Annotated in this window: 51 protein-coding genes; 10 read left to right on the top strand and 41 right to left on the bottom strand. The window is 65.3% G+C overall.

Features of this window, described 5'->3' with window-relative positions:
* Nucleotides 1–67: 67 nt before the first annotated feature.
* From TSA1_RS24610 to murJ, 17 genes are all read right to left on the bottom strand, one after another.
* Nucleotides 68–781: a tRNA (guanine(46)-N(7))-methyltransferase TrmB gene (locus TSA1_RS24610; RefSeq protein ID WP_100178594.1), complete on the bottom strand. Its 714-nt coding sequence runs from the start codon at nucleotides 779–781 to the stop codon at nucleotides 68–70.
* Nucleotides 778–1,935, bottom strand: a complete 1,158-nt coding sequence (locus TSA1_RS24605) for a M20 family metallopeptidase (RefSeq protein WP_100178593.1) — start codon at nucleotides 1,933–1,935, stop codon at nucleotides 778–780. The genes TSA1_RS24610 and TSA1_RS24605 overlap by 4 nt, the downstream gene beginning before the upstream one ends.
* Before the next feature lie 86 nt (nucleotides 1,936–2,021).
* Nucleotides 2,022–2,435: a helix-turn-helix domain-containing protein gene (locus tag TSA1_RS24600; protein ID WP_018319423.1), complete on the bottom strand. Its 414-nt coding sequence runs from the start codon at nucleotides 2,433–2,435 to the stop codon at nucleotides 2,022–2,024.
* Nucleotides 2,436–2,657: 222 nt separating this feature from the next.
* Entirely contained in the window at nucleotides 2,658–4,271 is a 1,614-nt protein-coding gene (lnt, locus tag TSA1_RS24595; RefSeq protein ID WP_100178592.1) for an apolipoprotein N-acyltransferase, read from the bottom strand.
* The gene (locus tag TSA1_RS24590; RefSeq protein ID WP_245448404.1) at nucleotides 4,268–5,386 is read right to left on the bottom strand and encodes a hemolysin family protein; all 1,119 of its coding nucleotides are present in this window, start codon (nucleotides 5,384–5,386) and stop codon (nucleotides 4,268–4,270) included. The genes lnt and TSA1_RS24590 overlap by 4 nt, the downstream gene beginning before the upstream one ends.
* Nucleotide 5,387: 1 nt before the next feature.
* On the bottom strand, nucleotides 5,388–5,876 hold the full coding sequence (ybeY, locus tag TSA1_RS24585) for an rRNA maturation RNase YbeY (protein ID WP_245448403.1): 489 nt from the start codon (nucleotides 5,874–5,876) through the stop codon (nucleotides 5,388–5,390).
* A gap of 81 nt (nucleotides 5,877–5,957) precedes the next feature.
* Nucleotides 5,958–6,953 carry a PhoH family protein gene (locus TSA1_RS24580; protein WP_100178589.1) on the bottom strand — a complete coding sequence of 332 codons (996 nt, stop codon included), beginning with the start codon at nucleotides 6,951–6,953 and terminating at the stop codon, nucleotides 5,958–5,960.
* 64 nt (nucleotides 6,954–7,017) lie between these two features.
* A complete protein-coding gene (gene miaB, locus TSA1_RS24575; RefSeq protein WP_100178588.1) occupies nucleotides 7,018–8,403 on the bottom strand; it encodes a tRNA (N6-isopentenyl adenosine(37)-C2)-methylthiotransferase MiaB in 1,386 nt (461 codons plus the stop codon).
* A gap of 165 nt (nucleotides 8,404–8,568) precedes the next feature.
* Entirely contained in the window at nucleotides 8,569–8,973 is a 405-nt protein-coding gene (locus TSA1_RS24570; protein WP_145984365.1) for a hypothetical protein, read from the bottom strand.
* 16 nt (nucleotides 8,974–8,989) lie between these two features.
* On the bottom strand, nucleotides 8,990–9,673 hold the full coding sequence (locus TSA1_RS24565) for an HAD family hydrolase (RefSeq protein WP_100178586.1): 684 nt from the start codon (nucleotides 9,671–9,673) through the stop codon (nucleotides 8,990–8,992).
* Nucleotides 9,674–10,129 (bottom strand): Fur family transcriptional regulator, encoded by a 456-nt coding sequence (locus TSA1_RS24560; protein ID WP_100178585.1) that lies wholly within the window; start codon nucleotides 10,127–10,129, stop codon nucleotides 9,674–9,676.
* 38 nt (nucleotides 10,130–10,167) lie between these two features.
* Entirely contained in the window at nucleotides 10,168–10,653 is a 486-nt protein-coding gene (gene rimI, locus TSA1_RS24555; protein ID WP_100178584.1) for a ribosomal protein S18-alanine N-acetyltransferase, read from the bottom strand.
* Entirely contained in the window at nucleotides 10,650–11,345 is a 696-nt protein-coding gene (tsaB, locus tag TSA1_RS24550; protein WP_100178583.1) for a tRNA (adenosine(37)-N6)-threonylcarbamoyltransferase complex dimerization subunit type 1 TsaB, read from the bottom strand. The genes rimI and tsaB overlap by 4 nt, the downstream gene beginning before the upstream one ends.
* A gap of 157 nt (nucleotides 11,346–11,502) precedes the next feature.
* Nucleotides 11,503–12,072 (bottom strand): NifU family protein, encoded by a 570-nt coding sequence (locus tag TSA1_RS24540; RefSeq protein ID WP_097663404.1) that lies wholly within the window; start codon nucleotides 12,070–12,072, stop codon nucleotides 11,503–11,505.
* Between the two features lie 300 nt (nucleotides 12,073–12,372).
* Nucleotides 12,373–12,867, bottom strand: a complete 495-nt coding sequence (locus TSA1_RS24535) for a universal stress protein (protein ID WP_142248661.1) — start codon at nucleotides 12,865–12,867, stop codon at nucleotides 12,373–12,375.
* A 93-nt stretch (nucleotides 12,868–12,960) separates the two neighbouring features.
* Entirely contained in the window at nucleotides 12,961–14,013 is a 1,053-nt protein-coding gene (trpS, locus tag TSA1_RS24530) for a tryptophan--tRNA ligase (RefSeq protein WP_100181311.1), read from the bottom strand.
* 68 nt (nucleotides 14,014–14,081) lie between these two features.
* Nucleotides 14,082–15,614 carry a murein biosynthesis integral membrane protein MurJ gene (murJ, locus tag TSA1_RS24525; protein ID WP_100178580.1) on the bottom strand — a complete coding sequence of 511 codons (1,533 nt, stop codon included), beginning with the start codon at nucleotides 15,612–15,614 and terminating at the stop codon, nucleotides 14,082–14,084.
* 126 nt (nucleotides 15,615–15,740) lie between these two features.
* Here murJ and TSA1_RS24520 point away from each other — a divergent pair, with 126 nt between their 5' ends.
* On the top strand, nucleotides 15,741–16,742 hold the full coding sequence (locus TSA1_RS24520; protein WP_100178579.1) for an adenosine kinase: 1,002 nt from the start codon (nucleotides 15,741–15,743) through the stop codon (nucleotides 16,740–16,742).
* A 112-nt stretch (nucleotides 16,743–16,854) separates the two neighbouring features.
* Here TSA1_RS24520 and TSA1_RS24515 read toward each other — a convergent pair whose 3' ends face one another.
* Both TSA1_RS24515 and TSA1_RS24510 read right to left on the bottom strand, forming a co-directional pair.
* The gene (locus TSA1_RS24515; protein ID WP_100178578.1) at nucleotides 16,855–18,549 is read right to left on the bottom strand and encodes an AMP-binding protein; all 1,695 of its coding nucleotides are present in this window, start codon (nucleotides 18,547–18,549) and stop codon (nucleotides 16,855–16,857) included.
* Nucleotides 18,550–18,700: 151 nt separating this feature from the next.
* On the bottom strand, nucleotides 18,701–19,894 hold the full coding sequence (locus TSA1_RS24510) for a serine hydrolase domain-containing protein (RefSeq protein ID WP_100178577.1): 1,194 nt from the start codon (nucleotides 19,892–19,894) through the stop codon (nucleotides 18,701–18,703).
* A gap of 344 nt (nucleotides 19,895–20,238) precedes the next feature.
* On the opposite strand from TSA1_RS24510, the gene TSA1_RS24505 reads away from it, so the two are divergent.
* The 3 genes from TSA1_RS24505 (at nucleotide 20,239) to TSA1_RS24495 (ending at nucleotide 23,352) form a co-directional block, all read left to right on the top strand.
* Nucleotides 20,239–20,559, top strand: a complete 321-nt coding sequence (locus tag TSA1_RS24505) for a hypothetical protein (protein ID WP_100178576.1) — start codon at nucleotides 20,239–20,241, stop codon at nucleotides 20,557–20,559.
* A gap of 108 nt (nucleotides 20,560–20,667) precedes the next feature.
* Complete coding sequence (locus TSA1_RS24500) at nucleotides 20,668–22,161, top strand: NAD-dependent succinate-semialdehyde dehydrogenase (protein ID WP_100178575.1); 1,494 nt, start codon at nucleotides 20,668–20,670, stop codon at nucleotides 22,159–22,161.
* A gap of 105 nt (nucleotides 22,162–22,266) precedes the next feature.
* Nucleotides 22,267–23,352: an SbmA/BacA-like family transporter gene (locus tag TSA1_RS24495; RefSeq protein ID WP_100178574.1), complete on the top strand. Its 1,086-nt coding sequence runs from the start codon at nucleotides 22,267–22,269 to the stop codon at nucleotides 23,350–23,352.
* A gap of 60 nt (nucleotides 23,353–23,412) precedes the next feature.
* Here the strand turns inward: TSA1_RS24495 and TSA1_RS24490 are convergent, their stop codons facing one another.
* The 3 genes from TSA1_RS24490 to TSA1_RS24480 form a co-directional block, all read right to left on the bottom strand.
* Complete coding sequence (locus tag TSA1_RS24490) at nucleotides 23,413–25,629, bottom strand: SLC26A/SulP transporter family protein (RefSeq protein ID WP_100178573.1); 2,217 nt, start codon at nucleotides 25,627–25,629, stop codon at nucleotides 23,413–23,415.
* 252 nt (nucleotides 25,630–25,881) lie between these two features.
* Nucleotides 25,882–26,796 (bottom strand): phosphoribosylaminoimidazolesuccinocarboxamide synthase, encoded by a 915-nt coding sequence (locus TSA1_RS24485; protein ID WP_100178572.1) that lies wholly within the window; start codon nucleotides 26,794–26,796, stop codon nucleotides 25,882–25,884.
* A gap of 72 nt (nucleotides 26,797–26,868) precedes the next feature.
* Complete coding sequence (locus TSA1_RS24480; RefSeq protein WP_100178571.1) at nucleotides 26,869–27,786, bottom strand: pirin family protein; 918 nt, start codon at nucleotides 27,784–27,786, stop codon at nucleotides 26,869–26,871.
* 187 nt (nucleotides 27,787–27,973) lie between these two features.
* Between TSA1_RS24480 and TSA1_RS24475 the strand changes: the two genes are divergently transcribed.
* A complete protein-coding gene (locus tag TSA1_RS24475; RefSeq protein ID WP_100178570.1) occupies nucleotides 27,974–29,035 on the top strand; it encodes an AraC family transcriptional regulator in 1,062 nt (353 codons plus the stop codon).
* A gap of 145 nt (nucleotides 29,036–29,180) precedes the next feature.
* A complete protein-coding gene (locus TSA1_RS24470) occupies nucleotides 29,181–30,608 on the top strand; it encodes a serine hydrolase domain-containing protein (protein ID WP_100178569.1) in 1,428 nt (475 codons plus the stop codon).
* 193 nt (nucleotides 30,609–30,801) lie between these two features.
* Here the strand turns inward: TSA1_RS24470 and TSA1_RS24465 are convergent, their stop codons facing one another.
* Nucleotides 30,802–32,169: an MmgE/PrpD family protein gene (locus tag TSA1_RS24465; RefSeq protein WP_100178568.1), complete on the bottom strand. Its 1,368-nt coding sequence runs from the start codon at nucleotides 32,167–32,169 to the stop codon at nucleotides 30,802–30,804.
* Between the two features lie 124 nt (nucleotides 32,170–32,293).
* Here TSA1_RS24465 and TSA1_RS24460 point away from each other — a divergent pair, with 124 nt between their 5' ends.
* Nucleotides 32,294–33,409: an FUSC family protein gene (locus tag TSA1_RS24460; RefSeq protein ID WP_100178567.1), complete on the top strand. Its 1,116-nt coding sequence runs from the start codon at nucleotides 32,294–32,296 to the stop codon at nucleotides 33,407–33,409.
* Between the two features lie 63 nt (nucleotides 33,410–33,472).
* On the opposite strand, the gene TSA1_RS24455 is transcribed toward TSA1_RS24460, so the two are convergent.
* From TSA1_RS24455 to rpsT, 15 genes are all read right to left on the bottom strand, one after another.
* The gene (locus tag TSA1_RS24455; RefSeq protein WP_100178566.1) at nucleotides 33,473–34,123 is read right to left on the bottom strand and encodes a 2-hydroxychromene-2-carboxylate isomerase; all 651 of its coding nucleotides are present in this window, start codon (nucleotides 34,121–34,123) and stop codon (nucleotides 33,473–33,475) included.
* Complete coding sequence (locus TSA1_RS24450; RefSeq protein WP_100178565.1) at nucleotides 34,120–34,608, bottom strand: DUF2867 domain-containing protein; 489 nt, start codon at nucleotides 34,606–34,608, stop codon at nucleotides 34,120–34,122. Before TSA1_RS24450 ends, TSA1_RS24455 begins: the two co-directional genes overlap by 4 nt.
* Nucleotides 34,605–35,999 carry an MATE family efflux transporter gene (locus TSA1_RS24445; RefSeq protein WP_100178564.1) on the bottom strand — a complete coding sequence of 465 codons (1,395 nt, stop codon included), beginning with the start codon at nucleotides 35,997–35,999 and terminating at the stop codon, nucleotides 34,605–34,607. The genes TSA1_RS24450 and TSA1_RS24445 overlap by 4 nt, the downstream gene beginning before the upstream one ends.
* A gap of 204 nt (nucleotides 36,000–36,203) precedes the next feature.
* On the bottom strand, nucleotides 36,204–37,499 hold the full coding sequence (murA, locus tag TSA1_RS24440; protein ID WP_100178563.1) for a UDP-N-acetylglucosamine 1-carboxyvinyltransferase: 1,296 nt from the start codon (nucleotides 37,497–37,499) through the stop codon (nucleotides 36,204–36,206).
* Between the two features lie 140 nt (nucleotides 37,500–37,639).
* Complete coding sequence (locus TSA1_RS24435) at nucleotides 37,640–38,107, bottom strand: hypothetical protein (RefSeq protein WP_100178562.1); 468 nt, start codon at nucleotides 38,105–38,107, stop codon at nucleotides 37,640–37,642.
* A 113-nt stretch (nucleotides 38,108–38,220) separates the two neighbouring features.
* Nucleotides 38,221–38,859, bottom strand: coding sequence for an LURP-one-related family protein (locus tag TSA1_RS24430; RefSeq protein WP_100178561.1), 639 nt, complete (start codon nucleotides 38,857–38,859; stop codon nucleotides 38,221–38,223).
* A gap of 176 nt (nucleotides 38,860–39,035) precedes the next feature.
* Nucleotides 39,036–41,471 carry a DNA topoisomerase (ATP-hydrolyzing) subunit B gene (gene gyrB / locus TSA1_RS24425; RefSeq protein ID WP_100178560.1) on the bottom strand — a complete coding sequence of 812 codons (2,436 nt, stop codon included), beginning with the start codon at nucleotides 41,469–41,471 and terminating at the stop codon, nucleotides 39,036–39,038.
* 282 nt (nucleotides 41,472–41,753) lie between these two features.
* Nucleotides 41,754–42,497, bottom strand: coding sequence for a peptidase associated/transthyretin-like domain-containing protein (locus TSA1_RS24420; protein ID WP_100178559.1), 744 nt, complete (start codon nucleotides 42,495–42,497; stop codon nucleotides 41,754–41,756).
* A 30-nt stretch (nucleotides 42,498–42,527) separates the two neighbouring features.
* The gene (locus TSA1_RS24415) at nucleotides 42,528–44,684 is read right to left on the bottom strand and encodes a hypothetical protein (RefSeq protein WP_100178558.1); all 2,157 of its coding nucleotides are present in this window, start codon (nucleotides 44,682–44,684) and stop codon (nucleotides 42,528–42,530) included.
* 146 nt (nucleotides 44,685–44,830) lie between these two features.
* The gene (locus TSA1_RS24410) at nucleotides 44,831–45,574 is read right to left on the bottom strand and encodes a hypothetical protein (RefSeq protein ID WP_100178557.1); all 744 of its coding nucleotides are present in this window, start codon (nucleotides 45,572–45,574) and stop codon (nucleotides 44,831–44,833) included.
* 109 nt (nucleotides 45,575–45,683) lie between these two features.
* A complete protein-coding gene (gene recF / locus TSA1_RS24405) occupies nucleotides 45,684–46,820 on the bottom strand; it encodes a DNA replication/repair protein RecF (RefSeq protein WP_100178556.1) in 1,137 nt (378 codons plus the stop codon).
* 46 nt (nucleotides 46,821–46,866) lie between these two features.
* Nucleotides 46,867–47,154: a GIY-YIG nuclease family protein gene (locus TSA1_RS24400; protein WP_100178555.1), complete on the bottom strand. Its 288-nt coding sequence runs from the start codon at nucleotides 47,152–47,154 to the stop codon at nucleotides 46,867–46,869.
* 54 nt (nucleotides 47,155–47,208) lie between these two features.
* Nucleotides 47,209–48,327: a DNA polymerase III subunit beta gene (gene dnaN / locus TSA1_RS24395; protein WP_100178554.1), complete on the bottom strand. Its 1,119-nt coding sequence runs from the start codon at nucleotides 48,325–48,327 to the stop codon at nucleotides 47,209–47,211.
* Between the two features lie 390 nt (nucleotides 48,328–48,717).
* A complete protein-coding gene (gene dnaA, locus TSA1_RS24390) occupies nucleotides 48,718–50,127 on the bottom strand; it encodes a chromosomal replication initiator protein DnaA (protein WP_100178553.1) in 1,410 nt (469 codons plus the stop codon).
* Nucleotides 50,128–51,370: 1,243 nt separating this feature from the next.
* The gene (rpsT, locus tag TSA1_RS24380; RefSeq protein ID WP_027563963.1) at nucleotides 51,371–51,637 is read right to left on the bottom strand and encodes a 30S ribosomal protein S20; all 267 of its coding nucleotides are present in this window, start codon (nucleotides 51,635–51,637) and stop codon (nucleotides 51,371–51,373) included.
* A gap of 362 nt (nucleotides 51,638–51,999) precedes the next feature.
* Here rpsT and TSA1_RS24375 point away from each other — a divergent pair, with 362 nt between their 5' ends.
* The 3 genes from TSA1_RS24375 (at nucleotide 52,000) to TSA1_RS24365 (ending at nucleotide 54,176) form a co-directional block, all read left to right on the top strand.
* The gene (locus tag TSA1_RS24375) at nucleotides 52,000–52,317 is read left to right on the top strand and encodes a hypothetical protein (protein WP_097661488.1); all 318 of its coding nucleotides are present in this window, start codon (nucleotides 52,000–52,002) and stop codon (nucleotides 52,315–52,317) included.
* 174 nt (nucleotides 52,318–52,491) lie between these two features.
* Nucleotides 52,492–53,148, top strand: coding sequence for a peptide-methionine (S)-S-oxide reductase MsrA (gene msrA / locus TSA1_RS24370; protein ID WP_100178552.1), 657 nt, complete (start codon nucleotides 52,492–52,494; stop codon nucleotides 53,146–53,148).
* A gap of 278 nt (nucleotides 53,149–53,426) precedes the next feature.
* Nucleotides 53,427–54,176, top strand: coding sequence for a polysaccharide biosynthesis/export family protein (locus TSA1_RS24365; RefSeq protein WP_100178551.1), 750 nt, complete (start codon nucleotides 53,427–53,429; stop codon nucleotides 54,174–54,176).
* A 147-nt stretch (nucleotides 54,177–54,323) separates the two neighbouring features.
* Here the strand turns inward: TSA1_RS24365 and TSA1_RS24360 are convergent, their stop codons facing one another.
* The 3 genes from TSA1_RS24360 to TSA1_RS24350 all read right to left on the bottom strand — a co-directional run bounded on the left by TSA1_RS24360 (nucleotide 54,324) and on the right by TSA1_RS24350 (nucleotide 56,293).
* Nucleotides 54,324–54,998, bottom strand: a complete 675-nt coding sequence (locus TSA1_RS24360; RefSeq protein ID WP_100178550.1) for a dienelactone hydrolase family protein — start codon at nucleotides 54,996–54,998, stop codon at nucleotides 54,324–54,326.
* 163 nt (nucleotides 54,999–55,161) lie between these two features.
* On the bottom strand, nucleotides 55,162–55,503 hold the full coding sequence (locus tag TSA1_RS24355; RefSeq protein WP_100178549.1) for a hypothetical protein: 342 nt from the start codon (nucleotides 55,501–55,503) through the stop codon (nucleotides 55,162–55,164).
* A 25-nt stretch (nucleotides 55,504–55,528) separates the two neighbouring features.
* The gene (locus TSA1_RS24350; protein ID WP_100178548.1) at nucleotides 55,529–56,293 is read right to left on the bottom strand and encodes an alpha/beta fold hydrolase; all 765 of its coding nucleotides are present in this window, start codon (nucleotides 56,291–56,293) and stop codon (nucleotides 55,529–55,531) included.
* Between the last annotated feature and the right edge of the window lie 202 nt (nucleotides 56,294–56,495).

The following is a 56,495-nucleotide window of genomic DNA, read 5'->3' as shown; positions in this document are numbered from 1 at the left end:
AGCTCTAGATTCTTGTTTTGACGCGTTTTCTTCACGCGAACCGGCGTCCACTTCGCTCGAAAACGCTCTAACCAACTCGCCTGAACCGCAAGTAAGCCGCCTTGCGCCCTTCGCGCGCGGCCTTCCGGCCGTAGCGGGTCATGGTATAGCCGGCCCATGGCTGCCTGAAATCGTCGGCGCGCTCGGCAGGCCAGACGAAGTCCTGCGAACGCGCAAGATGCGACAGCGTCCAGGCGCAGTAATCGTCGATATCGCAGACGAAGCGGAATTCACCGTTCGGCTTCAGCACGCGCGCCATCGCGGCGATCGTCCTGTCCTGGACGAAGCGCCGTTTCCAGTGCCGCCGCTTCGGCCAGGGATCGGGATGTATCAGGTCGATCCGTGACAGTGATGCCTCAGGCAGCCAGGCCAGCAGCTCGGCGGCGTCGCCGGCGAACAGGCGGATGTTGCCGATATTGGCGGCCTCGATCTGCGCGAGGATCTTTGCCATGCCGTTGACGTAAGGCTCGCAGCCGATGAAGCCGGTCGTGGCGAAGGTCTGTGCCTCGGCCGCGAGATGCTCGCCGCCGCCGAAGCCGATCTCGAGCCGCACATCTTCGATTGCGGGGCCAAAGATCTCGCGCGCGTCCGCCGGCGTCTCACCGTCGATGTCGAGCGCGAGATGCGGCAGCAGATGATCGATCAGCTCGGCCTGGTGCTGCCTGAGCTTGTGGCCCTTGCGGCGCCCGAAGAAGGCGCGCTCGCTGTCGTCGCGATCGGGATCTGATTTGCGCTCGCTCATCGCAGGGTCTGATACAGGCGATGGAGCAGCCGCGCACGCGGCGCGAGCGAGGAGATGTAGAGCTGCTCATAATGGGTGTGAGCGCCCTTGCCGTCGACGCCGAGCCCGTCGAGCGTTGCGGTATGCGGCGCGGTGAAATTGCCGTCCGAGCCGCCGCCGGTGTGGGTGTCGATCAGCTCGAAGCCGATCTCGCCGGCGAGCGTCTTCGCGTGCTCGAACAGCGAGGCGCCTGCATTGCTCTTCTCGTAGGGCGGACGGTTGAGCTCGCCCGCGACGGTCACGGTGACGCCGTCGGTCTTCGAGGTCAAAGCGAGGATCCTGCCGACGAACTCGTCTGCGTCCTTGAGGCTCACGACGCGCAGATCGACCTCGGCATAGGCCTCCTCCGGCGTGACGTTGGGGCGCGTGCCGCCGCGCACAACGCCGACATTGACGGTGACGCCGCGCTTCAGGTCGTTCATCCCTTCCAGTGCCAGGATGACATTGGCGAGCTCGCGCACCGCGCTGCGGCCGTCTTCGGGCCGCGAGCCGGCATGCGCCGGCACGCCTTTGACGAATACCCGGAAGCGTCCGACGCCCTTGCGTCCGGTGACGATCTTGCCGCCGTCTCGCGCCGGCTCCGTCACCAGCACATATTTGGCCCTGCGCCCTTCCTGCTCGATCAGCGCGCGCGAGGTCGGGCTGCCGATCTCCTCGTCGGAGGTGAACAGGTGGGTGATGCCGAGCGGCGAACGATCGCCGTCGGCGCAGAGGGCACGAAACGCGTGATGGGCGATGTAGGCGCCGCCTTTCATGTCGTAGATACCGGGACCGAACGCGACGTCGCCTTCGACCTTGAACGGCAGGCGCTCGATGAATCCCATGGGATGGACAGTATCGAGGTGGCTCAGCACAAGGATGCCCGGCTGGTCCTGGCCCCAATTCGAGCGCGCCATGAGATGATCGCCGCAGCCATCGACGCCTGCGACGCGCTCAAGCGTGACCGGCAGATCGCGGTATTGCTCGGCGACCACCGAGACCAGCTCGTTGACCTGTTCAGGCGCTTCCGTCGGCGTCTCGATCTCCACCCAGCGGCGGATGCCATCGAGAATGGTTTGGGAATCGAACCAATTGTACCTGGTCATGGGCGCATCTGTGCCTTTGAATCGCATCATCGGGGCGGACGCGCGTCAAGCCGCGGCCACAAATGACGACATAGGCCAGATTTCACGCCGTCTCAAATCGCCATCGAGATGGCGCCTCAGCGCTTGTCGGGACCTTCGCGGGCTGCGATCTGCTCGACGAGATCGACGATCGAGCGGCGCATCTTCGAATCGGTGATTCGCGTGAACGCCTTGGTCAAGGCCAAGCCCTCGGAAGTCGCGAGGAAATCCGAGACGTAAGACGGCGAGGCGCCTTCGCTGAAGCCATCCGGCCCGGGCACGCCGCTCGGGCCGCCCTCGAACAGGAATGACACCGGCACCTGCAGAATCTCGGCGATCTGCTGGATACGGCTCGCGCCGACCCGGTTGGTGCCCTTCTCGTATTTCTGAATCTGCTGGAAAGTCAGGCCTAAAGCTTCACCGAGCTTTTCCTGGCTCATGCCCAACATGATGCGGCGCATGCGCACGCGACTGCCGACATATTTGTCAACAGGGTTGGGCGCTTTCGACATTTCCTCAGCCCTCCAAACACCACCTTAAGCGCAATCAATTGGAGTGCCTCAGGTGCAAGCAACGTCAAATCAAACCCTGTTATTGGGAAACATTGCGGAGAAATTTAGCAACGCACCACTGTCTTTTGCAGCGGGTGCAGAATGGGGAGCCTGCGTGCAGTCTGTCAACCGTGGGACTACGGTTGTCAAAAGCTTCCGGCCGCGCTGCTGGGAAGGTCGCGATCAGCGCTGCGGCCGGGCGACACGCCGGCGGACGGCCAGAAACACGGCCACCGCGACGAGCATGGCGGCGGGCACGTCGCCCACGCGCGCATAGACGGTTGGCGGGATCGCGGCGGGCAGGCTTGCATCCAAAATGCCTTCGATTCCGAGTCCGAGGCTGGCAACGGTGCGGCCCACCGGATCAATCACCGCGGAGACGCCTGTATTGGCAGAACGGACCAGCGGCAATCCGAGCTCGATCGCGCGCATCCGCGACTGCTCCAGATGCTGATAAGGGCCGGTCGAGATGCCGAACCAGCCGTCATTGGTGAGGTTCACGATCCAGCCCGGACGTTCGTTGCGTCCCGCAACTTCGCCGGGAAAGATTGCTTCGTAACAGATCAGCGGCAGCGCGGGCGGTGCGCTGGGGACCGGCAGCGCATGCCGCACCGTGCCGGGAATGAAGCCCCCGCGCACACGCGTCAGTTGCTCGAAGCCGAGTTTCTCCATCAAAGCCTGATAGGGAAGAAATTCGCCGAACGGCACCAGATGCAGCTTGTCATAGACCGCAAGCACGCTGCCGTCATGATCAATCACATAGATCGAATTATAGGCACGCGTGATCGGCGTGCCCCGCGGCAGATCGGGCGCGCGGACCGAGCCCGTGATCAGCACGGTGCCTTTCGGCAGGAGATCGGCGATCTCTGCCATCGCGTCGGCTTCGCGAGTCAGGAAGAACGGAAATGCGGATTCGGGCCAGATCAGGATGGTGGCATCGCGCACGCCGGTGGATTGCGGGCCGGAGGCACGGTCCGACAGGGCGAGGTACTTCTTCATCACTTCCGCCTTGGCGGCGTAGTTGAATTTCGCGTCCTGCTGGAGGTTTGGCTGCATCAGGCGCAGCTTGGCGCCCGATACCATCGTGGTGGGATGCAGCGACAGGCGGATCGCGCCGAAGATGCTCATGACAATCAACAGCGCAATTGCCGCCGCCGGCACGCGCCATTGCAGGCGGCGATCGGGCGTGCGGTCGATCAGCGTCGCGGGGCTGGCGAAGATCGCAACCGTCAGGAAGGTCATGCCCCACAGGCCGATCAGCGAGGCCGTCTGCGCCAGCGGCAGCGGCTCGGACAGCGCATAGCCGAACGCGTTCCAGGGAAAGCCGGTCAGCGCGTGGCCGCGCAGCCATTCGCTCAACGTGAGGCTTGCCGCGAGTGCGAGCACGCGGGTGGCGTTCTTGGTCCAGAGCAGGCGCGCCAGCGCAAAGCCGATGGCCGTGAAGATGGACAGATAAGCCGGCAGGCCGAGTACGGCGAACGGCGTCAGCCAGGCGAACACGTCGGCATCGACGAAGAAGGCGTAGCCGATCCAGTACAGGCCGGGGACGAAATAGCCGAGCCCGAACCAGTAGCCGGTCAGCGCGGCAGCGGGGACGCCGCCATATCGTCCGGCGCCGGTGCCGTCGATCAACCAGACCAGCACTGGAAAGGTGATGAACAGCACTGGAAAGACATTGAATGGCGCCAGCGCCAGCACCGACAGCGCGCCGCACCCCATCGCGATGACGGCGCGCTTCCATCCCCAGGTGAGGATGATGGCAAGCGCGATCTGCCGAACTCGCTGCAGCGGGCTCACTGTTGACCGGTCCCGTCGCTTGGCGGCGGGCTCTGCGTGTCGCTGGCGGGCGGCTGGCCGCCGTCGGGCGCGGCCTCGCGGCGGCTTCTCTCGCGCTGGGTCCGCGGCGCGGGCCGTTCCTTGCGCGTCGAGATGCGCAGCCGCTTGACGCGGCGCGGATCGGCATCGAGCACCTCGACCTCGTAAGCGCCGGGGCCGGAGATCACCTCGCCGCGCACCGGCAGGCGCCCGACGAAGCTGACGAGATAGCCGCCAAGCGTCTCGACTTCCTCGCCGGCTTCGCCGGTGACGAAGTCTTCCCCGATCACGGTGCGAACGTCGTCGAGGCTGGCGCGGGCGTCGGCGATGAAGGCGTTGTCGGGCAGGCGCACGATCGAGGGCGGCTCGTCGCTGTCGTGCTCGTCGTCGATCTCGCCGACGATCTGCTCGACGATGTCTTCGAGCGAAACCAGCCCGTCGCTGCCGCCATATTCGTCGACCACCAGCGCGAGGTGAATACGCGTGGCCTGCATCTGCGCGAGCAGGTCGATCGCCCGCATCGAGGGCGGCACGTAGAGCAGCTTGCGGATGATGCGCGCGTCCTCGAGCGGCAGCGCGAGGTCGACGGCCTTCAGATCGAGCCCGGCCGGCAGCGGCTTCTTGCGCTTGGTCTTGGTCGCTTCGGATACGCGCGCGCGCGCCGTCATGAAGGCGAGCAGGTCGCGGATGTGGACGATGCCGACGGGATCGTCGAGCGTCTCGTTGTAGACCACGAGGCGGGAATGGCCGGCGCTCTCGAAGCGGTCCATCAATTCGCCGAGCGGGATGTCCCGCTTCACCGCGACGACGTCGGCGCGATGCACCATGACGTCGGCGATGCGGCGCTCGTGCAGACCGAGGATGTTGCGCAGCATGGTGCGCTCGACCGCCGAGAAACCGGTGTCGTCAGGCGTCGTCGCGTCGAGCACGACCTGAAGGTCGTCGCGCACCGATCCCGCCTTCCAGCCGAACAGCGTGCGGATGGCGCGCAAGAGCCAGCCATCGGCGGTCGGGCGCATCACCTCGCCCTGTGTCACAACGGCCGGCAGGTTGGCCGTGTTGCGCGGATTGTCCTGGATCGGGTCGGACTCCGGCATTTCAATGCGCCCCCGCGCGGTCTGCATAGGGATCGGGGATTCCAAGGTGAGCCAGGATCTGCGTCTCCAGCGCTTCCATCTCCTCGGCGTCGCCATCGTTCTCATGGTCGTAGCCGATCAGGTGCAGGAAGCCGTGCACGGCCAGATGGCTCAAATGGTGGTCGAACGGCTTGTGCTCCTCGTCGGCCTCGCGCCGCATGGTCTCATAGGCGATCGCGATATCGCCGAGCATGCGCGGGGCATCGCCTTCCTTCCACTCCCCCTCCGGCTGGAGTGCGGGAAACGACAGCACGTTGGTCGGCTTGTCGATGCCGCGCCAGTTGCTGTTGAGGGTGCGGATGCCGGCGTCGTCGGTCAGCATCACGGCCACTTCGGCGTCGGCAACGTCTTCGTCGACACCCTCGGCGGCGGCTGCAACCGCGCGCTGGATCACGGCTTCGGAATCGGGCTCGCGCTGCCAGCAATCGGCAACGATGAGGACCTCGGTCATGGGAAGATTGGGGTGTGACATTGTCTTTGTTCGGAACGAAGAACGCCGTGTCCGCGCCCTCTTGGTCCGGCTGTTGTCCCGTCAGGATTTATCGGCGGCCGGCCGCTGCGGCGAACCCTCATAGGCGGCGACGATCCGCGCCACGAGCTCATGGCGGATCACGTCCTCGGCTTTGAAATGAACTTGGGCAATGCCCTCGACACCGCTCAGGAGACGCGTTGCTTCGGCCAGGCCCGAGGTCTGGCCGTTCGGCAGGTCGATCTGCGAGGGGTCGCCGGTCACGATCATGCGGCTGTTCTCGCCGAGACGGGTCAAAAACATCTTCATCTGCATCGACGTGGTGTTCTGCGCCTCGTCCAGGATGATGGCGGCGTTGGTCAGCGTGCGGCCGCGCATGAAGGCGAGCGGCGCGATCTCGATCTCGCCGGTCTGGAGCGCGCGCTCGACGATGCGCGCATCCATGAGGTCGTAGAGCGCGTCGTAGATCGGGCGCAGATACGGATCGACCTTCTCGCGGAGATCGCCGGGCAAAAAGCCCAGCCGCTCGCCGGCTTCCACCGCCGGGCGCGACAGGATGATCTTGTCGACTTCCTTGCGCTCGAACAGCTGCGCCGCATGCGCGACCGCGAGCCAGGTCTTGCCGGTGCCGGCGGGGCCGATGCCGAACACCAGCTCGTGGCGCTTCAGCGCGCGGATGTAGGAATCCTGCGCGGCAGTGCGCGCGCGCACGGGGCGCTTGCGCAAATTGATGCTGTCAAAGGCCGATTTGGCCGATTTGGCGTCGAACTCGAACAGCGAGCCCTGCGCGATCACGGCGCGGATCGCGCCTTCGACCTCACCCTGGTCGAGGTCCTGTCCCTTCGCGGCTTGCGCGTACAGCATCTCCAGCACGCGGCGTGCGGCGTCGCAGCCGTCGCGCGTGCCGCCGATCGTGATGTGGTTGCCCTTGGAATCGACGACGACGCCGAGCCGCCGCTCGATCTGCGCCAGGTGCTGGCCGTACGGGCCAACCAGCGCGGATGCGGCGCGGTTGTCGTCGAAGTCGATGACGACCTGAGTCTCGGGCGGAACTTGCATGTCGCGGTCAAATTTGCGGCTGGGAGCGAAAGAAGACGAATCCGATGCGCTTTTTGGCAAGGGTTCAGGCTCCGATGGCTTGCGATAAAGCGGGCTCGCGCGCGGTGGCGAGTTCGCCGAGGAAGCTGTAGCGCTCGAGGCTGTCGATCCTGACAGGCAGGATTTGTCCGATGATGTCGGCCGAGGCCATCACATGGGCGGGCTGGAGGAAGGCGGTGCGGCCGACGATCTGGCCGTCCTTGCGCGCCGGACGCTCGAACAGCACATCGACCGTTGAGCCAATCGCAGCCTTGTTGAAGGCCGATTGCTGGCTGTCGATCAGTTCCTGGAGCCGCTCCAATCGCTGGTCCATCTCGGAAGGGGACACCGTCTCCTGCATGTCCGCGGCCGGCGTTCCCGGCCGGGCGGAGTATTTGAACGAATAGGCCGCAGCGTAGCCGATTTGCGTGACAAGCGCGAGAGTGGCGAGAAAATCTTGCTCGCTCTCGCCGGGGAAGCCGACGATAAAATCTGATGAAAAAGCAATGTCTTGGCGGGCGGCGCGGAAACGGTCGACGAGCCGCCGGTAATCATCGGCGGTATGTTTCCGGTTCATGGCGGCGAGAATCCGGTCCGAGCCCGACTGTACCGGCAGGTGCACGAACGGCATCAGGGCGCCAAGATCGCGATGGGCCGCGATCAGGCTGTCATCGACGTCACGCGGATGGCTGGTCGAGTAACGCAGCCGCGCGATGCCGGGAATGGTCGCCAGATGCTCGAGCAGCCGGCCGAGCGGCCAGGCTTTCCCGTCCGGTCCCTCGCCATGATAGGCGTTGACGTTCTGTCCAATCAGCGTGAGCTCGCGCACGCCGTTGTCGGCGAGCCGCTTGACGTCGTCGACGATCTTGGCGACGGGGCGGGAGACTTCCGAACCTCGCGTGTAGGGCACGACGCAGAAGGTGCAGAACTTGTCGCAGCCTTCCTGCACCGTGACGAAAGCGGAAATGCCGCGCGCGCGGATCGCATCGGGCTTTGGCTGGGCCAGGAAGCCGAACTTGTCGGCCGCGGGAAACTCGGTCTCGATCGCGCGGCCTTCGTTGCCGGCGCGCTTCAACAGCTCCGGCAGATGATGATAGCTCTGCGGTCCCACCACGACATCGACGACCGGCGCGCGGCGCACGATCTCCTCACCCTCGGCCTGCGCCACGCAGCCGGCGACCGCGATCTGCATCGCGCGGCCCCCGCGGGCGGCCTCGTCCTTGGCGACGCGCAATCGGCCGAGCTCGGAATAGACCTTTTCGGAGGCCTTCTCGCGGATGTGGCAGGTGTTGAGGATGACGAGGTCGGCCTCCTCGGCACTCGCCGTCTCCACGAATCCCTCGGGAGCCAGCGTGTCCACCATGCGCTGGGCATCGTAGACGTTCATCTGGCAGCCATAAGATTTGATGTGCAGCTTGCGCGGCGGCGTCATGGAACCCGAAATGGAGGTGGAGGACGGCCTTCAGATATAGGCTGGAGAGACTAAAATCCAGCGATTGGGGGCCCACGGAGGGGATTCGGGTCGCCGCCAAGGGGGCAAAGCCGCAACTGGCTTCAAAATCGATCGAAATGGGCCTCGCTTCGCATGGATTCGGCGCTACGCGCGAGGGGTGGCGAGCCATTCCCGCCAAAACGCTTCCTGCGCGTCGACCGAGGCCGGGATCACATCCGGCCCTGAGGAGAAGATTTCGACGAGGTCGGCCATGCGCGCATGGACGCCTTTCGTCATCCGATATGCCTTGAGCCCCGCGCCCATGTCCCTCGCCATTCCGGACGGATACACATTGAGGCTGGCGCCATAGCAGAACGGGATGAGGCCCTCGGGCTCGAGCTGACGGCGGATCAGGCACAGCGCCTCAAAGAAATCGCCGGCCTCGGCCTCGATCGTCTTTCCGCGGGAGGCGCAGCTCAGCTTGCAGACGGGACCGATTTCGTACTCTGTGAACACCGCCCTTTGGTCTTCACCGGCGCCGATCAGAGCTATTTCGTGTGGCTCGTCCATGGTGCCGGCCCGCTGTTCACGACCGGAGCTCGGCCACTGCCACGTTCCGCCGAACCAGCTCCGGCAACTGATGCATGTCGGCAAAGGTCAAGTCGGCGCCGGCTTGACGCAGGGTCTCGGCATGGCCGCCTCCGCAATGACTGCCACCATAAAAGCCGAACACTTTCATACCGGCCGCCCGCGCGCCGGCGATGCCGGCCAGACTGTCCTCGATCACGACGCAGCGCTCGGGCGGGACGCCCATTTCCTTGGCCGCGAACAGGAACAGATCCGGAGCCGGCTTTCCATTCATCACCTGCGAGGACGAAAAGATGTTCGGCGCGAGGCGCTCATAGAGCCCCGTGCTTCCGAGGCTCACCCGCATGCGTGGATGCGAACCACTCGAGGCAACGCAGACACGTTGCGTCACGACGTCGAGCACGTCGTGGATGCCGCGGATCGCCTCGAGATCGGCTTCGAATGCGCGAAACAGCTCGTCCTGCAGGTCGCCATGATAGGCCTCGGGCAGCTTGCGTCCGAGTTCGGTCTCGATCTCGAGATTGGCCTGTTTTGTCGAGCGACCGAGGAAACGCTCGGACACCTGCTCCGACGTGATCGGATAACCATGCCGCGTCAGTACGTCGGCATGGGCGCGACAGGAGATCACCTCGCTGTCCACGAGCACGCCGTCGCAATCGAAGATGATGAGGTCGACGGGCACTTAGTTGGTCGGCTTGTCGTCGTCGAGCGGGACGCAATAGAGCTCGAGGCGGTGGTCGACCAGCTTGTAGCCGAGCTTGCGGGCGATCTCCGCCTGCAGCTTCTCGATCTCTTCGGAGGTGAATTCGATTACCTTGCCGTCCCTGAGATTGATGAGGTGGTCGTGATGGCTGTCGCGCATCGTCTCGTAGCGCGCGCGGCCTTCGCGAAAGTCGTGGCGTTCGATGATGCCGGCATCCTCGAACAGCTTGACGGTGCGATACACGGTCGAGATCGAGATCTTGTCGTCGACGGCGACGCAGCGCCGGTACAGTTCCTCGACATCGGGATGATCGACCGCCGCCGCGAGCACGCGGGCGATGACACGGCGCTGCTCGGTCATGCGCATGCCGGTGGCGGCACAGCGCGCCTCGATCCCGGACGCCTTGGATGCGGATGAAGGTTTAAGTCCAGTCATGTGTTGTCTGCCTGACGGGGCGCTTTCTGCCATCAATATTACGACAAGTCACGCCGCATCAGAAGGGCGTTCAATTGTTCCCCGTTCGGCTGCTTATAGTAGCGTTCGCGGCGTCCGACCACCACGAATCCGCACCTGTCGTAGAGCCGCCGCGCCGGCTGGTTGTTTTCCTCGACTTCGAGAAATATCGTGCGCACGCCGCGCCCTGCGAGGTGGCCGAGATGAGTCATCAGCAGCGTGCGAGAGAGGCCGCGGCCGCGATAGGCCTCGTCCACCGCGACCGAGAGGATTTCCGCCTCGTCCGCGCCGATCCGCGACACCGCGAATCCGATGGTCCTGCGGCCGAGGCGCAGCCGATGCACCAGCGTGTTGCGCTCGCTGAGCATGCTCTCGAATTCGCCCTCGCCCCAGCCGTGCGCGAAGGAGGCGGCGTGAAGCTGCGCCAGCCGTGCGGCGTCGCGCACGGAAGCCGGCTCGACGGCGGCCGTCCCGCCGCGCCACCATTCCGACAGCCATCTCATCATGAGCTTGCGGCTTGTGCTGCAAATGGCGGTTGTGCCGGCGGCTTTGCGTCGGGCGCCTTCAGATAGAACGGCCGCGCCGGATTCGTCGACGGATCGGCCGCGGCGCCGAGCCATGCGACCCAGCCGATGTCGGGCGCGGGCTGCGCATCGACCGCGACCGGTTGTTCGCTGTCTTTCGTCCAACGCCCGGCGAGGATGTTTGCGGCGTTGCCGACCAGATGCGGCGCGCCGAACTGCGAGGCCGCGATCGCCTCGTCGATGGAGGCGACGCGCGGCCGCACCAGCTGGCTGCCGTCGCCGGCGACGATCTGGAAATAGACGTGGTCGTGCCGCGCGTCGATTGCGGAGATCACCGGCGCCGATTTGCTCTGGCCGACGACGGTGGCGGCATAGGCCGACAGGGTGGTGAGGCCGACGGCAGGCCGCCCGGCCGCGAGCGCGAGGCCGCGCGCCGCCGAAATGCCGACGCGCAGGCCGGTGAAGCTTCCGGGGCCGACGGTGACCGCGATGCGGTCGAGGGCGGTGAAGGCGAGGTTCGCGGTTTGCATGACCCGCGCGATCATCGGCATCAGGGCCTCGGCGTGGCCGCGCTTCATGAGAAGCTGTTCCTGCGCTCGCAACTCGGCCGTTTCGGTGTCGAGCACGGCGACGGAGCAGGCGTCGAGCGCGGTATCGATGGCAAGGATCAGCATGGTGTGATCATAGCATTGGCAATCGGATGATGCCTAAGGTTCTAGCCGTCACGGCCGGGCTTGACCCGGCCATCCACGACTTTGCGGCTCTAAAAACATGGATGCCCGGGACAAGCCCGGGCATGACGGAGTGGAATCAGGGCGCAGGCCGTGCAATTCACATCGGCCGGACTTCGACCACGTCGGGGACGAAGTGCTTCAGCAAGTTCTGGATGCCGTGCTGAAGCGTCGCGGTCGATGACGGGCAGCCGGAGCAGGCGCCCTTCATGTGGAGATAGACCACGCCGTCCTTGAAGCCGCGGAAGGTGATGTCGCCGCCGTCATTAGCCACCGCCGGCCGTACGCGGGTCTCGATCAGATCCTTGATCATGTCGACCGTCTCGGCATCGGCCTCGTCGAAGAACTCGTCCTCGTCGTCGAGGTCGGCGTCATCTTGAGCCGCACCGTCGGCGAGCAGCGGCGCGCCGGACATGTAGTGCTCCATGATGGCACCGAGGATCGCGGGCTTGAGCTGCTGCCATTCACCGCCCGCTTTGGTCACGGTGATGAAGTCTGATCCGTAGAACACGCCGGTGACGCCGGGCACTTCGAACAGTTTTTCCGCCAGCGGCGAGCGCGTCGCGGCTTCGCGGCTCGCAAAATCCATCGGGCTGCCGTCGACCACGACGCGGCCGGGAATGAACTTCAGCGTGGCGGGATTGGGGGTGGCTTCGGTTTGAATGAACATGGCTTTCTCCAGACGTCGCCGGTTCAAGGCCGGCGCGTGCCCTATTTCCTAGCAGATGGCGACGGCGAACGCACGATCAAGGGATGGGGGGATATTAGCCCATAAAAATCAGAGGGTTGGGCTTATCCTCCCCTGGAGGGGGAGGGTCGATCGCGCAAAGCGCGAGCGGGGTGGGGTGATCTCTCCACGCGGGCACTGTTGGATGGGGAGAGAGCGTCACCCCACCCCGTCTCTCATCTTCGCTGCGCTCAGATGTGAGCCGACCCTCCCCCTCCAGGGGAGGGCAAGAGGTACCGCTGCCTACGACAGCGAATCCACGCTCTCGTCGCTGAGCGCGCCGGAAATGATCGTCACGGGAATCGGGAAGGTCCCGACCGCATGCGCCAGCAGCGAGACCAGTGGTCCCGGTCCCTCCGCGCCGGGGCTGGCGGCAAGCACCAGCATGGCGATGTCGGGGTCCTCGTCGATCACCGCGAGCAGTTGTTCCATCGGCGCGCCCTCGCGGATCGCCCGCTCCGGGGTGATCGCGGCGATGCCGTTGGCCCGGCCCGCAGCGCGGTCGAGCGCGGCTTCCGCGGCTTCCTGCGCTTCGGCGCGCATGATGTCGGCAACCCCCAGCCATTCCTGGCTCTGCTGTTCGGGTTCGATGATGCGCAGCATCACCACGCCGCCGCCGGCGCGGATCGCCCAGCGGCTGGCATAGTAGACCGCGCGATCCCATTCGGCGGTGTCATCGACGATGACGAGGCATTTGGGCTTGTGACCCGGCTCGTAGCAAAGTCGCTTGCTGGTCATGCATGTCCCGGATTGTGCGCGGTTGGCATGCTGCCACACTCCCGCAAAATTGGGGAGAGGAGAAGCGGTCGGCGCTCGGGGCGCCGGCCGTCTTTAGCGCCGGCGGATGAAGCCGACGATGTCCTTGGAGAGCTTCATCGTCTCGTCGGCGATGGCGCGGGCGCGGTCGGAGCCGTCGTTCAGGATCGCGTCGATATGGCCGGGATCGGCGACGAGGCGCTTCATCTCGCCGGCGATCGGCGCCAGCTTGGTGACGCACAGCTCCGCCAGCGCGTTCTTGAAGCTGGAGAACTGGCCGTTGCCGAATTCCCTGAGCACGTCGGCCTTGGAACGGCCGGAGAGCGCGGCGAAGATGCCGACGAGATTGTCGGCTTCGGGGCGCGCTTCCAGGCCCTTCTCTTCCGTCGGCAGCGGCTCCGGATCGGTCTTCGCCTTGCGGATCTTCTGCGCGATGGTGTCGGCGTCGTCGGTCAGATTGATGCGCGAATTGTCCGACGCTTCGGACTTCGACATCTTCTTGGTGCCGTCGCGCAGGCTCATCACGCGCGTTGCCGGGCCCGTGATGAGGGGTTCCGGCAGCGGGAAGAACAAGCCGTCATTGGCGCCCTGGGCGCGGATGGATTCGCCGAAGTCGTTGTTGAACTTCTGCGCGATGTCGCGCGAGAGCTCGAGATGCTGCTTCTGGTCCTCGCCGACCGGCACGTGCGTGGCGCGGTACAAAAGGATGTCGGCGGCCATCAGCACGGGATAGTCGAACAGGCCGACGGAGGCGTTCTCGCGGTCCTTGCCGGCCTTCTCCTTGAACTGGGTCATGCGGCCGAGCCAGCCCATGCGCGCGACGCAGTTGAAGATCCAGGCGAGCTCGGCATGACCCGAGACCTGACTCTGGTTGAACACGATGTGCTTCTTGGGATCGATGCCGGCCGCGATGAACGCCGCGGTGACCTCGCGGGTGTTGCGCGTGAGCTCGGCCGGTCCGCCCCAGACGTCGACGCCTTGCGTGATCGCGTGCATGTCGACGACGCAATAGATGCAGCTGTGGGTTTCCTGCATCTTCACGAAGTTGACGATCGCGCCGAGATAGTTGCCGAGGTGCAGATTGCCCGTCGGCTGGACGCCCGAAAAGACCCGTTCAACGAATGGCATGGTCAGCCTTCCCATAGGTATTCGGCCGTCGTTTCCAACAGCGGCGCTGCTCCGTCAAGGGCAATTCGTCAAGCGGGCCGCTTCAAGGCGGCAGCCGCCTCGCGCCACGAGGCCGCGCCGAGGATTTGCAGCAGCAGGCCATAGACGGCGATTCCGGTCCCGATCTGCAGGCCCAGCACGATGAAGCGGATGAGGCCGTGCGTCTCCGAGGGCATGAGATCCGCGCTCAGCCAGAGCAGGGCCCCCATGGCGGCTGCGGCGAGCATGATCCGCGGCAGCCGCCTGCGGGCAGCGGCGTCGACCGAGAAGCCGAACTCGCTGGCGCCTTTCCGCAGCAGCGAGAGCGCGCTGCTCCAGGCACCGGCCGCAATGCTCGCGGCGATCCCGCTGGCGCCAAAGAAATGGCCGAGCAGGACAGCGAGAGCGACCGCGACGACAAAACCCTTGGCGGTGGCCTGGAGCGGCGTCATCGTGTCGCTGCGGGCATAGAAGGCCGGCGATAGCGCCTTGATCAGCACATGCGCCGGCAGGGCCAGCGCCAGCCACGTCAGCGCCTGTGCAGTCGCCACGCTGTCGACGGCGCCAAAGGCGCCGTGCTCGAACAGCAGCCGCACGATCGGCTCGGCCAGTACGATCAGGCCGAGCGCGGCCGGCAGCGCCAGCCCGGCGGCAAGCTCCAGCGCGCGCGATTCCGCATGCGCCACAGCTGCGCGGTCGGAGTTGGCGACGGCGCGCGTCAGTTCCGGAACCAGCACCGTGCCCATGGCGACGCCGACAATGCCGAGCGGCAGCTCGATCAGCCGGTTGGCGAAATAGAGCCAGGACACGGCGGACGGGGTCGCGGATGCAATGATCGCGCCGGCCACCATCAGCCATTGCGGCCCCGAGCTTGCGATCATGCCGGGAATCGCCTTGGCGAAGAAGCTGCGCATCTCCGTATCGAAACTGGCGCGCAGCGGTGTCGCGAGGCGCGCACCCCGCTGCGACAGCAACATCAGGAGCTGCAGCAGCCCGGCGATGCCGACGGTGGCCGCCAGCATCCACCCGGCGAAAGCCGCATCGGCATGCGCGAGGATGAGCGCCGCGATCGCAGCGATCAGCGCGATGTTGAACAGCAGCGGCGAGAACGCCGTGAGCGCAAAGCGCCCTTGCGCGTTCAGAAGTCCCATCAACACCGTGACGGGGCCGGCGAAGGCCAGATATGGCAGCATCAGCCGCGCATTCTGCACCGCGAGATCGAGCGTGGGGCTGCCGAGGAATCCGGGTGCGATGATCGTGATGATCAGCGGCATCGACAATGCGATCAGGATTGAGACCGCGATCAGGACCACACTGACCGTGCCGAGCACGCGCCCCGAGAACGCCGCCGCGGCCGCATCGCCGGCGCGGTCCCTGACACGCAGCCAGGCCGGGATCAGGGCCGCATTCAGTGCCCCTTCGCTGAGCAGGCGCCGGACCACATTGACGAGCTGAAACGCCGCCAGAAACGCATCCGCCACGGCGCCGGTGCCGAGCAGCGCTGCGATCAGGGAATCGCGGGCAAAGCCCAGCAGCCGCGAGGCCAGCGTTCCCGTCGAGACGGTCAGGAAGGAGCGGATCATCGGCTCTTTATAATACCGTTGCTTGCCCGTGCAGGCCCGGTCGTGATAGGCCGCGAGCTTAGATTTCGGGCCGACAGGAAGCGGATTTCCGTAAGGTCCGCAATCCGCCAAACAGGATCAAGGTGAATGGCTGACGTGAAATATGACGTTCTTGGCATCGGCAACGCGCTGTTCGACGTGCTGGTCAGAACCGACGAGGCCTTTTTGGCCAGCCACGGCATGACCAAGGGCAGCATGTCCCTGATCGACGAGGCGCGGGCGGCGGCCATTTACAAGGACATGGGGCCGGCCACGGAAGTCTCGGGCGGCTCTGCCGCCAACACCATCGTCGGCATCGGCAGCCTGGGGGCACGCGCCGCCTATGTCGGCAAGGTCAAGGACGACCAGATCGGCAAGCTCTACGTCCACGATATTCGCGCGGCCGGCGTCGCCTTCAACACACCTGCCGCCAAGGACGGTCCCGCCACCGGATGCTCCTACATCCTGGTCACGGATGACGGCGAGCGCACCATGAACACCTATCTTGGCGCGGCGCAGGACCTGTCGCCCGCCGACATCGATCCGGCCGAGATCGCCGCGGCCGGTATCGTCTATCTCGAGGGTTATCTCTGGGACCCCAAGAACGCCAAGGACGCCTTCGTCAAGGCGGCCAAGATCGCCCATGATGCCAAGCGCAGGGTGGCGCTGACGCTGTCGGATTCGTTCTGCGTCGATCGCTATCGCGACGAGTTCCTCTCGCTGATGCGCAACGGCACCGTCGACATCGTCTTCGCCAACGAGTCCGAGCTGCATTCGCTCTACATGACCTCGGATTTCGACACCGCGCTGAAGCAGCTGCGCAACGACGTCAATCTCGGCGTGGTCACGCGCAGCGAGAAGGGCTGCATGGTGGTCTCGTCCGAAGACGCCGTCGCTGCGCCGGCCTTCCCGGTCGACAAGGTGGTCGACACCACCGGCGCCGGCGACCTCTTCGCCGCAGGCTTCCTGTATGGCCTGTCGCGCAATCTTGCCTACAAGCAGTGCGGCGAGCTCGGCGCGCTTGCGGCCGCCGAGATCATCCAGCACATCGGCGCCCGCCCGCTGGTGTCGCTGAAGGAGCTGGCCGGCCAGCGCGGGCTGACGGCTTAGGGCTCGTCTCTCTCCCCCGTCATTGCGAGCGAAGCGAAGCATTCCAGTTCTGTTTCCGCAGAGAGAGCCTGGATTGCTTCGTCGCAAGCGCTACTCGCAATGACGGCAAGACTCACGCCGTCTTCGCCGCCTTCAGCCCGAGGCGCTGCTCCACCGCATCCCGCATCACGAATTTCTGGATCTTTCCGGTCACGGTCATCGGAAACTCGTCGACGAACTCGACGTAGCGCGGGATCTTGTTGTGGGCGATCTGGCCATCGCAGAAGGCGCGCACCTCCTCGGCCGTCAGCGTCTCGCCCGGCCTGACGCGGATCCAGGCGCAGAGCTCCTCACCGTAGCGGGTATCCGCGACGCCAAAAATCTGCACGTCCTGGATTTTGGGGTGACGGTACAGAAACTCCTCGATCTCGCGCGGGTAGAGGTTCTCGCCGCCGCGGATCACCAGATCCTTGATGCGGCCGACGATGTTGCAATAGCCTGCGTCATCGATGGTGGCGAGGTCGCCGGTGTGCATCCAGCCATTGGCGTCGAGCACGTCGGCCGTCTTCTCCTTCTCCTCCCAATACCCGAGCATGACGCTGTAGCCGCGGGTACAGAGCTCGCCGCGCTCGCCGCGCTTGACGATCCGCCCCTCGAGATCGACGACCTTGACCTCGACATGCGGATGAATACGGCCGACGGTGGAGACGCGCCGCTCGAGCGGATCGTCGGTCGCGCTCTGGAAGCTGACCGGGCTGGTCTCGGTCATGCCATAGGCGATGGTGACCTCGCGCATGTTCATCTCGGTGTTGACGCGCTTCATCACCTCGATCGGGCAGGGCGCGCCCGCCATGATGCCGGTGCGCAGCGATTTCAAATTGAAATTCTTGAACTCGGGGTGGTCGAGTTCGGCGATGAACATGGTCGGCACGCCATAGAGCGCCGTGCATTTCTCCTGCTCGACCGCACGCAGCGTCGCGAGCGGATCAAAGCCCTCGCCGGGATAGACCATGGTGGTGCCGAGCGTGACCGAGGCGAGGTTGCCCATCACCATGCCGAAGCAATGATAGAGCGGCACCGGGATGCAGATGCGGTCCTGTTCGGAGAGGCGCATCGCGCGCCCGGTGAAATAGCCGTTGTTGAGGATGTTGTGGTGCGTCAGAGTGACGCCTTTCGGCGATCCCGTGGTGCCGCTGGTGAACTGGATGTTGACGGGGTCGTCGAACTGAAGCGCGGCGCCGAGCGCGGCAAGCTGCTCGCGATGCTCGGCTCCGCCCATGCGTGCGACGTCCTCGAAAGGGATGGTGCCTGAGGCCGCCGGGCCGCCGATCTGGATCACCATCCGCAAAGCCGGCAACCGCGCCGCCTGTAACTGTCCGGGCCTGGCGCCGGCCAGCTCCGGCAGCAGCGTGTTGAGCATCTCCATGTAATTGCTGGTCTTGAACGCAGTTGCGGTGACGATCGCCGCGCAGCCGACCTTCTTCAGCGCGAATTCGAGCTCGCTGAGCCGATAGGCGGGGTTGATCGTCACCAGGATCAGGCCGGCCTTGGCGGCGGCGAACTGGGTCAGCGTCCATTCCGGCCGGTTCAGCGACCAGATGCCGATCCGCTCCCCGCGTTCGAGCCCGAGCGCGAGAAAGCCTGTGGCAAGCGCATCGACCCGCTCGGCGAATTCTTTCCAGGTCCATCTGACGCCGTGGCTGGGCGAGACCAGCGCCTCGCGGTTACCCCAGCGCCGCACCGCCTGGTCGAGGCTGCGACCGATGGTGTCGCCGAGCAGCGGCGTGTCCGAGATGCCGCAAACGTAGCTGTCCGCTTTGTCAGCCAAATCGAAATCCTCTTGTCATGGATGGTCGCCGCGGTCTTACCCGGTCGTCATGCCCGGGCTTGTCCCGGGCATCCACGTTCTTCGTGCCGCAAGGTAAGGCGTGGATGGCCGGGACAAGCCCGGCCATGACGTGTGGAGAGAGCAGCGCGTCTCACGCCGCCTTCTGCCCACTCCCTGCATCGAGCCCGGCATAGACCCCGCGCTCGAATCCCGCGAAGGCTTCCAGGCATTTCGCGTCCGCGAACGGCAACAGCTGCATCAGGATCACGCCGGTGACGTCGCGCGCCGGGTCGATCCAGTAATAGGTGTTGGCGAGGCCGGCCCAGGCGAGGCTGCCGGCGCTGCGGCCCTCGGCGGTCTTCGCCGTGTTGATCATGAAGCTGAGGCCCCATTTCTTCACCTGCTCCGGATAGAGATCGACGTCGTTGGTGTACATCGGCGCCGCCGTCGTCATCTTGGTCATGTTGAGATCGCCCATCTGGTTCTGGCTCATCATGGCGATCGTGTCGGCCTTCAGCACCTGGTTGCCGTTGCCGCGGCCCTTGTTGAGGATCATCTGGGTGAACTTGATGTAGTCGGCCGCCGTCGAATAGAGGCCGCCGCCGCCCATGTGGAACTCCGGCTCCTGCTCGAGCTCGAACGGGATCGCTGCGAGCTGGCCGTCCTCGCCGCGCGCATGCATGCCGACGAGGCGCTTGCGCATGCTGTCGGTGATCTTGAACGCCGTGTCGCTCATGCCGAGCGGGCTGAACATGTTGTCGCGCAAATAGGCGTCCAGTCGTTTGCCGCTGACCACTTCCACCGCCTTGCCGACGAAATCGATGTTGGTGCCGTATTCCCAGCGGGTGCCGGGATCGGTCATGACGGGCGTCTTCAGCGCCGCGTTCTGGCAGGTGGTGATGGCGGGAATGCCGTTCTTGTCGAGATAAACCGCGAGATCGCCGTTCCACATGTTGTAGCAGAAGCCGGCGGTGTGGGTCATGAGCTGACGCAGCGTGATCGGCCGCTTGGCCGGCCGCAGCTTGGCTTCGCCCTTGGCGTCGAAGCCTTCGAGCACCTGCGGATTGGCGAGATCGGGCAACACCTCGCCGATCGGCGCATCCAGCGACAGCTTGCCCTGCTCGACCAGCTGCATCGCTCCCGCCGATGTCACCGCCTTCGTCATCGAGGCGATCCAGAACACGCTGTCAGCCGTCATCGCATCGGGCTTGGACAGGTCGCGCTTGCCGAACGCGCCCTGATACAGCACGTCGTTACCGCTCGCGGCGATGGCGACGACGCCCGGAATCTCCTTGGCCTCGCTCTTCTGACGCAGAATCTCATCGATCTGGGCTTTGCTTTGCATGGCGTTTCCTCGGGTTTGATTATTGTTGGCAGTAATCGATTGTCCTACCGCACGCCCCGCGCGGCAAGCGCATCCAGATGCCCGCAACGGTCGCGATGTCGTGACTTGACGGTCCGTGCCCCACGCAGGACGACAAGTGGGCCGAACGGCAACACTCCATCGCAATCTGCGGTGGATGGCCGCATCTCGCCGTGACCGTGGATGGGCTCTGACGGTATGTTTCTCGTGTTTGAAGCACTTGAAACATTTTGTGCGTTGCGGCGTTCAGCACTCGGCCCAATCGGCGGCCGACGTTAAGACTTGATACAAATTTGGCGGCCCTGAGTGGCCGCGAGGGGACTCAGATGATTTCGACCTGGAGCGAATGGAAGCGCTATCCCCGTCCCGGACGGGGCGAGAACCTGGAGGCGCCGATTTCGCCAGGGATCTACGAGGTGCGTATCGCCGGCACCGGCGCGCTCTATTCCTTCGGGGCAGTCGACAATCTGGCGCAATCCCTGGCGCTGTTGCCGGTTGGTTCGAAGTCGTGGTTCGGACGTCGCAACGCCTCCGACGTGCCCGATCTCGAATACCGGACGTGCGCGACCTCCTCGAAGGCCGACGCCAAGGCGGCGGCCGAGCGCATGATCGGCCGGCGCGAAACCTATATGAGCGGCGCGGCCTAAGGCCGCTCTCTCCTAAGCTCCCATCAGATGTGCGTTGCGGGGCGGTGCATTGGGCACCGCCTGCCCCTATATTGCGGGCCGATCCGATCGCCCCCAGGGAGTAACGCCATGACACCGACCGCCGCCGCACGCGCCCCGCAAGCCACCGCAACCCTGCGCGACCGGCTGAAGGACCCTTCGCTCCTGAAGGAGGCCTGCTACATCGACGGCGCATGGGTCGGCACGCCGGTTTTCGCCGTCAACAATCCCGCCACCGGCGTTGAGCTTGCCAAGGTTCCGCAGCTCGGTGCCGCAGAGACGACCAAGGCCGTCGAAGCCGCCGAGCGCGCCTTCCCGGGCTGGGCCAAACACACCGCCAAGCAGCGCTCCAACATCCTGCGCAAATGGTTCGAGTTGATCGTCGCCAACCGCGAGGACCTCGCGCTGATCCTCACCTCCGAGCAGGGCAAGCCACTCACCGAGGCGCTCGGCGAGGTCGATATCGGCGCCGCCTATATCGAGTTCTTCGCCGAGGAGGCGCGGCGCGTCTATGGCGAAACCATTCCCACCCAGCGGCCCGATGCGCGCCTGCTCGCGATCAAGCAGCCGATCGGCGTCTGTGGCGCGATCACGCCGTGGAACTTCCCGAACTCGATGATCACGCGAAAAGTCTCGCCGGCGCTCGCGGCCGGCTGCACGGTGGTGCTGAAGCCCGCCAACGAGACGCCGCTGTCGGCGCTGGCACTGGCCGTGCTCGCCGAGAAGGCCGGCATCCCCAAGGGCGTGCTCAACATCGTCACGGGTGACGCGCCGCCGATCGGCAAGGTGTTGTGCGAGCATCCGGCGGTGCGTTTCGTCGGCTTCACCGGCTCGACGGCGGTCGGCAAGATCCTCTACCAGCAGGCTTCTGTCGGCGTGAAGCGGCTCGGCCTCGAACTCGGCGGCAACGCACCCTTCGTGGTGTTTGACGACGCCGACATCGATGCCGCGGTCGAAGGCGCGATCGTCTCGAAATATCGCAACATGGGCCAGACCTGCGTCTGCGCCAACCGCCTCTACGCCCAGGACAAGATCTACGATGAGTTCGTGAAGAAGCTGTCGGCCAAGGTCGCGGCGATGAAGATCGGCGACGGCACCGAGAGCGGTGTCACGCAGGGGCCTTTGATCAACATGAAGGCGATCGACAAGGTCGAGCGCCACATTGCAGACGCCGTCAAGCGCGGTGCCAAGGTCGTGACCGGCGGCAAGCGCAGCGAGCTCGGACGTTCGTTCTTCGAGCCGACCGTGCTCGCCGACGTCAAGCCGGACTCGCTGGTGTCGCAGGAGGAAACTTTTGGCCCGCTCGCGCCGGTGATCCGCTTCAAGGACGAAGCGGATGTCATCGCCATGTGCAACGCCTCGCCGTTCGGTCTTGCTTCCTACTTCTATTCCCGCGATCTCGGCCGCGTCTGGCGCGTCGCCGAGGCGCTGGAGTCGGGCATGGTCGGCGTCAACACCGGCCTCATCACCACCGAAGTCGCGCCCTTCGGCGGCGTCAAGGAAAGCGGCCTCGGCCGTGAAGGCTCCCGTCACGGCATGGAAGAATATGTCGAGATCAAATACGTGATGATGGCGGGGGTGTAGCCCCGAGCATTGCTTGACGCAGGTCAAGAGGCCTCGGGCAAGACCGCCTAACCTGACGCGCGCGGCATCATAGGGGTGGCGCGCGCGCAGGGTTGCGGCTCGCTCATGCTGACGAGGACGTCCTTCATTCCGGGTGAGATGCGGCTCCTTGGCCGCTTCTGGCAAAGTGCCTCGGGATACTGGCGCGGACCGTCGGCGTGGATGGCCTGGCTGCTGGTGATCGCCTTGATCATCGACGTGGTGCTGCAGCTCCTGACGCAATATGGCCTGAACTTCTGGAATCGGGACTTCTTCAACGCCATCGGCCGGAAGGATCAGGCGGAGCTGCTGTCCCTGGCGCTCCGGTTTCTGCCGCTGGCCGCGTCGAGCATCGCCCTGGTCGTGTTCTCGGTGTGGGCGCGGATGACCCTGCAGCGCTCCTGGCGCGAGTGGTTGAGCCATCGCCTCTATAGCGACTGGCTGGTGGATGATCGTGGTCCGGGGCGCAACGCCATCGAGGGACATCACGAGGCGCCGGAGTATCGCATCGCCGAGGATGCCAGGGTCGCGACGGATCTCCCGGTCGATCTGGTCAACGGCCTGCTGCAGTCGGTGCTCACCATTGCAACCTTCGTCGGGGTGCTATGGTCGGTTGGGGGCAGCCTCACGGTCCATTTCGACGGCATCGCATTTGCGATTCCCGGGTACCTCGTCCTCGCCGTGATCGCCTATTCCGCGTTGCTGTTGATCGGCATCTGGCTGACAGCCGGCCGTCTGACCCGGGTCATCGAGGAAAACAAGCGCATGGAAGCCGAGCTGCGGGCGATCGGAACGCATGTGCGCGAGACCCGCGAGGGCAAGGTGGTGCAGGACGCCGTCATCAACGATCGCCACGCCGTGGGCGCCGCTCTGAAAGCGGTGATCGCCATCTGGCGAATCTACTGCTGGCAATTGATGCGGATGACGCTGGTCACCTACACTGGTCTCCTGGTGACGCCGGTGGTCGGCCTGCTGCTTTGCCTGCCCAAGTACCTCGACAGCACCATGACTCTCGGCGAAGTGGTCCAGGCCTCGGCGGCATTCGTCGTTGTCCAGACCGCCTTCAACTGGTTCACGGACAATTACGCCAAGCTCGCGGAATGGACGGCGTCCGCCAACCGGGTTGCCGAGCTCCTGCTTGCCTTGGACGAGCAGCGGATGATCGAGGCTTGAGGTCGATCCACCTCTACTGTCCCGACGCAAAATTGGGTTGCGTCGCGGGCTCCCCGCCAGCTACCTCCTCAGCACCGCAATCGTCCGGTTGGCGAAGGTCAGCCGCTCCGCCATCACCGACACGAAATAGGTCAGCAGCTTGTGGCTGAGCGCGGGATCTTCCTCCCTGATCTCGTCAAACTGGTGCGTGTTGAGCACGTAGAGCACGCTCTCGACTTCCGCCTGGATCGTCGCGCTGCGCGGGGTATTCGACACCAGGCCCATCTCGCCGATCGTGGTGTAGCGGCCGAGGCTGCGCACGCGCGTGGTGCGGTCTTCATCTGCGGGGACCATGATGCCGACGCGTCCCTCGAGGATGAAGTGCATGGAATCGGCGGGGTCGCCGGCCTGGACGATGATCTCGCCGGCCTCGACCTCGATGCGCTGGCAGCGGTGAATCAGCCTGTCAGCATCGTCCTCACTGTCGAGAATCCGCGCGAACCAGTCATGCAGGCTGGCCTCTTCCTGCACCAGGCCCTGATGCAGGGAGATGATCTCGTTCTCGCACCATTCCAGCGCACGATCGAGCTCGGGGATGATGGTGACGCCTTCGCCGACGAAGTCGCTGGAGCGCAACACCTTCTCGGCCGCGGCGGACAGATGCACCAGGATCAGCTCGACGCCGAGGTCGTGTGCGCTGCGCTTGATCTGGGCGAAACTGTAGGCGGCCGACGAGTCGACACCGGTGACGAGCTTGAAGTCGAACAGCAGATAGCGGCACTCCGGGCGCTCCTGCAGCAGCTGCTTGACATGCTGGTAGAGCCGGTTGGCGGAGCCGAAGAACAGATAGCTTTGCAGGTTAAGTCCCTGGATGCTGCCGCCATGCGCCAGCAGCACTTCCTGGTCGTCCCGCGAGCGATCGAGCGAGGATCGGTACTCCGAGCCGTCGAAACTGTACTTGATCGATTCGACACGCGCGGCGCTGAACGCGAAGGTCGCGCAGCCGATGATCACGCCGATCAGGATGCCCGGCACGAATCCCCAGGTCACGATGATCGCGATGATGGCGATCAGCGAGAGATATTCGAGCGTCGACAGCCGCTTGCGTGACTCGATGATCCATCTGTGCAGCTGGTCGGCGCCGAGATAGAGCAGCAGGCCGCCGATCACGAATTTCGGGATGAAGCCGAGCAGTTCCGGTGCGACCGCGAGCATCACCAGCGACAGCGCCGCCACGGTAAGGCCGGACAGGCGGCCGCGCCCGCCGCTGCTGTAGTTCAGGATCGAGCGGCTGATCGAGCTGCAGCCGGGGTAGCCGCCGAGCAACCCGCTCAGGATGTTGGCGATGCCGGTGACGTTCAGTTCGCGCTCCAGATTGGCTTCGCGGTGCACGGCGACCTCGATGCCGGTGGTGTTGAACAGCGTGCAGCATGCCGTGACGAAGATGACGGCGACGACGTTGCCGATCAGGTCGGGCACGACGAACCAGGGATAGCGGGCGAAATCCTCGGTGTGCCAGGGCAACATGAACACCGCCTGCGGCGGCGGCTGGAACGTCCAGCCCAGTGTGCGCGCGCTGTCGAACGACACGCCGGTGATCCAGAACGCCAGATGCGCGGTGAGCACGCCGCCGACCAGGATGATCGGCAGCCCGAACGGGCTGCGCGAGCGGTGCCAGGTGAGATACAGCACCAGCGCCATCGCGCAGGCGGCGCCCAGCTCCAGCAGCGTGGTGGCGTTGGCGAAGTAAGGCAGCGTCGCGAGCTGCAGGGGGTGGTTGGTGATCACCCTGATGGCACCGAGCGCGATGAGGAGCCCGGTGGCGCCGAGGAAACCGCCGACCACGGGATAGGGCACGTAACGGATGGCGCGCCCCAGCCGCGTCAGCCCCAATCCGCACAGCACCAGCCCCGTCAGCACCGTCGACAGGCCGAGCGTGATCAGGACCGGCGAGAGCAGCGGCACGGACGGGCTGGTGGCCTCGATGCGCTCGACCAGCGATGCCACCAGAATGCCCGTCACCGCCGCCGTCGAGCTGTCGGGAGCCGCCACGGCAAAAGGCAGCGAGCTGCACAGCGCGACGACGATGGCAAGCACCGCGGAGCTGACGAATGTCGCGGTGATGCCGTAGGACAGATAGGGCGACAGCGGGCCGGCAAAGATCAGCAGTGAATAGGACAGCCCGAACGTGACGGTCAGGATGCTGGCGGCGCTGCCGCCCATTATATCATTCAGCGCACGTTTAAGAGCTGGATTGAAACGAGGGGCCGGACTGAAAGTAATTGCTGGATCGGTCACGCCGTTGCGCTCGCTCCTGAAACATCTCGTCTGAGACGTAGATGACTACGGACTTAGCGCAACAGGATTCTTGTAACTATGAAACATCCGACAGTTTCATGTGGCGGTTCGGTGCGAATCCCCGTTCACGACGTGTGAATGATCAACCGTGGTTGAGGAAGAAGTCGACGCTCGTGCAACACCCACCGCTGTCGTCCCTGCCTAGTGCGCACTAGGCAGGGACGACAGCGGAGTTCGACGCAGCAGCCCAGCCTAGATCTTGAGCTCCCTGCCCGTCACCCGCCGATACGCCTCCAGATACCGCTTGCTCGTCGCCTCCACCACGCTGGCCGGCAGCGGCGGCGGCGGGGCGTCGCCGTTCCAGCGGCCGGCGCGGCGCTCGACGTCGAGATAGTCGCGCAAGGGCTGCTTGTCGAAGCTCGCCTGCGGCTGGCCGGGCTTGTAGCTATCGACGGCCCAGAAGCGAGAGGAATCGGGCGTCATCACCTCGTCGATCAGGATGATGCGGCCGTCCTTGTCGCGGCCGAACTCGAACTTGGTGTCGGCGATGATGATGCCCTGCTCGCGCGCCAGCTCCTCGCCGAGCGTGTAGATCGCGCGCGTCATGCTCTCGAGCGTATAGGCCGTCTCGTCGCCGACCACTTCGCGCATCTTCGCGATCGTGATGTTCTCGTCATGCCCGGTCTCGGCCTTGGTCGCCGGGCTGAAGATCGCGGGCTCCAGCTTCTCGCTTTCGACGAGACCGGCCTTCAGCTTCTCGCCCGCGAGCGTGCCGCTGGCCGCGTATTCCTTCCATGCCGAGCCCGAGAGATAGCCCCGGATCACGCATTCGATCGGGAATACGGTGGTGCGCTTGCACAGCATGGCGCGGCCGAGGATCTCGGCGCGGTGCGCTTCAAGCGCCGGCACGGCGGCGATGATCTCGTCGGTGTCGGCGCTGATCATGTGATGCGGCACCACGCCTTCGAGCTCATTGAACCAGAATGCGCTGATTTGAGTGAGCACCGCGCCCTTCATGGGGATGGTCTCGCCCATCACGACGTCGAACGCGCTGATGCGGTCGGTGGTGAGCAGCAGCAGGCGGTCATCATCGACGGCGTAGATATCGCGCACCTTGCCGCGCCCGATCTTGGTCAGGGGCAGGTCGCTGGATAGCATGGTGGTCATCGTCAGAGCTTTCAGGGCGTTCGCGCAGGAGATCCCGCCGCGCCTGATGGCGCGACCGGCAATCGGATTAGCCTATTCCGGCAGCGGAATGAACTCATGTTCCTGCGGAACTGCCGCGAAACGGCCGGTTTTCCAGTCCTGCTTGGCCTGCTCGATCCGCTCCTTGCTGGAGGAGACGAAATTCCACCAGACATGGCGCGGGCCCTCCAGCGCATCGCCGCCGAGAAACATCATCCGGGTCGCCTGGAGCGCCCTCACGGTGATGCGGTCGCCGGGCCGGAAGATCAGCAGCCGCGGCGCCTCGTAGCGCTCGTTCGCGATCTCGACCTCGCCGTCAACGATGTAGATCGCCCGCTCCTCATGATCAGGGTCGAGCGGCACGCTCGCGCCTGCCGTGGCCGTCACCTCGGTGTAGAACCAGGGTGACACCATCGATACGGGCGAGGCGATGCCGAACGAGGATCCCGCGATCACCCGCGCGGTGAAGTCGCGTTCGGAGATCATCGGCAGGTCGCCCGCCGCGTAATGCTGGAACGACGGGGCGATTTCCTCCGATCCCGCCGGCAGCGCGATCCAGCTCTGCAGGCCCAGCATCTTCTGCCCCGAGCTGCGCTGCGCATCCGGCGTGCGCTCGGAATGCGCGATGCCGCGTCCGGCCGTCATCAGGTTCATCGCGCCGGGCGCGATCTCCTGGACATTGCCCTCGCTGTCGCGATGCATGATCGCGCCGTCGAACAGATAGGTGACCGTGGCAAGCCCGATATGCGGATGCGGCCGCACGTCCATTCCCTTGCCGGAGACGAACTGCACCGGCCCGAAATGGTCGAAGAAGATGAAGGGCCCGACCATCTGCCGCTTGCCGTGCGGCAGCGCGCGCCGCACCGCGAACCCGTCGCCGAGATCGCGCGTGCGCGGCACGATGACGAGATCGAGCGCATCGCAGGACATGGGATCGCCGAGCACGGGATCGTTCGAGGGCTGCCAGCTCATGGTGGACTCCTTTTGACTTTGTTGAGTGCAAGCGTAGCAGGATTTTGCAGTGCCGTCGCGACAAAGGCCTGGGCCGATAGCGCGGGCCGTGGGTATTGCTCTCGCCGTTGCATACCGATGGTCCTTGAAAAAACGGGCGCGACGAACGATGTTCGGCGGGTTCCAACCTCGACCGTCCGCCCATCCGATGACCCTTGCCAACCTCGACCTCGCCTTTCGCGCCGCCAGCGTTGCGTTGCTGCTGATGCTGGCGGCGTCATTGCTCTCCGACTTCCGCAAGGTGCTCGCGGCTCGCCTCGGCGCGGCTTTCGCGCTGGGCTCGGCCGCGCATGCGCTGAGCTATTCGGTGGACGTCACGTCGCGGGTTCCGCTCTGGCATGCGCCGCTGATCGCGTTGTCGACCGGCACCATCGTGGTGTTCTGGCTGTTCACACGCTCCCTGTTCGACGACGAGTTTCGCCTTCGCTGGTGGCACGGATGGGTCTGGGCGCTGGTGGCGGCCTTCAGCTTCGCAGGGTGCGTCTGGATTGCACCCGGCGGCCATGTGCGGTTCTCGGTGACGATGGTCAATCTGATTGTGCTCGGCTTCATCGCGCTTGCGGTCGGGCAGATGATCGCATCCTGGCCGGCCGACCTGGTCGAGCGCCGCCGCCGTGTTCGCGTCTTCATCGTCTGCGCAATCGCGCTCTATGGCGGGCTGAACGCGGTGCTCCAGATCGCCTTCGCCGGCCACCATGTCGGCGATATCGCCGAAACCATCAATGCCGGCGTGCTTGCCTGCACCGTCGCGGCGATCGTCTATGCGATGATGCGGGTTGACGGGGCGGATCTGTTTCCGGCCGTGGCGGAGCCCGCACCGCCTGACGTTTTCAGTCAGCCCGCGGCCGATGACGCCGCCGATCAGAAGCTCATCGACGCGCTGATGCGGCTGATGGCGGACGAGCGGATCTATCGCCAGGAGAACATCACCATCGGCGCGCTCGCCGGGCGCCTGAAAATTCCCGAGTACCGGCTGCGCCGGCTGATCAATCAGCGCCTGGGCTACCGCAACTTCAATGTGTTCCTGAACAACCACCGCATCGAGGAAGCCAAGGCCGCGCTCGCCGATCCCGCCCAGGCCGAAGTCCCCGTCATCACCATCGCCATGGATGCAGGCTTCCAGTCGCTCGGCCCGTTCAACCGCGCCTTCAAGGCAGTGACCGGTGTGACGCCGACGGAATATCGACGGCTGAAGGTGAACGCAGCCTAGAATTTAAGTCGCTGTAATCGCTGCAATATTCCAGAATCGACCAGCGTCCTCCGACTTCCACCAGGCCATTTTCCAAATCCGGCGAGCGCTCCTCAGCCTGCTCCGGCTTCCTCGTGGCACACGCCCCCTGTGCCGGAGAAAGCCCGTGACCCGCCGCCGCAAGATCGTCCTCCTCACCACCACCATCGCCGCTGCAGGCCTCGTGCTCGGCGCGGCCAGAGCCCGCGACATGCCTAAGGTCGCCACCGGCTTCGTCGCCGACATCCTGTGCTCGGAGACGTTCGTCTCCGGCCTCGATCCAAGGCGCAACTTCACCGAGACCACCGACGCCATGCCCGGCACCGGCCTGATCACCTGGGCGATGGACACCCGGGTCGATCGCACGCGCAAGGATGTCACGGTGACGCTGTTCGGCATCGGCCGTAGCCATGCCGTTTATCGCGAGGGCCTTGGCTGCACGCTCGAGCATGAAGCGGGGATTGCGGACGTGACGGTGCCGCCTGACGACAAACAGCCGGCGTCGCTGCCCGAGATCGCCGGCTCCTCACTCGTGCCGCCGCAAAGCCCCGAACTGGCCGCCGCGCTTGATCGCGCCTTCACCGAGCCGGCGCAACCGCCTTACCGCCGTACCCGCGCGATTGTCGTGATGAAGGCCGGCCGCATCATCGCCGAGCGCTACGCCGACGGCATCGGACCCGAGACACCACTGCTCGGCTTCTCCATGACGAAATCGGTGATCTCGGCTCTCACCGGAATCCTCGTGCGCCAGGGCAAGCTCAAGCTCGACGGACCAGCGCCGGTTGCCGCCTGGAGAGATCCCGACGATCCGCGCCGTGCGATCACCGTCGACCAGCTGCTGCGCCACACCGCCGGCCTTGCGCTCGGCAGCTCCCTGGAAGCCTCGCTCGGCTCCGCCTTCGAGCCGGTCAACCGGATGAAGTTCGTCGAGTCCGACATGGCGGCCTATGCCGAGACGATTCCGCTCGAGACCGCGCCCGGCACCGCGTGGAATTATCACGACGGCAACATTCTCATCCTCTCGCATTTGATCCGCGATGCGGCCGGCGGCACCCCGGAAGGCGCGCTGCGCTTCGCGCGCCGCGAATTGTTCGCGCCGCTCGGCATGCGCCATGTCACGCTTCAGCTCGATGGCTCGGGTACGATCGAAGGTTCCAGCGAGATGCTCGCATCTGCGCGCGACTGGGCGCGCTTCGGCCAGCTCTATCTCAATGACGGCGTTGTCGGCGGCAAACGCGTCCTGCCGGAAGGCTGGGTGAACTATTCGGCGACGGCCACGCCGAATGCGTGGGTCGGCATCGGTGCCGGCTTCTGGACCAACCAGGGCGACAGTTTTGGCGCGAAGTTTCGCGTGGAGCACGGCTGGCCGCGCGATGCCTTCTTCGCCAAGGGCACGATCGGGCAGTACACCATCGTGATCCCGTCGGAGAAGCTCGTGATCGTGCGCCTCGGCCGCTCCCCGAACGCACCGCCGCAAGCCGATGGCGTGTTCGATCTCGTGCGCGACGTGGTGGCCGCGACGCGCGAGAAGGGCAAGCTGGCGGGAGTGAATTGAGGTCTCTTCTTACCCTCCCCTGGAGGGGGAGGGTCGATCGCGCGTAGCGCGAGCGGGGTGGGGTGATCTCTCCACGCGCGCACTGTTCGTTGCGGCGAGACCGTCACCCCACCCCGTCTCGCAATCTCGCTTTGCTCGATCGCGAGCCGACCCTCCCCCTCCAGGGGAGGGTAAGCGGAGTGCCGCGGCGAACCTAGCGTCCCAATTCCGTCGCCTGCGCCACGCGATCGAAGCGCTCCAGCGTCATGATCGCGTCCGCAAACTTCTCCGCGCGCGCGTTCAGCACCGGGCGCGCCAGCGTCAGGAACTTCTGCTGCATCGCCTGGGCGTCGGGGAAAGAATTCGGCTCTCCCGAGGGATCGGCATAGAGCCGTTCGTGTACGCCGTCATCCGTGGTGATGCTGACGCGCGCGCCGAAGGGATGGGTGCGGCCGATCTCGAGACGGTCGTCCTGCACCACGTCGAACTTGTCGGCGAGCGCGTCGATCGCGGCGTCGCCGAGGCGGCTATAATCGTCCCAGCCGAACGAGCCCTGGTCGAGCGCGAGCGCGCCGGTGAAGAACATCGAGAACTGGCCGCCGACGATCGAGGTCGGATGCCGCTTGGTCGCGGCATCGCCGGTCAGCGTGATGCCGTTGCGGTGCAGTCCGATCTCGACGCGCTTGACCTGGTCGGGCGTCAGATTGTGCTCGCGCCGCATCGCGATCAGCGCGTCGATCGCGGCATGGGTGTAGCGGCAGCTCGGATACGGCTTCACGCCGATCTTCATCGTCTCATAGGTCTTGCCGAGTTCGGCAACCGCCTTGTCGGGATGCGCATCGTCGGTGTAGCCGGCGAGCAGGCCGTGCTTGCCTTCGACCGACTCGGTCGCGCCGACGAAATCGTTGCGCGCCAGCGTTGCGGCGATCACGCCGTTCATTGCGGCGGCGCCGACCTGGTAGCGCTTGTTCCAGGCGCCATTGACCAGGAATTGCAGCGAGCCCGCGGCCTGGCTGCCGGAGACGCCGAAGGCGGCGATCAACTGCTGCTCGCTGAGGCCAAACAGCTTGCCGGCTGCCGCGGCCGCGCCATAGGTGCCGGCAGTCGCGGTCGGGTGAAAGCCGCGTGCATAGTGCGAGGTCGGGTCGAGCGCGTTGCCGAGCCGGCAGCAGACCTCATAGCCCGCGACGATCGCGGTCAGCACGTCGCGGCCCGAAGCGCCGACCATCTCGCCGACGGCGAAGGCGGCCGGAACCACCGGCGCGCTCGGATGCAGCGAGGAATCGGCGTGGGTGTCGTCGAAATCGAGGGAGTGGCCGAGTGCGCCGTTGAGCAGCGCGGCAACCGCGGGTGTCCAGGTCTTGCTGTCGCCGAACACGGTGGATTCGCCCTTGGTGTCGAGCGCCAGCGCCTCCAGCATTTTCAGCATCGACGGGGTCGATTCCGCCTCGCGCCTCGCCCGGATCGCGCTGCCGAGGAAGTCCAGCGTCAGCACCTTGGCGCGCTCCAGCACTTCCGCCGGAATATCCTGGTATTTCAGCTTGAAGACATAGGCGGCGAGCGTTGCGGTTTCGTGAGCCATCGTGTTTCCTCGTTTTGGCGCGCAAGTTAGGCGGGCTGATTTGGCCTTTCAAGCGGCCTTGGGGCCGCGGGTATCAGCCATGCTTTTGCCTGGCTTTACGCGGTTTGGAGCGGGATATTCGGGCATGGCGTTCGCAGGGAAGGTGTTCGAGCGGATCAGGTCGCGGCGAACCCAGCTGGGGCTCGCGATCCGGGTCACGGTGGCCGCGACCGCGGCCTATGCGCTCGCCACCGCGCTGCATCTGCTGTTGCCGCTCTGGGCGGTCCTGACCTCGCTGATCGTGACCCAGATGAGCGTCGGCCGCTCGCTGAAGGCGACGCGCGATTACATGCTCGGCACCATCGGCGGCGCGATCTATGGCGGTGCCATCGCGATCCTGATTCCCTATTCCAGCGAAGCCGGGCTTCTGGGATTGCTGGTGCTGTCGGTCGCCCCGCTTGCCTTCATCGCCGCGGTCAATCCGAGCCTGAGCGCGGCCACGGTGACCGCCGTGATCGTGCTGCTGGTTCCGACCATGCATCATTCCGATCCCATGACCTCGGCGATCGACCGCGTCAGCGAGGTCGGTGTCGGTGCGGTCACGGGCCTCCTGGTCTCGTTCCTGGTGCTGCCCTCGCGCGCGGTGCGGCAGATCCGCCCCGCCGCGGCGCAACTGCTCGAGCTGATTGCGGACGCCTTCACCGAATTGCTGGCGGGCCTCACCCGCGGCCGCGACAACGACGCGCTGCACCGGATCCAGGACGGCATCGGCACCGCGATGGTCGGCATGAACGCCATAGGCGCCGAGGCCGAGCGCGAGCGCGCCGCGCGGCTGTCGAGCGGGCCCGACACCGGGCCGCTGCTGCGCACCGTGCTGCGGCTGCGCCATGATGTCGTGATGATCGGTCGCGCCACCGTGGTGCCGCTGCCGGCCGAGGTGCAGACGCGGCTCGCCGCGCCCTTGACGGAGGTCTCGACCGTCATCGCGCGCTTCCTGCGCTCGGCCGCCGCGGCCTTGCGCGAGGGCGCCGGTGCGCCGCCGATCCATCCCGTCCACCTCGCGCTCCAGCACTACGCCGAGGCGGTTGCCGCCGTCCGTCAGGACGGCCTGATCCGCGGCCACGCGAGCGACACCGCCGAGCGCTTCTTCGCGCTCGGCTTCTCGCTGGAGCAGATGCACCAGAACCTCTGCGATCTCGACCGTGTCGTCGGCGAATGGTCGGACGCCGCAAGCGGCAAGGCCGTGCGCGTGGCGGAATAGGCTAGAGCGTTTTCGAGCGAAGTGGACACCGGTTCGCGTGAAGAAAACGCGTCAAACAAGAATCTAGAGCTTCGTCAGCCCTTTGCCTTGCATGCGCCAGACCAGGAGGTCGATGCGGTCCTGGCCGAAGAACGGTTCGTTCTCGAACACGAAGGTGGGCACGCCCCAATGGCCTGATGCGGCGTGGTCCTTCTCGTTCTCCGCGATGACCTGCTCGTAGCGATCCGGGTCCGTGGTGATCGCGCGGTCCATCGCGGCGAGATCAAAGCCCGCTTTCTCCGCCGCGCGCGCCAGATGATCGCCCTCGTTCCATCCCGCGACCGAACCGTCCCACAGCACGCGCGCGATCGCATATGTGAATTCGAGCGCGCGGCCCTCGAGCTGCGCCATGGCGCCGAGCCGGGTCAGACGGTGGATGTAGGGCTGCTCGGAAGCGACATCGAACGTCGTCTTGTCCTGCACAATCGGATCGGGCCGGGGAAAGCGGAACGGAATGCCCTCGTGCTGTGCGACGCGCGTGCTGTCGAGCACGACATAGCGAATGAAGTTCGGGCTGGCCTTCTTGAAGAATCCGGGCACGCGGACCGCGAGCGGATAGACCGGCCGGAGGTTCACCGCGAGGTCGTATTGCTCGACGAGCTTGAGCGTCTTCGGCAGCGCCAGATAGCTGAACGGGCTGCGGAAGGAGAAGAACAGATCGACGGACAGCGTCATCGGGGCGGCTCCACGATGCATCCCATCATGCTGCGGGCCACGAGCTTGTGGAAGGGGACGATCAGCGTGAGATAGGCCCGCCCGAGCAGATTGTTGGTCCGTACCAATGTGGTCAATGTCACCCGCCGCTCCGCCGCGTCGCCGGCGACGTCAACCACGACGCGGAAATCGAGATGGTAGTCGTCAAAGCCGGCGATCAGCCGCTCCGGTGTTTCGCTCAGGACTGGAAACAGGCCGACCATCCCGTGCGGCGCCGGAGCACCGTCGCCCGACGTCTTCAGTCCGAAGGGCTTCACCAGGACGTTGCGCAAGCGCGTCAGCGCGTCGACCCAGCGCGGCCCGTGCAGCACCATCCGCGTGCAGGCCTCGCGGGCACTCACGCTGGTCGCGCCGACATCCGCGCGAAATGCGTCGATGAACTGCGCGCCTGCCAGCACCGTGCCGGCGTCGACATCAGGGGTGATTTCGCGGACCATGGCGATCATGCCGCCAGTTTGCGCGTCAACATCCGGAAGCGCAAGATCAGCAGGCCGGCATAGACGAAGGTCCCCACCGAGAACCCGACCCAGATGCCGACAGCGCCCAGTCCGGTGTGGAAGGCAAGAATCCAGGCGACGGGAAAGGAGATGCCCCAATAGCCGATCGCAGCGAACAGCAGCGTCATCCTTGTGTCGTTGAGGCCGCGTAGCGCGCCGCCCATGATGGTCTGGAGCCCGTCGGCGATGAAGAAGGTGGCGCCGACCAGCAGCAGCATCGCGGTCAGCGCGACCGTAGGCGCGCTGGCTTCACCTTTGCCGAAGAACAATCGGCCCAGCTCATATCGGCCGAGGATGATGGCGAGGGTCAGGGCCGAGACCAGTGTGATGCCAAGCACGGCGGCGGCCAGCCCGGCGCGCTTCACCGCCGCCGGATCGCCGCGGCCGAAGGCGTGGCCGACCCGCACCGTCGCCGCCATGCCGATGCCCAGCGGCACCATGAACAGCACGGCTGTGACCTGGAGCGCGATCTGGTGCGCGGCGATCGCGGTGGTCGAGATCAATCCCATCAGCAGCGCGGCCGAGGAGAACAGGCCATATTCCAGCAGCAGGGAAAACGAGATCGGCGCACCGACCGCGATCAGCTGCCGCATCAGCGGCCAGTCGATCCGCCACAGATGGGCGAGCGGGCGGTAGTCCACGAACGGCTTCCGCCATGCGGCGATGGCGAGAGTCGCGAGGAAGGTGCCGAGATTGACGATCGTGGTCGCCAGGCCGGCCCCGAACAGGCCGAGCTCCGGCAGGCCGAACAGTCCGTGGATCAAGGCATAGACCAGCGCGGCATTGACCGGGATCGCGGCTACCGTGATCCACAGCGGCGCCTGCGGTCGGTTCACCGCGCTCATCATGCTGCGCAGGGCGATGAAGCCGAGTGCCGGGGCGATGCCCCAGGCGAGGCCGTTGAGATAGCGCTGGGCGAGCGCGGCCGATTGCGGCAGCTGGCCGAGCGCGATCAGGATCTGCTCGCCATAGAGCGGCGAGGCCATCATCGGCAGCGAAATCAAGAGCGCGACCCAAAGCCCGACACGCAAGGAGTGGCGGATGCGCCTGACGTCGCCGGCGCCGAATGCCTGCGCCGCCAGCGGCGATACCGCCGACATCAGTCCGAGCCCGAAGGTGAAGCTGACGAAGTAGACCGTATGCGCCAGCGCCGCCGCGGCCACCGCGCCCTCGCCGAGCCGGCCGATCAGCGCAAGGTCGGTCGTGATCATCGCGATCTGTCCGAGCTGCGTCAGCATCAGCGGCACGGCCAGCCGCAGCGTCTCGACGAATTCCTGCGCGAGGTGGTTCTGCGGCACGCCGGCTTGCGGCTGCGCGTGATGTTCAACGGTGTCGAGCATGGCGGCTCAATAGCACGCCCGAGCGACGAAAACATGGCTCGCGCTTCTTCTCCCTCGCCCCGCTTGCGGGGAGAGGGTCGGGGTGAGGGGGAGTCTCCGCGGGTGCGGTGAGAGCTGGATTCGCGGAGAGTCCCCCTCACCCGGATTGCATCTGCGATGCAATCCGGCCTCTCCCCGCAAGCGGGGCGAGGCGAAGAAGAAACCTCACCCCTTCCTTTCAGGCACGCGCTTGATCTTCGCGCCCAGCGCGTTCAGCCGCTCCTCGATACGCTCGTAGCCGCGCTCGATCTGGTCGGCGTTGTTGATGGTCGAGGTGCCCTGGGCGCAGACGGCGGCCAACAGCATCGCCATGCCGGCGCGGATGTCGGGCGAGGTCATGGTCGCGCCGTGGAGGCGGCTGGGGCCCGCGATGATGGCGCGATGCGGATCGCAGAGAACAATTCTTGCGCCCATCGCGATCAGCTTGTCGACGAAGAACATCCTGGATTCGAACATCTTCTCGAACATCAGGATCACGCCCTCGCATTGCGTGGCGGTGACGATTGCGATCGACATCAGATCGGCCGGGAACGCCGGCCAGGGCTGGTCCTCCAGCTTCGGCACGTGGCCGCCGAAATCGTCCTGGATCTTCAAGGTTTGATTGGAGGGCACGATGAGGTCGTCGCCCTCGACGCGGCAGACGATGCCGAGCCGCTCGAAACCCATGCGGATCGAGCGCAGATGCTCGACGCCGGCGCGCGTGATGCGCAGCGGCGAGCGCGTCACGGCGGCAAGGCCGATCAGTGAGCCGACCTCGATGTGGTCGGGCTGGATCCGGTAGGTCGTCTCCCCCAGCGTCGCCGGCCCGTGCACGATCATGGTGTTGGTGCCGATGCCCTCGATTCGAGCGCCGAGCGCGACCAGGAAATTGGCGAGGTCCTGCACATGCGGCTCGGAGGCGGCGTTGCGCAAATAGGTCACGCCGTCGGCGGCGACCGCGGCGACCAGCGCATTCTCCGTCGCGGTCACGCTCGGCTCGTCCAGGAACACGTCCGCGCCGGCGAGCCTGGCCGCGCGGAATTCGAGCCGGTCGGTCGCGGTGACTTTTGCGCCCAGCTGCTCCAGCGCCAGCACATGGGTATCCAGGCGGCGGCGGCCGATGACGTCACCGCCCGGTGGCGGCAGCATCACTTCGCCGCAGCGGGCGAGCAGGGGGCCTGCGAGCAGGATCGAGGCGCGGATGCGCACGCACAGCTCGGGGTCGAGATCGGCGGCGCGGATGCTCTTGGCGTGGATGTGAAGCGTGTTGCGGGCGGTCCATTCCGCGGATGCACCGACCGAACGGATCAGCTCGACCAGCGTCTCGGTGTCGCGGATGCGCGGCACGTTCTCCAGCGTCACCGGATGTGAGGTGAGCAGCGCCGCGGCGATGATCGGCAGCGCCGAATTCTTGTTGCCGGACGGCTCGATCGAGCCCGAGAGCCGGTGACCGCCCTCGACGATGTATTGGATGGGCGCCACGTCGGTTTTCTCCGTCCTGTTGCGTTGGGGCGGGCTGCTTCGAGAGCGGAAACTACCGAGAATTGAGCAGGGTAGCAATTCTGCACTTGTCGCGTCGGAAGGCCGCCGATTGGCCTGAACAGGCCCGCTGCATCAGGCGTTTAGAACAAGCCGATGATATTGGCCACCACATAAAGGATGACGATCAGCATCAGGACGCCCATGGCCAGGAAGGAGATTTCAATGGCGATGGCGCCGCTCCCGAGCGCGGCCGCGACGCCGGCCAGCAGCCGCTCTTCGCGAAACACCAGTGCGAGGACCGAGAACAAAATGGCAAGCAGGCCGAGCGAGATCGCGCCGATCGAGGACATCTCCCTCAGTTGGCTCCCTGTCGACTTCTCCCGCGGTGGTGCCTGGTACTCGACGCCCTTGACCCGTGCGATCAGGCGATCCTTGAGGCGGTGTCCGGTGTCGACGATCACCTTGTCTGCCGGCGGCGGCGGATAGAGCACCGGCACGACCCAATGCGGCAAGACCGCCGCGATCAGCGCCAGCACACCGACAATGCTGCCGATGATGCCAAGACGGCGGGAGGGTGCGGCTGGAGTGGTCGTTGCAGAGGCGATCATGACGTGACACTTCCCGGCCGGAATTGGCCCTGCGGGTCATGCCACTTCGTCGCGATGGCGGGTGGCGAGGTTCAGGGAGCTGCGGCGGGCAGGCGGGAGAGGCCCACTGCGCCTCAATTGCGGAACAAATTGATGACGCCACCCTCGCCTTTGACTTCGAAATACATCAGGTCGATGTAGATCGCGGCCGCAAGAACCAGCGCTCGCTCATCTTCCGTCAGACTGCGTTCCAGAAACTCGATCAGAAAGTTATCGCGGTCGGTGAACAGTTCGGAGCCGAGGCCGGACCATTTTTTCGCAACGCGCGCGTGCTCTCGCCCTCCGCGCATGAACGGAAAGGTCCACACGCGCCAAAATGGCGAGCTGACCTCGAGCACCACTCTTCCCTGCGCATCCTGCACATGGAAGGTCTTGGTGAGAATCGAAAACTGACGCTCGATGGTTCCTATGAGGCGGCCGTCGCGCGAACGCAGCTCCAGACATTGAAAGAACCAGCGGAAGGGATGGATCCCGCGCATCACCGGCTGTCGGGCGCCGTCGAAAAAATGGACCTCAAAGGAGCGCCAATGCCCAAATGCCTGACGCCACAAAAAGCCGAGAATTCCTTTTTGCTGTTCGGCCGCATAGAGCAGATCGCGGCCATTTTCGTCGCGGATGCGATACTTGTTGCGGGTTTCGAGGCCGAAAAGTTCGGCCATTTCGAAAACCTGCTGCACATACATTCGGTGCTGGTCAGCTAAAATCGGCAACATTCGCTCGGACCTCTTCCAGTGCCAGCTACGCCATTTTGTCGCGGTGGCCGGTGGGGAGGTTCAGGGGGGTGTTGCCACGAAGGTGGTGCGCTCCCTCCCCCGCTCGCGGGGGAGGGAGGGGGAGAGGTTACAGCGAGCGCCTTGGCTAGGGAGATGAAATCCAAAGCCAACCGGCCTCAGATATCGATCGTCGCGCTCAGGGAATGTTCCTGGATGAAGTCGCGGCGCGGCTCGACCACGTCGCCCATCAGCTTGGTGAAGATGTCGTCGGCCTCATCGACCTCCTTGACCTTCACCTGCAAGAGCGAGCGCGCCTCGGTGTCGAGCGTGGTCTCCCAGAGCTGCTCCGGGTTCATCTCGCCGAGACCTTTGTAACGCTGCAGCGTGATGCCCTTGCGTCCGGAGTCGGTGACCGCCTCGAACAGGTCGGACGGGCCATGCACCACATGCTCGCTATCCTTCCGCCGCAGCTTGCCGGAGCGGGCGTAGACGTCCTGGAGCTTGGGCGCGTACTCGTCGAGCTTGCGGGCTTCTGCCGAGCCGAGCAGCGCATCGTCGATGACGGCCGCTTCCTTGACCCCGCGCACGGTGCGCTCGAACAGGAAACCCTGGCCTTCGACGAATTGGCCGACCCAGCCGCGCTCGACCTCCTCGGCCTGGCTGTCCAGCCGGGTCGCAATGTACTGCGCTGCGGCCGTGGCGTTCTCGAGGTTGCCGTAAACCGACTTGTTCAGCACGCCGGTGATGGCGGCCTGCTCGATCACCTTGCGGTTATAGCGGCTGTGCAGATTGCGCAGGATGCTGCGGACCACGCGGGCATCGTCGACCAGCGCGCGCAAATCGCGGCCGGTGCGGTCGCCGCCGGTGCCGGGAATGAAGACGCAGTCGTCGAGGCCGGCGTCGATGAGATAGTCCTCCAGCGCCCGTTCGTCCTTCAGGTACTGCTCGGACTTGCCTCTGGAGACCTTATAGAGCGGCGGCTGGGCGATATAGAGATAGCCGCCGTCGATGATGTCGCGCATCTGCCGGTAGAAGAAGGTCAGCAGCAGCGTGCGGATGTGGGCGCCGTCGACGTCGGCGTCCGTCATCACGATGATCTTGTGATAGCGCAGCTTCTCGATCGAGAACTCGTCGCTGATGCCGGTGCCGAGCGCGGTGATCAGCGTGCCGATCTGCTCGCTGCCCAGCATCTTGTCGGGGCGTACCCGCTCGACGTTCAATATCTTGCCGCGGAGCGGCAACACGGCCTGGAATTCGCGGTTGCGGCCCTGCTTGGCGCTGCCGCCTGCCGAGTCACCCTCGACGATGAAGAGCTCGGATTTCGCGGGATCCTTTTCCTGGCAGTCGGCGAGCTTGCCGGGCAGCGAGGAGACCGAGAGCGGGCTCTTGCGCGTCAGCTCGCGCGCCTTTCGCGCAGCTTCACGCGCGGCGGCGGCCTGGATCACCTTGCCGACGATCATCTTGGCTTCGCTGGGATGCTCCTCGAACCAGGCCTGGAGCGCCTCGTTGAGAACGTTCTCGACCACGGGACGCACTTCCGAGGACACCAGCTTGTCCTTGGTCTGCGACGAGAATTTCGGGTCGGGCACCTTCACCGACAGCACGGCGGTGAGGCCTTCGCGGCAGTCGTCGCCGGTCAGCGCGATCTTTTCCTTCTTCGCGTTGGCCTCGGCATAGCCGTTGACCTGGCGCGTCAGCGCGCCGCGGAAGCCGGCCAGATGGGTGCCGCCGTCGCGCTGCGGGATGTTGTTGGTGAAGCACAGCACGTTCTCGTGGTAGCTGTCGTTCCACCACAGCGCAGCCTCGACGCCGATGCCGTTGGCTTCCGCGCGCACCATGATCGGCGCCGGCACGATCGCCTTCTTGTTGCGGTCGAGATATTTGACGAATTCCTCGACGCCGCCGGAATAGTGCATCTCCTCGCGCTTCTCGACCGCGTGGCGCATGTCGGAGAGGACGATGTTGACGCCGGAGTTGAGGAAGGCGAGCTCGCGCAGGCGGTGTTCGAGCGTCGCGAAATCATATTCGATGTTCTTGAAGGTCTCGGTCGAGGCGAGGAACGTCACCTCGGTGCCGCGCCGGCCCGGCGCCTCGCCGACGACTTTGAGCGGCGCCACGGCATCGCCATGGGCGAACTCGATATAGTGCTCCTTGTTGTCGCGCCAGATCCGCAGGCCGAGCTTGCTGGACAGCGCGTTGACGACGGAGACGCCGACGCCGTGCAGGCCGCCGGAAACCTTGTAGGAGTTCTGGTCGAACTTTCCGCCGGCGTGGAGCTGGGTCATGATGACCTCGGCCGCCGAGATGCCTTCGCCCTTGTGGATGTCGACGGGAATGCCGCGGCCGTCGTCGCGCACGGTGACGGAATTGTCGGCGTTGAGGATCACCTCGACGCGCGTGGCGTGGCCCGCAAGCGCTTCGTCGATCGCGTTGTCGACGACCTCGTACACCATGTGGTGCAGGCCCGAGCCGTCGTCGGTGTCGCCGATATACATGCCCGGGCGCTTGCGGACGGCATCGAGACCCTTGAGCACGCGGATCGATTCCGCCCCGTAATCGCTCGGATTTGAGGGCTCGTTTTCGGCAGGCGTCTGCCGAGCAGGTTCTGTCATGAGAGGCCTTCGAGATGTCGCCCGAATCAGCCGCGCAAAAGGCGCTGATGTGAGGCTATTTGTGCCATGAAAGACGCTTAGCGCCTAGCGCAAAGTATCTCCCGGCAACCCTTTGACTAGATGGGGTTTTTCGGCCGGTTTTCAAGGCGTTCGAAGGCCGATTCCGGGGCTCGCGAAAAGCCCGATTCGAGGCCCCTTTTTGGGCCGTCAAAGGCGTGGATTTTGCGGGGGCGCGGAGGCCTGTTCCGACGTGCCGTGGTGTCCCGGAACAGGCCGCCGGGGTCAGTAGATCTGATCCGGCTTCCTGTCGCCGTCACCCAACCGGAGGGACCATGTCTCGCCTGCGGCCACGGTGATGGTATCGGAGCGCAACGTATAACCCGACACGACCAGCTGGTAGGAATACGTGCCGGGCGGCAGATCCAGCGTTTGTGGGTGATTTTCGCCGCCCGCGATCTTGATGGTCTGATCGTTGATCGCGAGCGAAGCCACGTCGGGCGCAAGATAGCCGAAGATCAGCCGCGCTTGTCCTGGCATCGGCAGGAAGTCGGCCTTGGCCACGGCCTCCGTATTCCGCTGCACCAGGTCGACAATGGTCTCGTCCTTGGCACGGCCAAGCTTCAATGTTGCCGGGCCCTTCGGAGAGACGAAGGCGAGCTGCGCGTGATCGGCGGCAACAACAGTGCCATCAGGCTTTTCCTCCCAGCCGCGCTTTGCGAGCTCCGTGCGGTAGAAGGCGAGCACGGCACCGAGCTGGGCCGGCACATGGGCTTGGAGGCCGACCCGCAGCGGGATTTCGATGCCGGTCACACGGGTCGTGTTGGAGCTGGAGGAGCTGTGTTGCTTCGGTACTGGCATGTCGGCGTCGGGATCCGCCGGCGTGAGTGCAGCCGAAGTGCGCGGTGACAGATGCGGCATCCATCCGCCGGCACTCGTGGCGATCAGGCCGCCCCCGAGAAGGGCGAGACCGCACAGCGGCAGCAACCGGCGTGCCGGACCTCTCATCACGGGCTTCATCGTCGTCATGTTCGTTCTCGGCATCAGCGGGCCGGTAGATCAGTACATCTGCAACGGCAGCACTTCGCCGGTCGGACCCACCATCAGGCCCCAGGCGTCGCCTGCGGCCACGGTGAGGCTCTCGGTGTGGGCCGGGCGCCCGGGCATGCGCAGGGCGTACTGATACGTGCCCGGCGGCAGGTCGAGCATCGGGCCCTTCGGCGATTGCGGGCCGCCGGCGCCGGCTGCGATCTTCACCGTCTGCTTGTTGATCGTCAGCGAGGCGTCCTTCGCCCCGATATTGCCGAGCATCAGCCTGGCCTGGCCGGGCTTCGGCATGATGTCGGCCTTGGCAGCGGCATCCGGATTCTTCTGCGCCAGACTGACCGTGGTCTCGCCCTTGGCACGGCCGAGCTTGAGCACGGCCGGGCCTTGCGGCGAGGTGAAGTCGATCTGCGCGCGTTCGGCGGACACGGCGGCGCCGTCGGCCTTCTCCTGCCAGCCGAGCCTGGAAAGCTCGGCCCGGTAGAAGGCCAGGACATCGCCGAGCGGGGCCGGGATGCTGGCTGCCAGCTCGCGGCGGAACGGCATCTCGCTTCCCGGCATTTTGGTGGTGGAGAGCGACGTCGACGACCGCTGCGTCGGCACGGGGAGCTGGGATTCAGGGTCCGGCTTGAGCGGCTCGGAGGATTTCGCCTGCACTTCCTGCATTGCCGCCGGCTTGGCCGCCGCCATCACCAGGCCCGATCCGCTCGCGCTGACATTCACCTTTGGGCCCATCTGCATCACGGTCATCGAGATCGACTTGCCGCCCTTGGAAAATTCCATCAACGCCATGTTGGGCTGGTTGATGACGGAGGGCTGCTCCTTCCAGCCGACGGGCTTGAGCGATGCGCGATAGAACGCGGTGAGCGCCTTGACGCTCGAGGTGGAGGAGAATTCGAGATGGCCGCCGTCGCCTTCGAATCTCACGCCCTCGGCGGTCTCGGGCAGCGGCACCGGCGTCTTGCTGTCGGCAAGCGCGCTGAGCGGCGCATCGGACAGCGCGGCCGCCTGCACCTTTCGCCTCGCTTCGTCGGCGGCGATGACCTGCCTGGCCATCGCCTCGGCGTCCTTCATGAACTTCTCGTCCGCTTCCTTCTTCGCCTTGGCGCGGGCGGCGAGCGCGGATTCCTTCAGCTGCGCGGTCAGGCTGACCATGGTGAAGTCGTATTTTCGGCCGAGGCGCAGCAGGCCGGTTTCCTCGGCGTTGGAGATCTTTAGCGCGACGTCGTCGCCGGGGGCGAGCGGCGCGCTGCCATCTTCCTGCCAGCCGCGCGCGGCGAGCTCGCGATGGTAGAAGGCGAGCACGGCAGGCAGCTCGGCCATCGCGGCGGCGCTCATCTCGCGCTTGTTGGACGTCGCGCTGCCGAGGCCTCTCGCCGTCTTGGTCGGATTCGGCCGCGGCAGGCCGGCAACATCGCCATCGGCGCTGAGATCGACGGGCAGCACGAAGGGTGCGATCCGGATGTCGACATCGGTCCGGCCGTCGTCGCGGCGCGTCAAGGTCAGCATCACCGGCTTCTGCTTGTAGAACTGCGTCGTGTCGCCCTCGGGATGGTCGTAGAAGGCGCGCACGCCGTTCGGAACGGTCTCGTCGAGGGCTGCCGTCGTCCAGCGCGCCGCCGTTTCAGCCGTGAGCTTGCGCCAGCCGATCGCCTCCATCTGGCTGGTGTAGAACGCCGACGTGGCATCGAGCGCGCCGGGTGCGATGCAGCCGAGATAGGGCCTGGTGCCGTCGAACACGAGGTCGCTCGCGCCGTCGGGGAACGGTACGTTCGAATAGATTCGGTCGGTCGTGTAATACACCACGGACTGATCGGGCCGGCCGAGCGCCTGCGTGAAGTGAACGGAAAGGCCCTGCCGTCCCTTCTTGAATTTCAGCGTGGTGCTCTTCTCCTCCAGCGGCAGCACATAGGGCACCCAGCCCTCGGCGATCAGGAGCTTTCGTACCGCCTGCAACGTCACGGCTTGCGGCGTCGGCACGCGATATTCGACGCGGTAGGGATCGGGGCGCGAGGTGTCCTCCACCGCGCCCTCGAGCTGCGGCAGCGCGTGGACGTCGACGATACCCGCGTCGGCGGCGGCCGCGACCGAGCAGCTCGCCACCAGGAAGAGGCCGCATGCAAGCAGTCGCCATCGTGCCGGGACCTGCGTCCCGCGCGTCATCCTCGACATCGTCACTTCTCCAGGGGCGTGGCGCGGCGCATCGGCTCGCGCGCAATTGCAGGCCGCGACACCGTCGTCGCGGCTTATGACCAGAAGTCGCGGCAGGAACCCGTGAGGTTCAAAGATCGCGCAAGGCTTGGGAGGGCTGCGAAGGCTCAGTAAAGCTGCAGCGGTGGCCAGGCCTCGCCGTCACGCCCGACCGTGACCTCCCAGGCATCGCCGGCCGCAACGGTCAGGGTCTTCGTGGTGGCTGAACGCTCGGGCACGCGCAGCTCGTAGGAATATTTGCCGGGCGCCAGATCCAGCGACACCGCGTGCGTGCCGGCGGCGCGCGTGACGGTCCGCGCATCGATCGTGAGCACGGCGTCGGTCCCGCTGATATTGCTGAACACCAGCTTTGCCCGACCGGGCTCGGGCAGGACGTTCGCCCGGGCCGCCGCATCGGCATTCTTCTGCACGAGATGAATCGCGGTGCCGCCGTCCTTGCGGGCGAGCTCCAGTGCGGCCGGTCCCAGCGGGGAGGCGAAGGCGAGCTGGACGTGATCGGCCGCCGTCTCGGCGCCCTCGGGTCTCTCCTGCCAGCCGAGCTTACCGAGCTCGGAGCGATAGAAGGTGAGGACGTCGCCGAGCTCGGCAGGCACGCGGGCTTCGAGCCGCGTCCGCAGCGGGGTTTCGACGCCGGGCATCACGGTGGTGTGGATGCCGCGGTAGCTGAAGCTGGTCGGCGCGGGCAGCTTGGCATCCGGGTCCAGCGTGAGTGTGGCCGAGAACAGCGGCGGCAGATTGGACACGAAGGCGCCGGCGCTCGCAGCGAGCAGGCAACTTGCGAGGAGCGCAAGGCCACACGCAAACAACTGCCATCGTGCCGGAGCTTGCGCTCCATGCCTCATCGTCGTCATGCCAATGCTCCAAGAACAGCGCGGGTGTCCGAGATGGTCGCGCGATGGCCGCGTGTTGCGGCCTCAAGCAGCTAGTCGCTGACGGAAACGGGCGGGTTCAATGCCGCCTCTAGCGCCGGGCGGAGACTCGTCCGCTCTCGACGTCAAACACCTCGCCTCCCGCGCCGATCTCGGCGAAGGCAGCCGGGTCGGCACCGGTCAGCCAGACCTGCGCGCCGAGCTTCTTCAACTCGTCGAACAGCGCCGCGCGCCTGCTGGGGTCGAGATGCGCCACGACTTCGTCGAGCAGCAGCAGCGGCACGATGCCGGTCATCTCGGCGACCAGGCTCGCATGCGCCAGTACGAGGCCGATCAGAAGAGCTTTCTGCTCGCCGGTCGAGGCATCCCGCGCCGGCATGCTTTTCGGCGCATAGATCACCTGGAGATCGGTGAGATGCGGACCGTCGGTGGTGCGGCCGGCAATGGCATCGCGTGGACGGTTGTCGCGCAGGATCTGGCGGTAGCGGTCCTCGACCGACGTCGCCGTCTCGGTCAGCAGCGCGTTCTCCATCCAGCCGTCGAGCGCGATTCGAGCCGACGGAAATGCGGAGGCTTGCGCGCGCGCGTTGAGCATGCCGGTCAGGCGCGCCGCGGTCTGGCCGCGCGTTGCCGCCACCGCGACCGCAAGCTCGGCGGTCTCGCGCTCGATTGCGTCGCACCAATGGTCGTCGTAATTGCGCGTCTCGAGCAGGCGGTTGCGCGAGCGCAGCGAACGTTCCAGCGCATTGATGCGGCCGGAATGCTCGCTGTCGATGGCGAGCACCAGGCGGTCGAAGAAGCGCCGGCGTTCGGAGGCAGCCCCCATGAACAGCCCGTCCATCGCCGGCGTCAGCCAGACCATGCGAATGTGGTCGCCGAAGGCGCTCGCCGAACCCACCGGCTCGCGGTCGATGCGGCAGCGTCGGGTTACGGCGCTATCTGCGCGCGGCGGCTCGATGCCGGTGCCGAGCGTCGCCAGCCCCAGCGCGCCCTCGACCTGCGCCGACACCGCCCAGGAGCCGTCGCCCTGGTTGTCGGCGACGTCCTCCAGCGTGGCGCGCCGCAAGCCGCGCCCGGGTGAAAGAAACGAGATCGCCTCGATGCAATTGGTCTTGCCCGCGCCATTCGCCCCGACCAGCGCCACCAGGTCAGCCGCCGTCTCGAGCCCCCCCGCCCGATAATTGCGAAAATGCGTCAGCGTCAGGCGATGAATGCGGGAGGGGGTCATTTCTGCTCGTCATTGCCGGGCTTGACCCGGCAATCCATCGCCCGCGTCAGCGGGCTATCTCATCATATAGGTCTTGCCACGCGGGATTGCTCTTCACGATCAGATCGATCTTCCACTCGCGTGACCAGTGCTTCATGTTCTTTTCGCGCTGCAGGGCAGTCGCGATCGTGTCGTGCGCCTCGAAATAGACCAGGGTCTTCACCCCGTAACGTTTGGTGAAGCCATCTGCCAGGCCTTCGCGATGCTCGTAGACGCGTCGGATCAAATTATTGGTGACGCCGATGTAAAGTGTTCCACCGGGCTTGCTAGCGAGGATGTACACCCAATAGGTCATCTTGTTTGATGGATGGCCGGGTCAAGCCCGGCCATGACGAGAGGGAAAATACCCTCACACCCGCATCGGCATCAGCACGTACAGCGCGCTCTTGTCGTCGCGGTCCTGCACCAGGGTCGGCGAGCCGGGATCGGCGAGCTTGAGCGTTGCGACGTCGCCTTCGATCTGGGCGGCGATGTCGAGCAGGTAGCGGGAGTTGAAGCCGATATCGAGGGCGTCGGAGGCGTATTCGACCTCAAGCTCTTCGGTCGCGCTGCCGGAATCCGGGTTGGTCACCGACAGCACCAGCTTGCCCGGCGACAGCGACAGCTTCACCGCCCGCCCGCGCTCGCTCGAAATCGTCGACACGCGGTCGACCGCGTTCTCGAAGTCCTTCTTGTCGACGATGAGCTCCTTGTCGTTGCCTTGCGGAATGACGCGGCCGTAATCGGGGAAGGTGCCGTCGATCAGTTTCGAGGTCAGCACGACGTTGCCGATGGTGAAGCGGATCTTGGCCTGTGACAGCTCGATCGTCATCTCGGCGTCGGTGTCCTCGATCAGGCGCTGCACCTCGCCGACGGTCTTGCGCGGCACGATCACGCCGGGCATGCCCTCGGCGCCCTTGGGCTGCACGAGATCGAGCTGGGCGAGGCGGTGGCCGTCGGTGGCGACGCCGCGCAAGGTCGCGGCTTTCGCGGTGCCGGCCGCGTGCAGATAAATGCCGTTGAGGTAATAGCGCGTCTCTTCGGTCGAGATCGCGAACTGGGTGCGGTCGATCAGCCGCTTGACGTCCTTGGCGGCGAGCGAGAAGGAATGCGACATGTCGCCGGCGGCCAGATCGGGGAAATCATTCTCGGGGAGCGTCTGCAGCGTGAAGCGCGAGCGGCCGGCGCGGATCGCCAGCACGGCACGGTCGCCGTCGGCCTCCAGCACGATCTGCGAACCATCCGGCAGCTTGCGCACGATGTCGTAGAACATGTGTGCCGGCACGGTGGTGGAACCCGCGGTCGCGGTTTCCGCCGGAAGCGTTTCCGTCACCTCGAGGTCGAGGTCGGTCGCCTTCAGCGACAATTTGGCGTTCTCGGCGCGGACCAGCACGTTGCCGAGGATCGGGATCGTGTTGCGGCGCTCGACCACGCGGTGGACATGGCCCAGTGACTTCAGGAGTTGCGCGCGTTCGACCGTAACCTTCATTGCACTACTCGCCCGATCCCCAGGAAAACATCATGTTGAAGAAGCCGGGCGGCCGAAAAGCCCGCCGCGGCACCGATGACCCCCGGTAGGCCCGGATCATCCAACCGATATGACCAAAGCCGTCAGGGTCGCGCAAGGTGGCGCGGAAAGCCATCCAATTCAAGGGATTGGGAGGCAGTTCCCCACGATTTACAGGCAGAACACCACCCGTCGCCCAGACAGAGGTGCGCTCCCTCGCCCCGTTCTTACGGGGAGAGGGTTGGGGTGAGGGGCCTCTCTCCGCGGGGGAGCCTGTCGATGGACCTGTACCCCCTCACCCGGAATCCGCGCTGCGCGCGCATTCCGACCTCTCCCCGCAGGCGGGGAGAGGTGAAGAGAAGAAATAGGCGTTTATTCCTGAAGCTGGCGCTTCAGCGACTCCACTTCCTCCGACAAGGCGGTGTCCTTGGAGACCAGGGCCTCGATCTTGCGCACGGCGTGGAGCACCGTGGTGTGGTCGCGTCCGCCGAAGCGGCGGCCGATCTCGGGCAGCGAGCGCAGGGTCAGCGTCTTGGCGAGATACATCGCCACCTGGCGCGGGCGCACCACATTGGCGGTGCGGCGCGACGACAGCAGGTCGGAGCGGCTGACGTTGTACTGCCGCGCCACCACGCGCTGGATGTCCTCGATCTTGATCCGCTTCGGCTCCTGCGGCCGGATCAGGTCGCGCACCTCGTGCTCGGCCATCTCCAGCGTAACAGGACGATTGTTGAGCTTGGAGTGCGCCAGGAGCCGGTTGATCGCGCCTTCGAGATCCCTGCCATTATGCGTGATGGCGCGGGCCAGATAGGTCAGTACCTCCTCGGGCACCTCGAAGGTCGCATGATGGGCGCGGGCGGCCGCGACGCGCGACTTGAGAATGCCGTGGCGCAGCTCTTCCCCAAGCGAGCCCATCTCGACCACGAGACCGCCGGCAAGACGCGAGCGGACGCGGTCGTCGAGGCTTTCGAGATCCGACGGCGGACGGTCGGCCGCGATCACGACCTGGCGGCCGGCGTCGATCAGCGCGTTCAGCGTATGACAGAACTCGGCCTGGGTCGACTTGCCCTGCAGGAACTGGAGATCGTCGATGACCAGCACGTCGATGCCGCGCAGTGCTTCCTTGAAGGCCAGCGCCGTCTGCGTCTTCAGCGCGGCGACGAAGCCGTACATGAATTTTTCTGCCGTGAGATACAGCACTTTGCGCTCGTTGCCGGAATTGCCGGCCCAGGTCACGGCCTGGAGCAGGTGAGTCTTGCCGAGGCCGACGCCGGCATGGATGTAGAGCGGGTTGAACATCACGGGGTCGCCGCGGCGACCTTCCGCGACCTGGCGCGCAGCCGCATGGGCCAGCGTGTTGGAGCGGCCGACGACGAAGCTCGCGAAGGTCAGGCGCGGATCGAGCGGCGAGCCGCCGAGCGCGTCATGATTGGCCGAGACCGGCGCGGTCGCGGTCGAGCGCAGCTCGGGCGCAGGCGTGCGGCGCGTCTCGACCGGCGCGGGGGCTTCCTTCGGCTGCACCACCGGGCGCACCGCGGAGCGAACGGTGAGGTCGATACGATGCACTTCCGGCATCTCGGCCTGCCAGCACGACAGCACGCGCTCGGCATAATGAGCCTGAATCCAGCTCTTCAGAAAGCGCGTGGGCACCGAGAGCCGCACGCTCTCGTCCTGCACGCCTTCCAGATCCATGCGGGCAAACCAGCTGGTATAAACGTCTTCGCCGACGCTCGAGCGCAGCCGACCCTTCACGCGTGACCAGCGATCCTGTTCCATTGTCATCGTCAGAAAACTTTTCTTGAGAGATAAGGTTGCGTGGTGAGCGCCATGCAGAGTCACCTGCCATGGCGCGACCTCAAGCGAGTCCAGCATCAGACATGGCTCGGCCGCTCGGCGGATACGCCGCGGTCAGATCAGCGATGTCGAAGATGGAGAGTTCGCGAGGTCAGCGCGTACTCGACGCGCCGTCACACGTCGGAGGCTGAACGCAGGACGGATCGGAGACGGCATCGTTGAACGATGGAACTTGTGTCAATACCGCGTTGAATCCGTAGGACATGATACCTCCCCGTCCCGCCGTGATCGCTCACGGCAAGGTCCTGCGTGTGAAAGACAACCGCCCCTGAAACGCTTCAGTCGCAGATGTCCTGCCCGTCTGTACTAGTCGTCCGCTCGGCTTCGCCGCCTTGCGTGCCGGGGTAGCTTTGCGATGTCTCTCATGCGCGCCAGGCGCGAGGCGGGAAGATCCCGCTTGGAGACATTCAGACAAAGAACTACCATTCCCATGCTGCTATGGGTTTTGGATCCGACATCGCTTTTTGAAGCGTCGCCTACGTGCACACCGCCGCCGATTTGCACGCTCGCCCCGTTTCCTAAACCGCGCTGGTCTGAAGATCGTGGGCGCCGCTGACGACTTAAGGAATACACTAAGCGGAAAGACTCGCAACGAATTGATTCACACTTGAGCCACCAAAAAAACTTGACCTCGGTTAATGCCGCGCGCGACTTGTGCACAGGCTTTGGAGCAAGTTTTTGGATTCGTGCACAGAATCGAAAATGCCGCGCCTCATGTGACAATTCTCCGCCGCCGCCAATTTTTTTTACAAATTTGTCACGCGTTCGACGCGTGGGGCGATTTTTCCAAATGCTTGCGGTCGCTATGTCGATAAGTGATTAGCGAGACATCGTTTTTTGAGTCTCGTTTCACAGGGTAACTCCACCGCGAGATGCGTTCCGGTGAATCTACGGTGTGCAGAACTCTCGCGCGCGCGAATTCAACTTACGCCCGCAGCACAAGGGTTTTCGCAACGCAGAAAGTTTCCGCTGTTGCACGGCATCGGCAGGTAGAACTACGGAACGAAGAATAGCGCAGGCGGTGCGAACCTTCCAATCGAAGATTGATCGCGACGTGACCGCTTGCGTGAATATGACGGCAACAAAAAAGCCCGGCGCGATGCCGGGCTGTTTGACGCGTGTGATGTTCGATCGATCAGCCGACCGATTGGTCCGCGGTTGCTCGAGCCAGTTACTTGGCGAGCTTGGCGATCTGCGCGGTGAGACGCGAGACTTTGCGGCTGGCGTTGTTCTTGTGAATGATGTTGCGCTGCGCGGCACGCATCAAGGCGGGCTCGGCATTCGCCAGCGCCTTCACGGCAGCGGCGCGATCGCCGGTCGCGATGGCTTCCTCGACGGTGCGCACGGCGCCACGCATCTGGGTGCGGCGCGACTTGTTGACGGCGGTGCGGCGGGCGATCTTGCGCGTCGCTTTCTTGGCGGAAGTGGTATTGGCCATGGTCTCAATGTCCTTTGCGGGGTCCGGTCGCGTCTTGGTCGGGTAGCGCCGGCTTGCTTGACCGCGGAATCGACGCTCGGATTTAGGGTGTTCGGTTGCTGGCCGTCCCCGGAACATGAGGCTTCAAAAAGCCTGCAACTGCTCAAAGAACAGCGGCGGCAGGATTGCGCCCGCCGCCAGTTGGCGCCCTTATAGAGAGGGTCTTGGGCACCGTCAACGCTTTCCGGGCTGGAAAAGCGGGCCCGGGGCGCTCCAGGGGGCACCGTAACGCCCTGAAGAGGTTGAATTTCTGCCGTCGCCCGGCTATTGGCTGGCGGCGTTTTGTCTAGGTCCTCCGATCGGACGACCATATAAGGTGAGGCATGATCCGCGGCTTTTTCCGACTGATTGGGCTGTTGCTGCTCGCCGGCGGGTTCATCTTCATGGTCTATGACGGCGCCCGCTGGGTGGCCGACCAGACCCTGCGGTTCACCCGGTTCGGCCAGTTCTGGAACGACGTCAATCAGGCCAGCCAGTCCGCCTTCCGCACCTGGGTCGAGGCCAAGGCGCCCTGGCTCTGGACCTCGGTGATCCGCCTGTTGCTGGATCAGCCGGTCTTTGCCGTCCTCGGCATTCTCGGCATCGTGCTGATGCTCCTGTTCCGCCCGCGGAAACCGCTGATCGGCTATTCCCGGGATTGACCTTCCAATTCCCGCCGGGATTGAGCTTTCAATTCCCGCCGGGATTGAGCGCTGCAAGGCGCGACGTAACAACGCTGCTCCCGCCCGCGTAAACACCTATATTCCCACCTCATCGCGAGCACGGCGCCCGAGCATCTGGCTCGCGCGACGGACAGCTCGTTTCGGAGACCCATCATGCTGTTCATGCGCAAGACCACCGCATTGCCGAGCGCAGCTGAAGCGCTGCCCGGCCGCGCACAAGCCATTCCGACCGCCACCACCCATTTCGTCAACGGCAGCAAGCTCAAGCCGCCTTATCCCGCCGGCCTCGAAGAGGCCGTGTTCGGGCTCGGCTGCTTCTGGGGCGCCGAGCGCAAATTCTGGCAGCTCGGCGATGGCATTTACACCACCGCTGTCGGCTATGCCGGCGGTCACACGCCGAACCCGACGTATGAAGAGACGTGCTCGGGCCGCACCGGCCACACCGAAGTGGTGCTGGTCGTGTTCGATCCGGGCAAGATCTCTTACGCGACGCTGTTGAAGACGTTCTGGGAGAGCCACAACCCGACGCAGGGCATGCGTCAGGGCAACGATGTCGGCACGCAGTACCGCAGCGCGATCTACACCACTTCCGATGCGCAGAGGAAAGCGGCCGACGAGTCGAAAGCGCTCTATCAGAAGGCGCTCGCAGCCAGGGGCCTCGGTGCCATCACCACCGAGATCGCGCCGGCAGGCGAATTCTATTTCGCCGAGGACTATCATCAGCAATATCTGGCGAAGAACCCCGCCGGCTATTGCGGGCTCGGCGGCACCGGCGTGTCCTGCCCGATCGGCGTCGGTGTGAGCGCGTAAGTCGCAAACTTATCGCGCCGCGCGTGTTTCTTACCCTCCCCTGGAGGGGGAGGGTCGGCACGCGTTCGAGCGAAGCGAGATTGCGTGACGGGGTGGGGTGATCTCTCCACTCGGGCACTGTTCGTTGCCGCGAGACTGTCACCCCACCCCGCTCGCGCTACGCGCGATCGACCCTCCCCCTCCAGGGGAGGGTGCTACCGTCACCGGTGTCCGCTCAACGCTTTATTAACCATAAGTGGTGCATCACTGGAGCCATCTCGTTTCGAGGGATAGGTCCGGTGCCAGTTGCACGCGCGTTTCGATCGTCGATCTCGGCAGTGGCCTTGGCAGCGTCCGCCGCGCTGACCCTTGGCGGCTGCATGCAGACCGCTGGCCCCGTCGCGGTGATGCAGCCCCGCGCCGATCTCGACTCCATGGCCTATGGCCAGCCCTACGGCGCTCCGCAGCCGGTCGTCGTTGCCAACAACGGCGGCGGCGCCATCGCGGCGCTCAGCAATTCCTTTGCCGCTTCGCCCGCACCCATGCCGGTCGGCTACGCCGCGCCGATGGCGGCGCCGGTGCGTTACGACGCCTCCTACCATCTCGATGCCGGCGACAAGCTGCGCGTCGTGGTCTACGGCCAGGAGGGTCTCACCAACAGCTACGCCATCGATGCCGGCGGCTCCATCACCATGCCGCTGATCGGCGCGGTGCCGGCGCGTGGCCGCACCACGGCGGGCCTGGCCGGCGAGATCGCCGCGCGCCTGCGCAACGGCTACATCCGCGAGCCCTCGGTCGCCGTGGAGATCGAGTCCTACCGCCCGTTCTTCATTCTCGGCGAAGTCACCGCGCCCGGCCAATATCCCTACGTGCCGAACATGACGGTCGAAAGCGCGGTCGCGATCGCCGGCGGCTTCTCGCCCCGCGCCAAGCGCGACGTCGTCACCGTCACGCACACCGAGAACGGCGGCTCCATGCGCGCCGTGGTGCCGCTCGGCACCCCCTTGAACCCCGGCGACACCGTGTTCGTCGGCGAGCGCTGGTTCTAGGCTTCAGCCCGACCCTCCTCTCGTCATTCCGGGGCGCGCGTAGCGCGAGCCCGGAATCCATCGCACCACAAATTCTGCGGCCCGATGGATTCCGGGCCTGCACCGCTGCGCGGCGCATCCCGGAATGACGGAGGAAAGAACTGCGCGCTACTTCGTCAAATGCTTCGCGAAAAATTCCATGCTGCGCGGCCAGGCGATGTCGGCGCTGGTCTTGTCGTAGCTGGCGCGCTCGTCGCAATGGAAGCCGTGCTGGGCGCCGGGATAGACGAAGACGGCGACATCCGGCCGCTTCGACTTGATGGTCTCGACGTCGGTCAGGGGAATGCCCGCATCCTTCTCGCCGAAATGCAATTGCGTCGGCACCTTCGGCGTCTCGTCGGCAAAGCGCACGACCGCGCCGCCGTAATAGCCGATCGCGGCCTTCAGGCCGGTCAATCGCGTCGCCGCGACGAAGGCGATGCTGCCCCCCAAGCAAAAGCCGATGATGCCGACCGGGCCTACGCTCTTCACGGCGTCGATCGCGGCCTGGGCGTCGCGCAGCATCGCGGCCCAATCGGGGTTGGCGACGAACTTGCGCGCCTCGGCGATCTCGTCGGGCGTATAGCCGGACTGGAAGTTCGGCGCGGTGCGGTCGAAGATCGACGGCGCGATCGCGACGTAGCCTTCCCCGGCGAGGCGGTCGCAGACCGAACGGATGTGGTGATTGACGCCAAAGATCTCCTGGATCACCACCACCGCGCCCTTCGGCGTTCCTGAGGGATCGGCGCGATAGGCGCCAAGCTGGAAATTGTCGGACGCCGTCAGTTTGATGTCTTGTCCCACGCGGGTTGTCCTTCTTGGTTGGTACGGAACTCAGTGTCTCCCCTCATCCTGAGGAGCGCGCTCCTCGCGCGCGTCTCGAAGGATGAAAGGCCCGTGACGTGGCAGCGGGGCCTGCATGGTTCGAGACGGCGCTTCGCGCCTCCTCACCATGAGGAGATAGATTTCACTCCCACATCCAGTTCTCGCCGTAATCCTCCTTCCATCCCGCCAGCCGCCCATGACGGAATTGCAGGAACAGGCGGTGGCGGGTGGGGATCAGTCCGCTGCCGCCGATGTTGCGCAGCGCGAGGTAGATCTCGTTGCCGGGGCGGCCCCGCACATATTGCAGCGGTTGCCGCAGGGCGCGGGCGGTCTGGTCGGCATCCATGCCGAAGGCGAGCGGTATGTTGTTCGACAGGGTCGCGACGAAAGGCTGGCGCGGCGGCACCGCGCCGAACGGTTCGGCCTGTGCCGCCGATGACAGCAGCGAGGCCATTGCGCCCATCGCAAATATCGCTCGCATCATGGTCCTGCGTCCCTGATTGCCCGTCCTACGCCGGCAAGTTCTTCAGGAAAGGCTCGACGGCGTCAACAAAAGCCTGGGGCTGATCGATGTTGACGGCGTGACCGGCGGCGGGGATCACGACCTTTTGTGCGCCGGGGATTTTTGCCGCCATGTAGTCGGACGCGGCGAGGAACGGGGTGTCGTCGGCGCCGACCACGATCAGCGAGGGCACCTTGATGTCGGGGAGCAGCTCGATCACGCGGGCGTCGCGCTGGGTCAGCATGCCGCGTGCGGCCAGCGCCAGACCCCTGGCGTCGCGATGGCTGGCGGTGGCGCGCTCGCGCGTCGCCGATTTCAGCACGTCGAGGCCCTCGCGATCGAGCCTGTCGGCGGTGGCGAGCGCCCGCGCGTTCCAGGCCTCGCGCGCGTCGTCCTTCTTGAAGCCCGGGCCGGTGTCGACGATCAGCAGCGCGCGGGCGCGCTCTGGATGGACGCGGTAGAACGCGAGCGACATGTAACCGCCGAGCGACAGCCCGCCGATGACGGCGCGCTTCGCGCCGACCGCATCGAGGATCGCCGCGATGTCGCCGACCGTGAGCGCTTCGCTATAGGCTTTGGGGTCATCTGGATAGTCGGACTGGCCATGGCCGCGCATGTCCCACAGGATCAGCGTGTGATCCTTCGAGAGCGCATCGACCTGCCCATGCCACATCGCCGACGTCGAGGAATAGCCGTGTGTGAGCAGCAGCGGCGGCCCGTTGCCGTGAACCTCGTAGTGGATGTTGACGCCGTCCCGATTAATCCTTGGCATAGTCTTCGCCCCTTCTTTCTGTTCTAGCCGCAGGGACGGTCCACCCTCTCCCCTTGCGGGAGAGGGTGGCTTCGCGAAGCGAAGCCGGGTGAGGGGTATCTATCCTCACAAACAGTGTTGCGAGTGGAGAGAACCCCTCATCCGGCGCTTCGCGCCACCTTCTCCCACAAGGGGAGAAGGGGCGCCCGCGGTGACGTTTGCA

This window comes from Bradyrhizobium nitroreducens (genome assembly GCF_002776695.1).
Classification (GTDB): Bacteria; Pseudomonadota; Alphaproteobacteria; order Rhizobiales; family Xanthobacteraceae; genus Bradyrhizobium; species Bradyrhizobium nitroreducens.
Note: the sequence above shows the minus strand (reverse complement) of the source record. Positions and strands in the feature narration are given on the sequence as shown.

Excerpts from the sequence above, each read along its gene's own strand:
- TSA1_RS24400 (WP_100178555.1), bottom strand. The coding sequence starts at position 47,154 with ATGACCTATTGGGTGTACATCCTCGCTAGCAAGCCCGGTGGAACACTT.
- rimI (WP_100178584.1), bottom strand. The coding sequence starts at position 10,653 with ATGATGAGATGGCTGTCGGAATGGTGGCGCGGCGGGACGGCCGCCGTC.
- msrA (WP_100178552.1), top strand. The coding sequence starts at position 52,492 with ATGCTGTTCATGCGCAAGACCACCGCATTGCCGAGCGCAGCTGAAGCG.
- TSA1_RS24485 (WP_100178572.1), bottom strand. The coding sequence starts at position 26,796 with ATGACCACCATGCTATCCAGCGACCTGCCCCTGACCAAGATCGGGCGC.
- TSA1_RS24455 (WP_100178566.1), bottom strand. The coding sequence starts at position 34,123 with ATGACGCTGTCCGTCGATCTGTTCTTCTCCTTCCGCAGCCCGTTCAGC.
- recF (WP_100178556.1), bottom strand. The coding sequence starts at position 46,820 with ATGACCCCCTCCCGCATTCATCGCCTGACGCTGACGCATTTTCGCAAT.
- TSA1_RS24580 (WP_100178589.1), bottom strand. The coding sequence starts at position 6,953 with ATGCAAGTTCCGCCCGAGACTCAGGTCGTCATCGACTTCGACGACAAC.
- rpsT (WP_027563963.1), bottom strand. The coding sequence starts at position 51,637 with ATGGCCAATACCACTTCCGCCAAGAAAGCGACGCGCAAGATCGCCCGC.
- TSA1_RS24375 (WP_097661488.1), top strand. The coding sequence starts at position 52,000 with ATGATCCGCGGCTTTTTCCGACTGATTGGGCTGTTGCTGCTCGCCGGC.
- TSA1_RS24590 (WP_245448404.1), bottom strand. The coding sequence starts at position 5,386 with ATGCCGGAGTCCGACCCGATCCAGGACAATCCGCGCAACACGGCCAAC.
- TSA1_RS24350 (WP_100178548.1), bottom strand. The coding sequence starts at position 56,293 with ATGCCAAGGATTAATCGGGACGGCGTCAACATCCACTACGAGGTTCAC.
- TSA1_RS24480 (WP_100178571.1), bottom strand. The coding sequence starts at position 27,786 with ATGAGCTGGCAGCCCTCGAACGATCCCGTGCTCGGCGATCCCATGTCC.
- dnaN (WP_100178554.1), bottom strand. The coding sequence starts at position 48,327 with ATGAAGGTTACGGTCGAACGCGCGCAACTCCTGAAGTCACTGGGCCAT.
- TSA1_RS24355 (WP_100178549.1), bottom strand. The coding sequence starts at position 55,503 with ATGATGCGAGCGATATTTGCGATGGGCGCAATGGCCTCGCTGCTGTCA.
- TSA1_RS24510 (WP_100178577.1), bottom strand. The coding sequence starts at position 19,894 with ATGCAAAGCAAAGCCCAGATCGATGAGATTCTGCGTCAGAAGAGCGAG.
- murJ (WP_100178580.1), bottom strand. The coding sequence starts at position 15,614 with ATGATCCGCTCCTTCCTGACCGTCTCGACGGGAACGCTGGCCTCGCGG.
- TSA1_RS24430 (WP_100178561.1), bottom strand. The coding sequence starts at position 38,859 with ATGTTGCCGATTTTAGCTGACCAGCACCGAATGTATGTGCAGCAGGTT.
- TSA1_RS24435 (WP_100178562.1), bottom strand. The coding sequence starts at position 38,107 with ATGATCGCCTCTGCAACGACCACTCCAGCCGCACCCTCCCGCCGTCTT.
- TSA1_RS24520 (WP_100178579.1), top strand. The coding sequence starts at position 15,741 with ATGGCTGACGTGAAATATGACGTTCTTGGCATCGGCAACGCGCTGTTC.
- TSA1_RS24560 (WP_100178585.1), bottom strand. The coding sequence starts at position 10,129 with ATGACTGGACTTAAACCTTCATCCGCATCCAAGGCGTCCGGGATCGAG.
- TSA1_RS24465 (WP_100178568.1), bottom strand. The coding sequence starts at position 32,169 with ATGGCTCACGAAACCGCAACGCTCGCCGCCTATGTCTTCAAGCTGAAA.
- dnaA (WP_100178553.1), bottom strand. The coding sequence starts at position 50,127 with ATGACAATGGAACAGGATCGCTGGTCACGCGTGAAGGGTCGGCTGCGC.
- TSA1_RS24495 (WP_100178574.1), top strand. The coding sequence starts at position 22,267 with ATGCTGACGAGGACGTCCTTCATTCCGGGTGAGATGCGGCTCCTTGGC.
- TSA1_RS24505 (WP_100178576.1), top strand. The coding sequence starts at position 20,239 with ATGATTTCGACCTGGAGCGAATGGAAGCGCTATCCCCGTCCCGGACGG.
- TSA1_RS24610 (WP_100178594.1), bottom strand. The coding sequence starts at position 781 with ATGAGCGAGCGCAAATCAGATCCCGATCGCGACGACAGCGAGCGCGCC.
- TSA1_RS24500 (WP_100178575.1), top strand. The coding sequence starts at position 20,668 with ATGACACCGACCGCCGCCGCACGCGCCCCGCAAGCCACCGCAACCCTG.
- TSA1_RS24410 (WP_100178557.1), bottom strand. The coding sequence starts at position 45,574 with ATGACGACGATGAGGCATGGAGCGCAAGCTCCGGCACGATGGCAGTTG.
- TSA1_RS24450 (WP_100178565.1), bottom strand. The coding sequence starts at position 34,608 with ATGATCGCCATGGTCCGCGAAATCACCCCTGATGTCGACGCCGGCACG.
- TSA1_RS24600 (WP_018319423.1), bottom strand. The coding sequence starts at position 2,435 with ATGTCGAAAGCGCCCAACCCTGTTGACAAATATGTCGGCAGTCGCGTG.
- TSA1_RS24540 (WP_097663404.1), bottom strand. The coding sequence starts at position 12,072 with ATGTTCATTCAAACCGAAGCCACCCCCAATCCCGCCACGCTGAAGTTC.
- TSA1_RS24475 (WP_100178570.1), top strand. The coding sequence starts at position 27,974 with ATGACCCTTGCCAACCTCGACCTCGCCTTTCGCGCCGCCAGCGTTGCG.
- miaB (WP_100178588.1), bottom strand. The coding sequence starts at position 8,403 with ATGACGCCGCCGCGCAAGCTGCACATCAAATCTTATGGCTGCCAGATG.
- gyrB (WP_100178560.1), bottom strand. The coding sequence starts at position 41,471 with ATGACAGAACCTGCTCGGCAGACGCCTGCCGAAAACGAGCCCTCAAAT.
- TSA1_RS24570 (WP_145984365.1), bottom strand. The coding sequence starts at position 8,973 with ATGGACGAGCCACACGAAATAGCTCTGATCGGCGCCGGTGAAGACCAA.
- TSA1_RS24445 (WP_100178564.1), bottom strand. The coding sequence starts at position 35,999 with ATGCTCGACACCGTTGAACATCACGCGCAGCCGCAAGCCGGCGTGCCG.
- TSA1_RS24415 (WP_100178558.1), bottom strand. The coding sequence starts at position 44,684 with ATGTCGAGGATGACGCGCGGGACGCAGGTCCCGGCACGATGGCGACTG.
- TSA1_RS24535 (WP_142248661.1), bottom strand. The coding sequence starts at position 12,867 with ATGACCAGCAAGCGACTTTGCTACGAGCCGGGTCACAAGCCCAAATGC.
- TSA1_RS24420 (WP_100178559.1), bottom strand. The coding sequence starts at position 42,497 with ATGACGACGATGAAGCCCGTGATGAGAGGTCCGGCACGCCGGTTGCTG.
- TSA1_RS24605 (WP_100178593.1), bottom strand. The coding sequence starts at position 1,935 with ATGATGCGATTCAAAGGCACAGATGCGCCCATGACCAGGTACAATTGG.
- trpS (WP_100181311.1), bottom strand. The coding sequence starts at position 14,013 with ATGCCATTCGTTGAACGGGTCTTTTCGGGCGTCCAGCCGACGGGCAAT.
- TSA1_RS24460 (WP_100178567.1), top strand. The coding sequence starts at position 32,294 with ATGGCGTTCGCAGGGAAGGTGTTCGAGCGGATCAGGTCGCGGCGAACC.
- ybeY (WP_245448403.1), bottom strand. The coding sequence starts at position 5,876 with ATGACCGAGGTCCTCATCGTTGCCGATTGCTGGCAGCGCGAGCCCGAT.
- tsaB (WP_100178583.1), bottom strand. The coding sequence starts at position 11,345 with ATGCTGATCCTTGCCATCGATACCGCGCTCGACGCCTGCTCCGTCGCC.